Genomic DNA, 57,671 nt, shown 5'->3' with positions numbered 1-57,671 from the left:
GTTGACCAGCTCAGTCAGACACTTCTTTTCTTAACGTACCACCGTTACCGAGCATGGTGCGTATTTTGATAGATAACTGGCATGCGTGCCAATCAGATGTTTTGAGGGTTTCGTTTTTGAACCGACAATCACTAAATCAGGTTGGAAGCTAGGAATGATTTCTTCCACAATCACGTGTCCTGGATTGCCTTCACCGACGAATGGTGTGACTTCTTCGACACCAAATTCTTGAGCCTTTTGGACGTAAATTTCCAAATCGGCGGCAATTTCAGACCGACGATCAGCAACGATGTTCGGTGATAATGATTGATAGATGTTCAAATCGCCGGTTTCCAAAATACTAACAATTCCCATTGGAATCTGATAGGCCTTAGCCACTGTACAAGCATAGTTGAAAGCGCGTTTTGATGACGTCGTATCGTCATCGTCAATCGCGATTAATAATTTTTGATAATGCATTGATTCCACTTCGATATTTAACTGACGTTTTTCTGACATAACAAACGACTCCTTTATTTTTCGATTAATAGGGCTTCTTTAGTGTGAACTAATTCGGTAATCAATTGATTGACGGGTGTTGCAATCCCGCGCTCAGTTCCCTTCCGCGCGACATAGCCGTTTAAATAATCAATTTCAGTTGGCCGGTGATGTTGAATTAAATCTTGATGCATCGACGGATAATGATCACCCGCTTCTTCTGGATTAAACAACGGCATAATGTGCGCCAACATCTCAGCCGGTTGCAAATCGACACCTTCAGTCGCAGCGACGGCCGAAAATTCGTCAACAATTGCGGTCAATAGCGTCGTTGCTTGACTGGTCTGTCCCAGTTGCGCAATATTACAATCCAGTAAAGCGCACAGACTATTTAAAGTCCCGTTAACACACGCTTTACGCCAGATTGAAAATAAAACATCCGTACTATAATGCGCCTTTAATCCGGCCGCACTCAGTAACTCGACCAATGCTTTGGCCGCATTTTGACTATCAGGTGCCACGTTTTGTAGTTCAACGCTCCCCGAACCACTCAATGTAATTTCACCAGGGCCCGTTAATCCGGCTGTCCATAAAGTGATTCCAACAAAAATATTAGTCTTCGGCAGATACCGTTCAATCGTTTCTGGATGCCCCAATCCGTTTAATAGACAAACCACTTTGGTCTTAGGCCCAATTAACGGTTGAATCGTTTGTAACATGTTCGTTAACTGCATTGATTTCGTAAATAAAATAATCACATCTTGAATCTCTTTAATATCCGTCGGCAACGCTGCTGGAATCTGAACCTGCAGTGGTGCTTGCCCCGCAATATTAACGGTTAGTCCGTTGGTGTTAATGGCTTGAACGTGTGCTGCCCAATTATCAAGTAACACCACCGAATTCCCCGCCGCTTGTAACATGTAGCCAAATCGACTGCCCATCGCACCCGATCCAGCAATTGCAATTTTTGTCATTCGCTAATAACTCCCTTACTCACTTGTTCCCTATCATCATGCCACACTTTCACCAAATTTTCATCAGAAACCGCTTAAATCGCTTTTTTTAATCCGCCGGTCTATACTGGAGCTAATCTCAATTAGAAAGAGGGGGTTTCAATGACCAAAATAACTGATTTTACCGTCACCGATATTGCGGGTGAATCCTATCCGTTATCGCGTTATCAAGGACAAGCGCTACTGATTGTCAATACGGCTAGTAAATGTGGCTTTACACCCCAATTTGCCGGTTTAGAAGAACTTTATCAAACCTATCGCAATCAAGGGTTCACGATTTTAGGCTTCCCTTGCAATCAATTCTTGATGCAAGATCCCGGTTCAGATCAGAAAATTGTGACATTCTGCCAACAAAACTACGGGGTTAGTTTCCCGATGCACCATAAAATTAAAGTCAATGGTGCCCAACAAGATCCACTGTATCGCTATTTAATCGACGTTTCTGGTGGGGCTAACATTAAATGGAATTTCACTAAATTTCTGATAGATCAAAATGGGCAGTTCGTACAACGCTTCGAACCAAAAGAAACACCTGCTAGCATCAGTCCGGTTCTCGAGCAACTATTGAAGACTGACTAACACGAATGCTATCGGATACAATCAAAAAAACAGACGATTCTCAGCTGAGAATCGTCTGTTTTTTTAAAATAAAAATTGCCGGTGCGATAACACGACTTGGTGAATCATCAATAAGAAAATACTGTAGCCTAAACTCATTAGCCAGGCTAGACAGAGATCCAAAATGCCAATGTGCACGCTCGTATTAAATAGTTGGGCAATCGTCGAAATCGGTGGCAATAACCCTAGCATGTAGAGATACGGGTGCCAATAAGTGACAATCGCTTCGCCACAGGTCCCTAATACAACCATCAATACCGTTAAAACCCCCGCAAGTCGGCGATTACTCAAGACCCGTCGTTGCCAAATTAAACCGGTGGTAATCGCAACCGGTACGACACTCAGCAACATTAAGAAACCGCCGAACCAATCCCACCAATTTAGTGTTCGACTGAAATAGCGCGCGCCGTGTAGCCATAAACCGAGCGCCGAAGCCCCAATTCCTAGAATGACGAAGAAGACGCCGATTAAAGCTAAATAACACAATAGACTTTGATAAAAGCGGCGCCGTTTTCTTAATTTCAGACTGATTACTTTTTCCAAACCAATCGGCAATTGATTGATATAACTGTAGGTCAACCAAGTCATTAACACAAACAGGCCTAATAATAAGACGGCGAGACTGCCAACAAAATCTTGTGGATAAGCAACAAAGTTCACGGCTAACATAATCAACCAGAATAAAAGTGGCCCCCACAAGCTCCCGTTGTCCATTAAAACCCGTTGGTGCAATCTTAACTGTGCACTAAAGGACCTCATAGCGTAACCCCCTCAAACTAAACCCATTTTTAAGCATCGCTTCAATTAATGCATCACTTTGGTGAACGTTGGCGTAAACAATCACGCGCCGAGAACCATCCGTGATTTTAAGCGCTAATTGTTGCAACGCTGCTGGTAACGCTAACGAACGTGGCGTCGTTGCAAATTCAAGCCGCATCACTTTTTCTTCCGGTTGTGGTAATTCTTCGACTGGCAATAAGCGCATCGCATCCAATTCATAGATGGTCGTCGCTAATTGTTCAATCAAAAAAGCGTTGTTAGTCCCTAAGATTAGCGCGCCCCCTTTTTGGCGGTAATCCTTTAACCAATGAATCATGCGCATCTGCGTCGGACCATCTTGACCGGTTAGCGGTTCATCCATGATTAAAATATCAGGGGTCCTCAAAATCGCCTGCAAGAAATTAACTTTCTGCAAGTTTCCTCGTGAGAGTTGTTTTAAAGGGACCTCTAAAGAGGCAGTTAGCCCAAATTCATAGGCTAATTCGGTAATCTGTTGATCCAAATAACGATTATCAACCCGATTCATTTCACCCAATAAGTGCAAATAAGTGCGCGGGGTTAAGCCAGTTGGCGCTAATTGTTCCGCCATGTAGCCAACTCGCATCTTAGGTGCTAATTTCAATTGGCCCCGACTAATGTTGGTCAGTCCCGCCAAAACGGTTAGTAACGTGGTTTTACCCGCACCATTTTGTCCCGTAATCGCGATACATTCTTGACGCCCTATTTGTAAATTTAATCGTTTAAAAAGTTGGCGCCGTTGATATTTTTGCGAAAAATCGCGTAACTCCAAGACTGCCTGCATGTCTGTTTGCCAACCTTTACTATTATTTAGCTTGCCAATTCGCAATATTTTGTGCGGCTAATGCCAAACTCAACACGGCATCTTTAGACAAGTCAGCCTGAATTAAATTATGTTTAACCGTTGCAGCCACTGCGCCAATCACCGCCAAGCCGTACGTCAAAACTTCTAAATCACGTTTAACCAAATATTGATCTTCATAAACGGCTTCGTGGCTATATTCAAAATTAACTTTATTGTCGGCTAAAATACCATCGACATGGGTCACCATAATCCGATCAGTGACGTCGATTAATAATTTACGATCGTCTGACAAGGTTAATTTATGATCTGATTCTGATTGATAGTAAGTTTCTTCGGTAATGGCTAAATATTTAGCGACCGGATTATTTAAAACAGCAAAGCTATCCAATACGGCAAAAATTTCAGTTGGTTTAATCATTACTTTTCGTTCTAAAATTGCGGTCATGTTTGCTTCAAGCCAATCTGCTAATTGGCGAACATTATCTTGTACCATGGTTGCACCCCTTTTATTATCTTTAAATATTCTTAATATATACTTACCATAATACACCATCGACAAATGAAGCAAAAGCCGGAGTTACTGTTAATCCGCTTGCGGATGATCATCGATTAAACCGGCACCCTGTAAATAGGCGTAAATGATGACCGGTCCAACAAACTGACAACCCCGTTTCTTTAAATCGCGCGCGACTTGGATCGACAATGGAGATTGCGCTGGTACCGCCGCCCAAGTCGCCGGGTGATTAACAATTGGTTGGTCATCCACAAACTGCCATAGATACTTAGCAAACTGACCAAATTCACGTTGAATGGCTAAAACAACCTGCGCGTTATTAATCGTCGCCGTTAATTTCCGTCGATTGCGAATCAAATCCGGGTTCAACATGAGTTGGTCGATATCGGCGTTCGTCATTGCCGCGACTTTAGCAATTTCAAATTGATGAAATGCTTGACGAAAAGCAGGACGTTTGGCGAGGACTGTTCGCCAACTCAACCCCGCTTGATAAGTCTCTAAACACAACAATTCAAATAACCGTTGATCGTCGTGCTCTGGGCGCCCCCATTCAGTTTGATAATAGGCTAATAGTGCTGGTGTTTCGTTCATCCAATTGGCATTTGTCATTTTAATCACTCCTTCAGTTTCAATATACGATAACAAAAAAGAATGCCACTAAAATAACCACCAAAAATTAATTTTAGTGGTTATTTTAGCGACACTTATATTTAATGATTATTTTTTCTGACCTTTAATTTGAGTTTGATTATCAACATCCGTCTTTACGATTAAGACGTCACAAACCGCATTCCGGTTAACGTATTCCGTTACAGAACCCATCAACATCCGTTCAACGGCGTTCAAGCCAGTCGAACCCATCATAATTAAATCGGTTTGATGATCATTAGGAAAATCACGGGCAATCACGTTTTTGGGACTACCAAAACGAACGTGAATTTCAACATCCTCTAAATGTTCCTTATTCTGAATATCGTACTTCAAGCTATTTAAATAATTCTGAGCGTCTTCTGAAATTTGGAAAATGGCATCTCCAGAAAGCATCCCACTGTAACTACCAGCGAATTGTTTTGTATCTAAAACGTTCAAAACATCTAAATGAGCGTTATTCATTTTAGCGACACGAACCGCCTTATTCAAAGCTAATTCAGCTTCTTCTGAACCATCAACGGGGACTAATATCTTCTTATATTCTTGAACCATGATTCTCATCTCGCTTTCTCAATCTCAATTTGCACATTGTTACTAACTTAAGAATATACCGCTACCGCGGACAATTCAAGCAAAAAGGTAAGGGCTTTTACAAAATGGTTAATCACTAGAAATAGTATTGAGGAAACAAAGGCGATAGTTCGGACTTTATTCACGGAACTAGGCTAATACGCAGAAGTTGACCAGCTCAGTCAGCACTTCCTTAGAAATAGTCTTTCTTTTTTAGCCACCAACCCGCTAGTAGGCTGATGATTAGGGTTAGGCCTAATAATAGTAGGAAGCCTTTGCCGCTGTGGCTGAGTGGCACTGGGACGTTCATTCCCCAGAAGCCGCCAATCATCGTTGGAATCGTTAAAATAATTGACAACGAGGTCAAGGTTTTCATGATGTTATTCAAACGATTTGAAATAATATCCGATAATAAATCACTTAATTGAGCCAATAATTCCCGATAAGTCGTGACGGCCTTATCCGATTTGGCAAATTGAATATCAATTCGATACAGTTCGTCAGCTTGATTGGCGACTAATTCAAATAAGCGGGTTGCTTTAATTTGCGGCATAATTTGTTGATTACTTTTTAAGCCTAAATCGAGGAAGACCACACTTTTACGCAACGTTTTTAACGCGTACAATGTTTGATTGCGCGTCGAAACGTGAACGTTTTTTTCAAGTTGTTGAATTTGTTGCGCGACAATATCCAACGCTGATAAATAACGTTGATAAATTAACGAAATACTGCGTAAGACCATCGTTTCTAATGGTTGTTGTTCGATTAACAACTGGCGCATCTGATCAACTAACGCCGACTGTTGGTGGCCGACCGTCATCAAAATATGCTCACTAATAATAAACGAAAATGGTCGCGTAATGAACTCCGCGTGTTCTTCCGTATCCTGCATTTTAACCGGGACCAATAAACAAACATGGGTCAATTGTTCACCGGCTTCGGTCGTAAACGTTTCATAGCGCGCCACTTCATTGATATCTTGGGCAACTTCAAAAAGCGTGACTGGTAAATGATATTTTTTAGCAAAATGTAACATTTCGTGCTTGCTCGGATCTTCAAAATGAATCCAATTGGCCTGCTTTTCAGAAGCGCTGACTTGAATCGGTTGACCCGGTATAATCTCAAAATATGATAACATGTTATCCACTCCGTTCTCACTATTTATTATCATACTGTGCATCGACAACTAATAACAAGTCTCAACCGTTAAATTAATTAATATGCTACAATATCAGTAGTTTAAAACGGGAGGGTTATCTGATGCAAAATCGAATTTTACCACTACAACAAGGGCGTAATTTTAGGGAATTAGGCGGCTACCAAACGACAGACGGTCACACACTTAAATGGCACAAATTAATTCGTTCAGCAACTTTGGCGAACTTAAACCAATCTGATTTGGACTATCTAGCCGATTACGGGCTTCAATACGATGTCGATTTTCGATCCGTTGATGAAAAAACGGCTGCACCAGATCGCTTACCACAACAAACCACTTATGAATTGTTACCCGTCTTTGCGGTTGATGAAACGGCCAATTCCGCTAGTGAAGAAGAGATGTATCAGTTATTCAGCCAAGATGCGACTACTGGGTATCAACGGATGGTTAAAGTCTACGATAATCTCATCAATCAAGAACACTCTAAAGCGGCCTACCGCCGCTTCTTCGAATTATTATTAGCCAATGATCAAGACAATAGTAGTCTCCTTTTTCATTGTTCCGCCGGTAAAGATCGCACTGGTATGGGCGCAGCCTTCTTACTGAGCGCACTCGGCGTTCCCGAAACCACGATTCAAGCTGACTATCTCTTAACGAATCAAGCTTCTGCCAATTACATTCAAGAATATTTAAACGACTTGAAACAAAAGACAAGTGACCCCGCAATCATCCAAAGCGTCCATGCGCTACTGACGGTCGATTTAGATTATTTAAACACCGCTAAAAAAGCAATTCAAGCGCAAACCGGTAGCGTTCAGAATTATTTAAAGACCGATTTAAAATTAACCGATCACGATTTGGCGGACTTGCGTCAAATTTATTTAAACTAATCAGTTCCACGTGAAACGTGATTTTTTGAAAGGAATTAATGTCGTCCATGCCAACCCTTAAAGAACAAGTCATCGCAGCCAGCCAATCGATTGGAATTAACAAGATTGGGTTTACCACTGCGGCCCCCTTTGATTACTTAGAAGCCAGCTTAAAAGAACAACAGCAAAATGACCATTCGAGTGGCTTCGAACACAAAATTTTAGAAGAACGTCTTTATCCCGAATTGATTTTCGACCAACCAAAATCAATTATCGCCATTGCCCTCGCCTATCCGACGAAAATGGCAAATAAACCGGCCCGAACAGGTGCTAAACGCGGCAGCTTTGCACGCGCTTCTTGGGGCATTGATTATCACGATATCTTGCGTGATAAAATGGCGCAATTAATCGACGCGATCAAAGACCTAGCAGCTGACGATGCCGAGGTGACGTTTAAGCCAATGGTCGACACTGGCGAACTGAGCGATGTGGCCGTTGCACAACGCGCCGGTTTAGGGTTCATCGGTTTGAACGGTTTATTGATTACCCCTGAATTCGGTTCATACGTTTATCTAGGTGAAATTATCACCAACATTCCGTTCGAACCCGACGTTCCGATGAGTAATCAATGTGGCAGTTGTACGCGCTGTATCGATTACTGTCCACCATCCGCATTGATGGGCGATGGCCGTTTGAACGCCAAACGTTGCTTGTCTTATCAGACGCAGACTAAAGGTTTCATGCCGGAAGAATATCGGCCTAAAATTCGAAGCGTGATTTATGGCTGCGATATTTGCCAACAGGTTTGTCCGTTTAATAAAGGTAAAGACTTTCATTTCCATCCTGACATGGAACCCGATCCAGAATCGGTCATGCCAGAACTCCAACCGCTCCTAACGATTGGTAATAAAGAATTCAAAGTTAAATTTGGACACCTAGCCGGTTCATGGCGCGGTAAAAAACCGTTGCAACGAAACGCCATCATCGCGTTAGCCAACGTTAAAGACCGTTCGGCTGTGCCCCAACTTTTACAATTGATTGACACCGACCCACGGCCCGTCATTCGCGGGACCGCCGCTTGGGCGATTGCCCAACTGACTCGCGATGTGACGCCCGAGTTAATCACTTTTATGCAACAAGCCGAAGCGCAGGAAATAGATCCTGAAGCCCAAGGCGAATTTCAAAACGCTTTACTCAAATTAAATGAACAACTATCTGAAAATTAGACCAAAAAGCGGCGGAAATCCTGAGATTTCCGCCGCTTTTTTAGGTTGTTTAAGTGAAAGCTTTTTTGGGCACTGAAGAATAATCGCGAATCATACAAACTACCCAAAATGCAAGCCAATAGTAAACACTCGGCTGGCTCGTTAATAAAAGAACAGCTAAGAAAATCCCCAATTCCGCGAATTATAACTTGGATAGTGCCGATAAAAAACGAGCTGGATAACTATAAGATAAACAATTGTCACCAAAACTGAGAGTCCGAAAGCGACCGTATAGAACGGCTTATTCGGATTCGTCACTTGACCGATTAACGTCCCAATCATTAGAAAAATAAAGACAACATTGTTGATCAATGCATATTTTAAGTTAAGCATTTTTAGTTTGGTCATTATCAGTCCTCCACCATCTTTTGAACTGAGAAGTAGTCGCGTAATAAACCAATAATGAACGCCGTACCACAAATTAAGACAAAGTAACGTTCAAAATCAAATAGCAATCTAATCACAACCAGCGTGCCAATGATAATGACACCCCAACTGATTTTTGACCGTTGCCAGTTTCGCGGATTGTAAATGGGATATTTGCGATAAATGACTTTCGATAACAGCCATAGATAACCGATCATTAGTGCGATTAAAGTGCCTGCTTCAAACCAGTAAAATTGATTACTCAAGCTTGAAGACTGGCGCCCAAAGGCAATCAGTAGCAGTAACAAGCAATAATTAACATTATTGATTAACGCATATTTTAAATGAGTCATCGATTATCTCGCCGCCATTCCTTGAGCCAACTCAGCATTAATAAGAACACCATGAAACCGATTATTCCCAACCAATCAGTGTAGAGACCCCTGATTAGCGCGCCAATGATTAACACCGCGCTAAGTATTAAGAGCCCCTTAAAATGAATCATAATCCAATCCAGTAGCGCATCAATGATACTAGTCATCGGAATCACCGCCTTCACTAAACCATTTTCTTATCTTGATTATACTACCATTGACCATCGCCGTATATATTTGGTATACCAATTCCAATTATTCGGTTGGTTCGTTTAATAATCTCTCGATAATTAGTCCCGCTACCAACAATGTCATTAATAGTATTAATTTATCCGAATTATTCGATAAATTCAGTTGTTGCACTAATAAGATATTTAACCCGAACCCACCAATCAAGATAAATGCCCGTTTTATTAATCGTTTTGTCACCACCCAACTAGCCCCCATTAATACACTTTATGCCCTGTCTTTCATTATGCAGAAGTTCATTAAACTTAAATAGCAAGTAATGCTTACCTAGGGGGAAGTGATGCTTTCCCCCTAGGTCGATTAAGTCCATCTTTTTATTTCCCGGGAATTATTAGTTCCTAAAAAATAAACGGCTGCCACAATTAATTCGATCTTGTTTAGTCATTCAGAATTACTCAGTGTTTTTAATTTACTTTTTGACTAGCGTTAGTTGTAAGCCTTATCCATTGACACTTGCTCATTAGCTCCTTAATATGAATATTATCAATAGATTAATATTAAGACATCTTTTTAGGAGGTTACTGATGGCCCATTATCTAGAATTTGACCATGTTTCTAAAATTTATCGCGGTGGCAATAAAGCCGTTGATGATATTAGCTTTTCGGTTGATCAGGGTGAATTTATCTGCCTGATTGGGACCTCTGGTTCCGGTAAAACAACCACGATGCGTATGATTAACCGCATGATTAATCCAACGCACGGGACAATTACACTCGACGGTCATTCACTAGCCGATACTGATCCGGTTAAACTTCGGCGCCAGATTGGCTACGTGATTCAAAACATCGGATTAATGCCCCACATGACGATTCGCGATAACATCACAATCGTCCCTAAATTATTAAAATGGCCGGAAGACAAACGCGAACAAAAAGCCAAAGAACTATTGAAACTCGTCGAGCTGCCCGAAGATTTTTTAGACCGCTATCCGAGTCAATTATCGGGGGGCCAACAACAACGGATAGGTGTCATCCGCGCTTTAGCGGCCGGCCAAGATATTATTCTAATGGATGAACCGTTTGGGGCATTGGATCCGATTACCCGTGAAGCCCTACAAGACCTTGTGAAACAACTCCAAACTAAAATGGGCAAAACGATTATCTTCGTGACCCACGACATGGACGAAGCGTTGAATCTGTCTTCGCGGATTGCGATTATGGACCACGGCAAAATTATTCAATTCGATACCCCGGCTGAAATTTTACGGCATCCCGCCAATGATTTCGTTAAAAATCTAATTGGCCACGATCGTTTACTAGAAGCTAAACCGGACGTTGAAACCGTTGGTCAAATTATGTTGACCACGCCGGTCACGATTACGCCCGATAAATCACTGGAAACGGCGATTAAATTGATGCGTGAGCGCCGGGTTGATACCTTACTAGTCGTTGATGAAGACCAACATCTCAAGGGCTTGGTCGATTTAGAAAATATTGACCATCATTATCGTGATGCGACCGCCGTTAGCGATATTATGTTGACCAAAATTAATTACGTTAACCAAACCGATCTCGTCCGCGACACCATCGAGCGTATTTTAAAACGCGGCTGGAAATACGTGCCCGTCGTTGATGATCAACAACACTTAGTCGGCATTGTCACTCGGACAGCCTTGGTGGACGTTGTCTACGATGCTGTTTGGGGCGAAATAGCTGATTAAAGGAGGTCATTCTTATGCTTAATTTTCTCAATCAAAATGGGGCTGAATTGCTGATTAAAACTTGGGAACAACTCTATATTTCAGCCATTGCTTTATGTTTAGGTGCGCTGGTCGCCGTTCCACTAGGTATCGGCCTAACCCGTTTTCCAAAGACTGCTAAAGTCGTGATTGCCATCGCCAGTATGCTCCAAACAGTCCCATCATTAGCGTTATTAGCGCTGATGATTCCACTATTCGGGATTGGTAAAGTCCCCGCGATTATCGCGCTATTCATCTATTCACTATTGCCGATTTTGCGCAATACCTACATCGGCATGAACGATGTTGATCCCGTTTTAAAAGATAGTGCTAAAGGTATGGGTATGACCCCTTTGCAATCCATCCTACAAGTTGAAGTTCCAATGGCGACCCCAGTCATTATGGCCGGTATTCGTCTATCGGCCGTTTACGTGATTGCTTGGGCGACACTAGCATCTTACATTGGCGCTGGTGGTTTAGGTGATTTCATCTTCAACGGCTTGAATCTCTTCAAACCCGATTTAATTATCGGCGGGACGATTCCCGTTACCCTTTTAGCATTAATCGTTGATTTCTTACTCGGCCGGCTTGAAAAAAAGCTGACGCCAGTGGCTATCAGATAGGAGGTCGCTATGTCTCATATTCGTAAACTAATGACAACCATAACACTGCTCGCCAGCTGCCTCTTACTCTTGAGTAGCTGCAGTTTTCCAGGGCTAGGCGGTTCCGCTAAAGATACGATTCGGATTAGTTCGCAAAGCACGACTGAATCGCAAATCTTGGCCAATATCGTTAGCCAATTAATCGCCCACGAAACGGATAATCAGGTCGAACTCGTCAACAACTTGGGTTCTTCGACCGTCACGCATGAATCCTTGATTCGCGGTGACGCCGACATCTCCGCTAGTCGGTATGCCGGGACCGAAATGACCGGGACCTTAAAATTATCCCCAACTAAGGACTCCGCCAAAGCACAACAAATTGTTAAAACTGAATTTAAGAATCGTTACCAACAAACTTGGTTCCCGACTTACGGTTTCGCGGATACTTACGCGTTCATGGTGACTCAAGCCACCGCTAAGAAATACCATCTTGAAACCGTCAGTGATCTCGGCCGGGTTGCCAACCAGTTAACCGCTGGCGTTGATTCCGTTTGGGTCAACCACGAAGGTGATGGTTATCGCGAATTTAAACAAACTTACAACTACGATTTCAAGAAAGTCGCACCAATGCAAATCGGTTTAGTTTACAGCGCTCTAGCTGCCGGTAAAATGGACGTTGTTTTAGGGTATTCAACTGATGGCCGAATTAAAAGTTACGACCTAAAAGTGCTCAAAGACGATCGCCAATTTTTCCCACCCTACGATGCTAGTTTGGTCGCCACTGATCAAATTCTAAAGGCGCATCCCGAACTAAAACCGTTATTGAACCGGTTATCCGGTCAAATTGATTTAGCAACGATGCAATCGCTCAACTACCAAGTCGATAACGATTTATTGGAACCGTCCGTCGTCGCCAAACAATTCCTGCAAAAACACGATTACTTTCAGAAAGGAGCCGCCAAATGACCAATCTGAACACTTGGCAACAACTCATTTATTATTTTGAACATAACGGTCTTTACGTCCTCAGCCAGTTTAACCGTCATTTCTTGATTTCAATTTACGGCGTCTTACTCGCGGCGATTATCGGCATTCCCCTCGGGATTCTGATTGCGCACCGTAAACGGCTAAGTGATGTTATAATTGGGGTAGCGAATGTGATTCAAACCGTCCCATCGTTAGCCATGCTGTCAATCATCATGCTGGCCATGGGGCTGGGCACTAACACCGTCATTATGACCGTGTTATTATATTCTTTACTGCCCATCATCAAGAACACCTACACCGGCATGATTAACGTCTCAGAAACGATTTTAGACTCCGGTCGTGGCATGGGCATGACCAAATGGCAACTGCTAACCATGGTCGAACTGCCACTCTCCTTATCGGTCATTATGGCTGGTATTCGAAACGCATTAGTCGTGGCGATCGGGATTACGGCGATTGGCGCCTTCGTCGGTGCTGGCGGACTTGGTGATATCATTATTCGCGGTACCAACGCGACTGACGGTGGCGCCCTAATCTTAGCGGGTGCTTTACCAACGGCTTTGATGGCGATAATCGCCGATTTAGTCTTAAGTTTTATCCAACACCGTCTCGAAGCGCCACAAGCACGTCTTTAATTTAGGAAGGTGATTTTATGAAACTCTACCAAGCGCTCACGCAAGTCACGCTAAATAACCAAATGGTCGATGATTTACCAGACTTCGCAATTAAAGCCATTCTTGAAAAACCATTAACGTTCTCACCATCGACGTTATACCACTACATCGATACCGTCTTAAAAAGCGGTTCACACCATGATGAAAATAACTTGAAATTCGTCACAGACGCGATTTATATCACGGAAAATTTCAACTTTAAAGCGACTGATTTCGAACAATACGCCCAAAGCTTCGAGGAACGGGTGACCCTCGCCCGCCAAATCGTGGCCGATTTAAATCGGCACGTTTCCGTCAATCTCGATTTAAACAAACATGAATTCCAACTTGTTTTTGTCGATTAAACCAATCGCCACCAAGAAGTCAATCCTAGGTCATTGGATTGACTTTTTAATTGCTGTTAAAGGAGTCCTTACCCGTGCCAAACGCACAACGTCAAAATAGCGCCCTCTATAAACTGAATCTCACGACTTATCAATTAACCAATGAACAATCGCAATTAAAAACGCAGATTCGCCAATTTTGTGAAGCGCATATCACTGATCAACACGCCACATTTTTAATCCAAGGGGCGGCCGGTACTGGCAAAAGTGTGATTCTCAGTAGTGTCTTCGCTGAACTACAAACACTCGCCCGCCAGACACCGGATTCACCACTCTTTCACACCGATAACCGCCTATTGGTCAACCATCCAGAAATGTTGAAACTCTATCAACAAGGCACTGCCGATTCAGCGGTGCTCTTCAAAAAAGACTTTCAACGGCCGACAACCTTCATTAACCAAGCGCTTAAAACTGAGACAGTTGCTGATATTGTCTTAGTCGATGAAGCTCATTTATTATTGACCCGCAGTGATCCTTACAATCATTTCAATCAAACCAATCAACTGGATGAAATTATCAATCATAGCCGAATTACCATTCTGATTTTCGATGAACAACAAGTGCTAAAGGTCAAAAGTTTCTGGTCAGATCAGCAGCTACAACAACACTTACTAGCCGGCCCGACCCAAACCGCACAATTGACCCATCAATTTAGAATGCAGACCGATTTAGCCGTCACCGATTGGATTAGTGCGTTACACAATCGACACCTCCAACCACTCCCCAACCCCACCGACTTTGATTTTCGCATTTTTGCGGACGCCAACGAACTGTACCACCAGATTCGGTTTAGAAATCAGACCAGCGGACTCGCTCGGATGTTAGCGACCTATGATTTCCCGGCCACTTTGAATGACGGCCATGACCATTTCGTTTCAACACCGACTTTCAAACTGCGCTGGGATCGTTATCAACCAACCGCCAAAACTTATTGGGCAGAACGCGAAGATAGTCTGGATGAAGTCGGTTCGGTTTATACGATTCAAGGTTTTGATTTGAACTATGCCGGGGTCATCTTAGGCCCTTCGGTTGGTTACGACGCGCAAACCGATCGACTAATTATTCGGCCTGAGTATTACGAAGATCAAGCCGCCTTTGCGGGTGCGACGAAATTACCCCATCCCAACCAAGCAAAATGCCAGATTATCTTAAATAGTATTTACGTCCTATTAAGTCGGGCACGCAACGGTTTATACCTGTACGCTGTCGACCCCGCATTACAAAATCGACTTTTAACGTTACAATCTTCAGAATTTCCTGGGAAATAATCGTGAGTTCAATCACTTTCCAATAATAAGTGAAACAGTTAAACTATTAGAAGTAATCAATTCATTCAAAAGGAGTCTTTCTCATGACACACTTAACAGATACTTATACCTTGAACAACGGCCTGACAATCCCCAAGCTTGGTTTTGGCACTTGGCAAACCCCAGATGGCGCAACTGCCGTTCAGGCCGTTAAAGACGCGCTGACGACCGGCTATCGACATATCGATACGGCCCAAGCTTACGGCAATGAAGCCAGCGTCGGTCAAGCCATCCAAGAAAGTGGCGTTGCGCGTTCAGATCTATTTCTGACCACAAAAATTTGGAATGCTAATCACAGCTATGAACTAGTCATGAGCTCATTTGCAGAATCACTTCAAAAACTACAAACGGACTATGTCGACTTACTATTGATTCACTGGCCCAATCCAATTGACTTCCGTGACAACTGGCAAGCTGCGAATGCCGAAACTTGGCGGGCGATGGAAACACTTTATCGCGCCGGCAAAGCCAAAGCCATCGGGGTCAGCAACTTCCAACCGCAACACTTAGAAGAACTCGCCAAAACGGCTGAAATTCAACCGATGGTCAATCAAATTTTCTTAGCACCTGGTGAATTACAACCCGCCGTAGTCAGCTACTCACAAGACCACAACATGCTACTTGAAGCTTACAGCCCCCTTGGTACCGGTAAAATCTTCAAAGTTTCTGCCATGCAACAATTAGCTGACAAATATGGCCGTTCAATTCCACAAATTGCACTCCGTTGGTCCTTACAACACGGCTTCTTACCACTCCCCAAATCGGTGCATGCTGAATACATTCAACAAAACACCGAAGTCTTCGATTTCGAATTAACCAACGAAGACATGGCCTTAATTGACGCATTAGACGGCGTCGTCGGGAAGGCTCAAGATCCAGATGTAGCCACTTTCTAAGAGTGCTTTGAGTGATGAATAACAACTGAGCATTAACAAAAAATACCAATTATCTTGATTTGAAGATAATTGGTATTTTAGGTTAAGCGGAAGTTGTTCTCACCCAAATGCACGTTTCAAAATAAGTAAGGGCTGGATCAGCCGATTAACGTCTAAAAATCGCCAGCCAGAACCGATGACCTAAAACCCCGTTTTCTTGCCAAACTCGTCTAACGCATTAACCACCTAGGTTATTTAGTTTAGATATTTAACAATTTGGTTTACCTAACCTTTGAATTATGGTATTTTCATTATGACACGTTATAAAATCAGACTTATGGCCGACGTTATTTACCGTTGAGAGTCTGAAAATGGTAGAATAGAATTAGTTATTAAAGAAATGGGGAATTATATTGTCAAGTGGTCAGATATTTTCCAATCTGTTCATTATGCTCGTCACCTTCTTTTTTGCCGCCTTCTTCGTGGCCGCCGAATTTGCACTCGTTCAAACTCGGCCTAGTGCCCTAGAAGACGCCATTAATTCAGGTAACGGCAGTCCTAAAAAATTAGGTCTCGCCCTTAAAATGACTCAAAACTTGAATGAGTATTTATCAACCACTCAAGTTGGGGTCAGTGTTGCCGGGATTATTTTAGGTTGGATTGGTGAATCAACGGTTGAAACCATTCTGGTTGATTTATTAGGGTTAACGCATTTAGTCTCGAACGGTAGCCTGCACATCATTGGCGCAATCGCCGGGGTCTTAGTTTTAACTTATTTAGAAGTGGTTTTCACTGAAATTGTGCCTAAGAATATCAGTATCGATATTCCAATGGAAATGTTGATGGCCGTTGCACGACCGCTTCATTACTGTCACCTGCTGTTTTATCCCTTCGTCTGGTTACTCAACATCTCTGCAACCGGCGTTGTGAAGTTAATCGGTTTTGCACCCGCCGATGAAGGTGGCGATGTCCTTTCTCAAGCCGAAATTATTAGTCTCTCTAAAAATGCCGTGACCGGTGGCGAATTAGATCGCAACGATTTAGTTTATATGCAACGGGCCTTCGATTTTAACGATCGGATCGCCAAAGACGTGATGGTCGATCGGACCAGTCTGTATGTCGTTGATATCACCGACACGGTTAAAGATGTTTTAAAAGATTATTTACAACAAGGTTTCAGTCGCTTCCCAGTCGTTGCTGAAAATGATAAGGATAAGATTCTCGGTTACGTGTACGCTTACGATTTAGTGCGCCAATCACAGGTCGATGATTCAATCCGCGTTAGCAAATTGCTCCGTTCAATCATTTCAGTGCCCGAAGCCACACCAATTCACAGTTTATTAAATCAAATGATTAAGAAACAAACCCCAATCGTCGTCGTCGTTGATGAATACGGTGGGACGAGTGGGATTGTCACTGATAAAGATATTTACGAAGAATTATTCGGGACGGTTAAAGATGAAATTGATGATGTTTCCGATGAATACATCATCAAAGAAGGCGACAATCATTACCGCGTTAGTGGTAAAACAACCTTGTATGATTTTGACCGTTTCTTTAAGACTAAAATCGACACGTTTGAAGCTTCAGATAGCGTCACCGTTGCCGGTTACGTTTTAGAAAATTTTGATCATCTGCAACAGGATAAGGTGATTCAAGTTGACCAATTTGATTTAAAAGTCGCTGAATTCAACCGCGGCTACATCGATTGGTTTGAAGTCACACCACGACCAGTTGAACTTGACGACTCATCAGAAACAACTGACTAATCACACAACAAAAAACGGCATCACCACTATTAATGGTGACGCCATTTTTTGTTTGTACTAAATGGTTAAATAATCTCGACTCCAGATAACGCCCATAACTTTTTCACCGGTATGCACGCCGACCACCGGACCGATATGACTGGCTTCAACCGGAATTTCGGGGAACTCGGCCTGCAAAGTCGCCACCCATTCGGCACTTTCTTCCGGATTATTGCCATCGACAACGCACGCCCGAATTGGATAATCCACGTCAGCAATCGCTGCTTTGAAATCCGCCAATACTTTTTGGAAAGCCCGTTTTTTAGTCCGTTCCTTGGTCAACGCCACGATCTGGCCCTGGTCATTAAAACTGAGAATCGGTTTAATCCGCAACAGATTACCGACAAACGCGGCACTGTTTGAAATCCGTCCCGTCCGCAATAAATGACTTAAATCGTCGACAACAAAATAAACGCCAACCGTCTGGCGCATCGCTTCTAATTTAGGGATAATTGTTGCGGCGTGTTCGCCTTGCGCTACTAATCGAGCTGCGGTTAAGACTAAGTAAGCTTCGCCCGCGCTCGTGACTTTAGAATCGAACGGGTAGATTTTAAGCCCCTCAATCGTTTGCGAATAGGCCTGTAAATTATTGATAAAACTCGTAATCCCACTGGAAAGGTGGATACAAATCACTTCATCAAAACCCTGGTCAATCAATTGGTCAAACACCTGTTGCATTTGGCCCATCGTAATCTGTGAAGTCGTTGGTAATTTATCCGTTTCACGCATCTTGGTATAAAATTCTTCTGCAGTAATTTCAATATTTTCTAAATAAACTTGTTGGTCAAAAATAACGGTAATCGGCACCACAATCACGTGATTCGCCTTGGCAACCGCTGGCTCTAAATAAGCAGCACTATCTGTAACAATCGCTGTCTTCATGTCATACTCCTTCATGGCACACCACTTTTGGTTATTATCCCACCTTACAACCAAAATAACAAACTTGACTTATCTCGTCATTTTCGCCCACCTAAAAAGCCACACTCATCTTGAATCTACGACGAGTGTGGCTTATGTTCAATTAAAGCAAATTTATTTAGCGAGTGCTGCAGGATCTAAAACGACGATTTGAACGCGATCATCTACTGCCCCACCGTTATTCTTTAAAGCGAGAATTTGATTTCTAGGGTTTAATGATAAGACTTCATGGCCGTCAAAATAAGTGTCTGAATAGCCTTTATAATAGACAGGGCCTAATTCTGAATCGAAATGGGCTTGATAATCCTTCAATTCAATATTCTCAGGCACGATTAACAAGCGGAAGTTCGTGTCTAAAGTACAATAACCAACCTTTGAAAGTTCACCGACCCCATCATCTAAATCCAACAATAATTTTTGGTCTGCTGTCAATTGCTTTTGAATCTTTTGCAAAGCTTCTGGTTCAATCTTTAATAACACTGCAATCATCCCTTTCAACTATTCAGTTTACACCAATTTAGATTTTACACAATCTATTTGCTCATCCGTTTGCGTTTTGTTGAACAATCGGTTGTTATCTATCTCACAAAAAACGATAAGTAATTGATACCGTGCTTTTGAGTTGCAACAACCTCCGCTTAACCAAAAATCCGCCAATTATCTTAAACTCAAGATAACTGGCGGATTTTCTGTTAATGCTCAGTTGCTACCCGCAACTCAACACACTTACTTCATTAACCTCTTTGTGGCATTAATTTGGCGAGCAGCCAAACAATGGCACCCGCCACTAAACCAATCAGACTGAATTGACTGGCCACGGCTAAAACGCCTAATCCATAATTCGTCACAATTTGGCTGAAGTTGCCAGCCCGTTGCGCGACCGCTGCAATCAAACCACTATATTTAACGATTGCGGTCAGTAACCATAGTAATAAACCGGCCCAAGCAAAAGCGGCCCCTAGGCTCCCAAAGACAATCTTAAAATGCTGACTAATCGCAAATTGGACTATAATTAAGACAATTCCCATGATAATCGCAACCCACATCATGATTGAAACCACCATTTTGACCGTCTTCATTTCAGAGGCTAGTGGCGTTAAATAAGGCGTTTGAATTTCAGTCTCTAAATACGTTTTGACAGGGGCTTGAACTGCAGCGACAGCCGTCGTCACCAACGATTTCAGTAAACCACTACCTGGAATCGCTGTCGTTAAATGACCCGCCATTTGGCTAATCACTTGATCGGTATCTAGCGGATTAGCCTTGCCGGCGTAGATATTCGTAACGGTCGTTTTTAAATCCGTTTGAACGTTACTTTCAGTTAACATTTTAACTTGAACACTCTGCGGTAACCCGTTTTTTTGCGCGGCATCCAACAACATCACGTTGATTTCATTGGTGACGGTCGTCAATGTCTCTGGCTTTTGAAGTTGTTCTTGCGTGAACGATTCTTTCAAGACGGTTTGATTCAAAATCAGGCCACCAACCCCAAAGAAAACACATAGGAAGATTAAAAAGGTTAAGCCGCGACTCAGACCGCGATTGGGGCGTTTAACCGTTTGTGCTGCTTGTACTCGACTAATTGGTTCCATTATAAACATCCTTTCTATCGTGGTGCATTCAAAACAATAACACTATGATTTAGCTAAATTAAATGCTAAAGTGAAGTTATTCAGACTAACTGGAGGACTTTCAAATTATGACGAATCTATCGATTTTATATATTTCAATCGCTGGTAATACCGGCTCATTTGTCAACGACTTACAAGAATACGCTACTGAGCAACACCAGATTAATCCGGCGCGTCCAACGATTACATTAACCGAAATCTCAGATGCCACACCCCTCAAAGCCGAAACGGACCCTTTTTACGCCTTTGTCCCAACTTATTTGGACGGCGGCAACGGTATCGATAACGGTGTTAAAGAATTAATGACCAACAGTCTCGGCGAATACATCGACTACGCTGATAATGCCAGCTTATGTCGTGGCGTTGTCGGGAGTGGCAATCGTAATTTCAACGAACAATATTGTCTGACCGCTAAACGGTATGGCCAACAGTTTGAAGCCCCATTCTTAGCTGACTATGAGCTTCGTGGCACGTCTAAAGACGTCGCGCGAGTCTATACATTACTGGTCGCTAATTTACATCAGAGCCATTAAAACTGCAAGGCTTTCGGTAAAACGGTCACTAAATCAGTCGGTTGCGCGACAATTGCTAGCGCACCGGCTTTTTTGAGTTCCGCGGTGCTGCCGTAACCGTAACTGACTCCGACGGCTGGTATTTGGTTAGCTTTTGCGCCTAAAATATCATTTTGGCGATCGCCGACCATCACTAAGGATTCCGATTGGGCCGATAAGCCCATTGTATTGAGCGCATAAGTAATCACGTCCGCTTTTTTAACCCGGGTCGTTTCATCGACACTTGCTCCATAAACACCACTAAAATACGGTGTCAGTTCAAGATGGGCAATGATTTTTTTCGCAAACGGTTCCGGTTTCGACGTTGCGATTGCGAGTTGATAATCCTGCGCTTGCAAATCAGCCAAAGTTTGAATCATCCCCGGATAAAGTTCGTTTTGGTATAAGCCGGTTGGTTCATAATAAGCTTGGAAAGTTTTGATTGCGTGTTGCGTCGCCACTTCATCCAACCCAAAAGTCGCCATAATCGTTTCGTTTAACGGTGGACCGATGAACTTCAATAACGCAGCCGTCGTTTGTGTTGGCAACGCTAATTCTTCAATCATGTATTCCAAAGAATTCAAAATACCGGTTTGCGAATCCGCAATGGTACCGTCTAAATCAAATAAAATGGTGCCTTTTGTCATCATACCAACCTCATTTTCTTTATGCAGTAACCCTATTCTAGCACATTCTAGAATCCTTAAACTTTCCTTATCCTTTTTTTCATAAATCTATAAAGTTCTGTTCACACAATCTTCACAAATTCCCATTATAGTAATGAGTATAGAAAAGCGATACTTTTCTATTTCATACTACTTAACTTTTTCATTTTACTCCTCCAAAGTAAAATAACGGTGAGGTCAAACTTACCGCACAGGCTGTTCCCCCAAAACAGACCTGTGAAACCCTTACTCCTTTTTAGATCTTCGGATCTACAAAAAAGTCGGTCCCCCCAAGACCGGCTTTTTTGTTGCATATTTTTGTGTCAACCGCTTTCATTTATGCTAAAATAAGTTATTCATTACTTAAGGGAGTTGACATTATGTGTACGAGCTTAACCTATTCCACCGTTGATGGGCACCATTTTTTGGCCAGAACCATGGATTTTTCATTAGAATTAGACGCCAATCCACTATTTTTACCCCGCCATTTTAAATGGTATCCGATTTTATCTCAACCGGCCCAAATTACCAAGTACGCCATTATGGGGGCCGGTGGTCAATTTAGTCCGACTCAATACTTAGTCGCTGACGGTTTTAATGAGCACGGTTTAGCCTGCGCCGAACTCTTTTTCGCCGGGGCTGCCGTCTACGAACCGAATCAAATAGCTGGTAAATTAAATTTAGTTGCTGAAGAATTTACCACTTGGGCCCTAGGTTATCACCAAAATCTAGCGGATCTCGCGCAAGATTTAGCCAATGTTGTCATCATTGATAGCGATCAAGGCGAATTAAAAGCCAATCAACCGCTACACTGGATTTTTACCGACAAAACGGGCGAGACCATGATTATTGAACCTGAAGGTCACGGTCTGCACTTAATCAACGATCCCGTTGGTGTCATGACCAATACGCCCAATCTAGATTGGCACTTAAAAAATTTGAATAATTATTTAAATCTACAACCGATGCCGTTTCCCGAACGACAATATTCACACTATACCGCACACGCTTTTAGCCAAGGGACTGGTACTCAAGCACTCCCCGGCGGTTACACACCACCACAACGCTTTGTTCGGGCGGCTTATAGCCGACAAACGATGCCACAGGCGCAAACTGCCGCAGATGGCGTCAATGCCCTATTGCATATGCTAGACAACGTGACGATTCCCAAAGGCGCTAATTTAGAGTCGGACGGTCAGACCGATTACACGCAATACCAAGGCATCCTGAGCCTTGATGAACGGGCCTACTATTTCGTCAATTACACGAATCGGACGGTTTATCGGACAACGATGACAGACGAACTCATTCAACAACAAACTACACCAGTCATCTACCCCGCTCAAAGTCAGCAACAATCAGTCCCACTAAATTAAAAACAAACGGCACAATCCCAATTGAGATTGTGCCGTTTGTTTTTATTTATAGATATTTTTGCATCATTTTAACGGTATCCAGTTGGGCTTGATCTGAGACTTTATGTTGTCCCTGATCTTCCGTCGTTAAGCTGACGTTAGCCGTCGCTGGATCAGTTGCGACCAATGATTCAACAAACTGGGCCGTGAACTGATAAGGCACCATTGGATCAGCCGTTCCGTGATAAAAATGCAACGGTCGACCGGCTAATTGGGCTGAATTCAACGATAAATCGTACGCCGCTAACTGCGTTAATGTCGTTTGAATCGCCTCTTGATACTTATCTTGCAAGATTTCTGGTAATTGTGCGACTTGCCATTTCGCAAAGGCAACTGGCATTGGGGCACCAATTTTGTCGACGCCGACTTTGACGTTAGGATACTGGGTCATAATCGCATCCGTCGTGATTCCGCCCATTGATGTCCCAGTAACCCCAATTTTTTGCGGATCGACTAACCCTTCAGCGGTTAATTGCTCGACCAGCTGACCAAATTCAGTGACCGATTGCATCACGATTTGCCAAAATTCGAGCATCAACTCTGAAAATAACTGGTGACCGTGGCGTTGACCATGATATTTCGCATCTGGTAAGACCACCCGAAAACCAGCTTTGGCTAAGAAGTTCGCCAACATTAATTCAGATTCTTTACGATGCGTCCAACCATGGTAAACAAAGACGGTCGGTAATCGCGTTTGTTCTTGACCACTGGGGGCCACGATTAAAGTACTAACCGCGCCAAATTGGCGTTCTTGAATGGTAATCATTTTAAGACCCCTTTCTCATTCATTATTGCCTGGGAAATACTAACCGAAGAATGTCCCAGAAATCTTAAAGCGCCGTTTGAGATAAATCCGAACACCGATTAAGAGTGCTGCAATGACGATTTGAACGATTGCTGGTACGACCGGATTCAAGACTGCTGGAATTAAGATTGTCACGCCGTAAGCTGCAACGAATAACAACGTTAATCCAACGACAATTAATGCCATCTTCCAGAATGGTGGTCGTTGATCTTTAGGCATTTGCGTGTAACGCATTGGATAAGTCATAATCACGCCGGCTAATACCGCTGTAATCACGATTGACGTAATCCCAATACCAGTTACTTTGCCCTTCGCAAAGTACGCACTAATTCCGTTAATCGCCAAATACATAATTAGGAAAATCAACCCATTATCTAGCATTTGTAATTGAATTGATGTTTTAACGGGTGCTTTAGGCGCGTGCAATAAACTATTAATTTTAACCGTCACTGAACCGTATAATTGGTTAGCGGGTTGGCCTTTATGTTGCGCCGTCAACATTTCAGGTAACATTTCGGTTAACATCGCCGTTTGTTGTTCCTCTGAAATGCCTTCCGCCTGCAATGCCCGTTTAAATTTAAATAAATAATCCGCATTTTTATTACTTAACTTCGCTGATAATGCCTCGATATCGACCGTTGGCACTTCAGGTGCTTGTTGTGCTGCTTCTTTTGTCAACTGACTTTCCTCCTCGATTAAACGTTAAATCTAAATTCAATAATGTCGCCGTCTTGAACGTCGTATTCTTTACCTTCTGAGCGCAAGCGACCCGCTTCTTTAACGGCTTGCATTGAACCATATTGATCTAAATCAGCAAAGGCGACCGTTTCAGCCCGGATAAAGCCGCGTTCAAAATCAGAATGAATCACACCGGCTGTTTGTGGCGCCTTCATGCCTTGTTTAAAGGTCCAAGCACGCGTTTCTTTGCCACCAGCCGTGAAGAACGTTGCTAACCCTAATAGATGATAAGCCGCGCGAATCAACTTGTCTAAGCCGGGTTCAGTGACGCCTTCAGCTTCTAAAAATTCAGCCTTATCAGCATCATCTAATGACGCAATTTCTTCTTCGGTGCGAGCAGAAATCGCAATCACTTCAGCGCCTTCCTTAGCTGCGAATTCCCGGATTTGTTGCACATAATCGACACTATCAGGGTCGGCCATGTCTTCTTCGGCAATATTAGCAACGTATAAAACGGGTTTAGAGGTCAATAAGAAGAATCCTTTGACCATTTTAGCTTCATCTTCGTTGAAGTCGATTGAACGGACTGAACCGCCTTCTTCTAAAACGGGTTTAATTTTCTTCAAAACGTCAAATTCAGCTAACGCTTCTTTATCTTTAGTCCGCGCAACCTTTTCAACTCGTGCGTAACGCTTTGTCACGCTCTCTAAGTCCGCCAAACTCAATTCGAGGTTAATCGTATCAATATCATCTAACGGATCAACAGTACCCGTTACAGACGTAATATTGTCATCATCAAACGCGCGCACCACGTGGACAATCGCATCGACTTGACGAATATTTTCTAAGAACTTATTGCCTAAACCTTCACCCTTACTAGCGCCTTTAACAATCCCGGCAATATCCGTAAATTCAAAAGTTGTGGGGATAATTTTCTTAGCTGGCACAATTTCTTGAATCCGCGCCAACCGTTTGTCTGGGACTTCCACCATGCCGACGTTTGGATCAATCGTGGCAAATGGGTAGTTGGCCATTTCGGCACCCGCTTTAGTAATCGCGTTAAATAACGTTGATTTTCCGACGTTGGGTAACCCAACAATTCCTGCAGTTAATGACATATTTTCTGACACTTTCCTTTACTCTAAAAATTTGTTTGGTTCGGACCTTGTTGCATGACTTGATAATGGGGTTCGGTGCTTTGTTCGACCGTTTCAGCCGTCGTTAACACCTTTTTAAGCTTCTTATCAAATTCACGTCGCGGTAGTAGGACGGCATGGCCGCACCCCATACATTTAATCCGGATATCCATGCCGAGACGCACGACTTCAAACCGGTTCGTGCCGCAAGCGTGTTGTTTCTTCATTTGGACTAAATCACCTAATTGATACATGTGCATACTCCAATCTAATCAATATTGACATCTAGCAACGATAAAATCCGGTTCAAATCGTCGACCGTTTGATAATCAATTTCAATTTTGCCCCGGCCTTTGCTATTAATCGCAATGTTGACCTTCGCATCAAATTTATCGACTAGTTGATTTTCACTCGCTTGAATATACGGTGATTTAATCTTGGTTTTGGTAACTTTCGTCGCTTTAGTTTGGTTCATTTGGTTGACTAACTGTTCGAGTTGCCGAACCGTTAAGCCTTCCGTAATCGTCCGTTTGGCTAAAGCGCTAATTTGCGTTTTCTTCTTTAACGCCAATAACGTCCGCGCTTGACCCATCGACAAATCACCATTTTGTAAAAGCTGTTTGACGTCGGCGGGTAAGCCCAACAATCGTAAGTAATTAGCGATGTAAGGCCGGCTCTTGCCCAGTCGTTCTGACACTTCAGCTTGCGTTAAATTGAGTTTTTTAAGTAACGTTTCGTACGCTTGGGCTTCTTCCAACGGTGATAGATCTTCCCGTTGTAAATTTTCAAGGACGGCGATTTCCATCATTGCGGCTTCGTCAAATTGACGCGTGATTGCCGGAATCGTTTCTTTCCCAGCTAATTTAGAGGCTCTAAAACGGCGTTCACCGGCAATAATTTCGTAGCCGTTAATACTTTTACGCACGATAATCGGTTGAAAAACACCTGATTTTTTAATCGAAGCGGCTAATTCATTTAACGCCACTTCATCGAACGTTTTCCGGGGTTGGTAAGGGTTGGGACGAATATCGGTTAGCGTTAATTCTTCCACTAATTCATCGTCTCGGTTTTTATTAGGCCCTTCGAACGCGGAGAAAACGGCGTCTAATCCGCGACCTAAGCCTTTTGAATTTCTATTGACCATTAGCGGCTAGCACCTCCTTCGTCAAACTCTGATAAACTTCGGCCCCTCGTGACTTAGCATCGTAATCCACAATCGACATCCCGTGACTAGGTGCTTCAGCTAAGCGGGTATTCCGCGGAATAATCGTATCATAGACGCGATCACCGAAATACTTGCGAACTTCTTCAATCACTTGCGCGCCGAGGTTCGTCCGGGCATCATACATCGTCAATAAGACCCCTTCAATCGCCAAATTGGGATTAAAGTGTTTTTGAACCAAGCGAACGGTATTCAATAATTGGCTTAACCCTTCTAAGGCATAGTATTCACTTTGAACGGGGATTAAGATTGAATTGCTGGCCGTAAAAGCGTTGATCGACAATTGACCTAATGACGGTGGGCAGTCAATCAACACGTAATCGTAATCTTTCAAAACGGGTTCTAACCCTAATTTTAAACGCATTTCGCGCGCCATTTGAGCCGTCAATTCGATTTCAGCACCGGCAAGTTGAATCGTCGCGGGGACAATATCCAATCGTTCGTGCGCGGTGTGGATAATCGTTTCAGCTAACGGATATTCATCAACGAGGACATCGTAGATATCTTTGCCGACTTGCGCCTTTTGAACGCCAATCCCACTCGTGGCATTACCTTGTGCATCGGAATCAATAATTAACACCCGGTGACCTTCATCGGCTAAACAAGCGCCTAAATTAATGGTCGTCGTCGTTTTACCAACGCCGCCTTTTTGATTTGCTATTGAAATAACGTGTGCCATCATGCAACCCTCCTATTTCTTAGGAATTTCGATAATCATGCGGTAAACATCATCTTGGTCTTCTTCAGTGGTCTTAACGGTAATCCCACTTTTTTCAACCAATTGAACTGATTTTTTAATCGTATTAACCGCAATTCGTGTATCGTGTCCGACATTCTTTTCTTTTTTAGTGGCCGTTTTTTTAGTCGTCTTTTTAGTTTCAGCGACCGGTTCGTCAGCGCCCACTTCTTCGGCTGGTGTTTCCACGACTGGATTGACGATCCCGTCAACTACCGCTTCAGTGTCTTTAACGGTTAATTTATCCGCCAAGATTTGATGGAGGACCATTTGTTGTTTGAATTCATCTAATTTTAAAAGGCTCCGGCCATGACGTTCAGAAATTTCATGATTCATAATTGCGTCTTGAACGGGTTGGGATAATTTCAAAAGTCGTAACTTGTTAGCGATGAATGATTGGCTTTTACCCATTTTTTCAGCTAAGCTTGCTTGCGTGAAATCGTTGAGCGCCATTAAGCTCTTGTAAGCATCCGCTTCTTCGACCGCGGTTAATTCTTCACGTTGTAAGTTTTCAATCAACGCCATCGAAGCCGTTTCGTGATCGTCCATCGTTTCCACGATGGCGGGTAGTTCAGCCCATTTTAACGATTGAATCGCTCTAAATCGGCGTTCACCAGCAATAATTTCGAATTGATGATTCTCATATTCGCGCAAGATAATTGGTTGTAACAAACCGTGTTGTTCAATCGTACTGGCTAATTCTGCAATATTTTCAGTATTAAATACCTTCCGGGGTTGGAAACGGTTGGGCACGATTGACGCGACCGGGACCATCACCACCTGCTTAATATGTTTGTCGTCTTTTTTCTTACCAAAAAATGAAATTGCCATTATTTTTCCTCCTTAGCCATTAACGGTTTTTTAACCGGTACACCAGCGCGCCGCGGATATTTATCCGGCGTTGGTTGGATTTTATCAATGATGATAATGTGTCGTGAATCGTTGGTTTCTGGTAACGTCAACGCAATATCGTCAACTAACCGGCCACCGAGCACGGTTAATGCATAATCCGCATCCGAAAGTTCAGTCGCACTTTGACTCGCCTTTAACGCGATAAATTGACCGCCGACTTTGACGGCCGGCAAACAGAATTCCGCTAAAACGTTTAATGAAGCGACTGCGCGGGCCGTCACGATGTCGAACTGTTCCCGGTACGGACTCTTAAGTTGGCTAAACAGTTCCGCCCGATCATGAACTAAGCGGACGTCAGTTAAACCAAGTTCTTGAACTAATTCTTCCAAAAAATGAATCCGTTTATTTAATGAATCAACGATCGTAATTTTAAGTTGGGGAAATAGAATTTTAATCGGTAACGACGGAAAGCCCGCACCAGCACCAATGTCACAAATACTTAACGGTTCGTTGCGCAGTTGGTCGAGATAGAGCGCCGGCGTAATTGAATCGTAAAAATGTTTTAAATAGACGGCTTCTCGTTCCGTAATCGCCGTCAAATTGACGTTTTGATTAACGGCGACTAACCGTTCAAAATAACGCGCAAACTGGTCGGTTTGTTTTTGTGAAACTGGAATATCATGGGCTTTTAGCGCTGCTACAAAGGCGGTAGGTGTCATTATTTCTCCTTATATATCGAGTTAATTAATCATCAGAAATCGTGGAACAATAATTGTTTCACACATACATTTTAGTTTAACCTACTTATTATTAAAAAACAAGGTTCAGGCGGGCCGATTTACTGTTTCATGTGAAACGTCATTTATCCGTAAATTAAGAACAATCAGTCCCTTTATCACAATCAACATTCATTAAGAAAACCCTTTTACATCAATCAAATCGATGAATGCCCATAGAAAGCGAACAATCCCGATTGTCTAAGATTGTATATTCGCTTTTTACTCAAATTTTAATTTGAAGTCACTAATAGCGTGTGCTAAACTGAATATTAAACAAAATTTAAACAACGATACGGAGGGACACTTTGTGGCAGATATTCAGTCCGACTCAGTGCAAACAAATCACCCAGCACCAAAACTTTCCCATATAAAGGCGGCCATCCTTGGTTTACAACATCTATTAGCCATGTATTCCGGCGATGTGCTCATTCCGCTTTTAGTCGGGGCAGCACTGCATTTCAATGCCGCTCAAATGACCTACTTAGTTTCTGTTGATATTTTCATGTGTGGGGTCGCGACCTTACTCCAATTAAAACGCACGCCACTCACGGGGATTGCTTTACCGGTCGTCCTCGGCTGTGCCGTCGAATACGTCGCACCTTTAACGGCGATTGGTACGAATAGCCAACTCGGTATCGACGTCATGTACGGTAGTATTATCGGCGCCGGCGTCTTCATCCTTTTGGTTTCAGGCCTGTTCGCCCGACTTCGGTGGCTTTTCCCACCAGTTGTCACGGGTTCACTAATTACATTGATTGGGTTTACTTTGATTCCAGTCGCCTTCCAAAATTTAGGTGGTGGTGATTTAACCGCTAAAACTTTCGGGAGCATGCCGAACTTAATCGCTGGTTTTGCCACGATCGCTTTAATTCTCATTTTTAGTATCTGGGGCCGCGGTTTCGTCCAACAGATCGCGATTCTGATCGGCATCATCGGTGGCACGCTAGTCGGCGCGGCCATCGGATTGGTCTCACTTGATCCAGTTGGTCAAGCCAGCTGGTTTAAATTACCGCAATTATTCTATTTCGGCACCCCCCGCTTTGAATGGTCCTCAATCGCCTCGATGTCACTCGCTGCTTTAACCACGATGATCGAATCCATCGGCGTCTTCTTCGCACTCGGCGAAATCGTCGGTCGCGATATTACGAGTGATGATTTAAAACGTGGTTTCCGTGCTGAAGGGATTGCCGCCATTCTTGGTGGTCTGTTCAATACCTTCCCTTATTCAACTTTCTCGCAAAACGTTGGGATCGTCCAATTGTCCGGGATTAAAACGAAAAAGCCCGTTTATTATTCAGCCTTCTTCTTAATCTTCTTAGGCCTCCTACCTAAAATCGGGGCGGTTGCCACAATTATCCCCTCATCTGTTTTAGGCGGCGCAATGGTCGTGATGTTCGGGACTGTCGGAATTCAAGGGATTAAGATGTTACACAAAGTCGACCTTGATGATAACCGCAACCTGCTCGTTTCAGCCGTCTCTATTGGCTTGGGACTCGGGATTGCGATTCATCCAACCTTACTCCAAGGCTTACCAATCAGTGTTCGAACAATCTTAGGTAACGGCCTAGTCGTCGGTAGCCTAAGTGCCGTCATCTTAAACTTATTATTCAACTACAAATCATTACTTGCCAGTCGGCATGCTGCATAAATAAAGCATAAAAGGCGCGATTCCAAATGGAATCGCGCCTTTTCTATCTTTATTCTGGTGCATACGAAATCGATGAGAATTTATTAAAGGTTTTGACGAACAATAATTTGACCGTCCCCCGAGCGCCAGCCCGGTTTTTTTCGATAATGACTTCCACTTCACCGACATCGGAATCTTCTGGTTCTTGCGGTGCTGGTGCGTTACCACCATTATAATCGTCACCATCTTCGCCGGGTTCATCACGATAATAATCATCCCGGTACAAGAAGGCCACGATATCGGCATCTTGTTCGATTGATCCCGATTCACGAATATCGGACAGCACTGGTCGTTTATCCTGACGTTGTTCGACGCCCCGTGAAAGTTGGGATAGTGCAATGACGGGCACCCGTAATTCCTTGGCTAACTTCTTGAGTTGCCGTGAAATCGCCGAGACTTCTTGTTGACGGTTTTCTTGGCCGGAACCTTCAATCAATTGCAAATAATCGATGACGATTAACCCGACACCATCTTTTTCTTTGGCTAAACGGCGACATTTAGCCCGAATTTCAGCCATTTTGACGCCGGGTGTATCGTCGATATAAATATTAGCTTTAGACAAACTACCCATTGCGACGATTAAATTCTGCCATTCTTGTTCATCCAATTGACCCGTCCGTAAATGGTTAGCGTCAATACTGCCTTCCGCACACAACATCCGGTTAACCAGTTGTTCGGCACCCATTTCCAAACTAAAAATCGCAATATTTTCATTCGTTTTAGTCCCAATATTTTGGGCGATATTCAAAACAAACGCCGTCTTCCCAACCCCGGGACGGGCCGCTAAGATAATCAATTCATCGGCATGTAAGCCGGCGGTAATCTTATCTAAATCCCGGTAACCGGTTGAAAGACCCGTGATATCTTCTTCGTTTTGATACAATTTATCAATTTGTTCGATGGATGAATTCAAGACGTCCGAAATGGATTTAAACCCGGCCTTATTTTGACGTTCGGAAACGTCCATAATTTCTTTTTCAGCCGAATCGAGAATATCGGTGACGTCTTCATCTTGCGCGTAACCTTTGGCGACAATATTTTGGGCCGTTTGAATCAAGCGGCGTAACATCGCTTTTTCGGAGACGATTTTAGCGTAATAAACAACATTGGCGGCAGTCGGCACAGAATCGGCCAATTCGGCTAGATAGCTGATACCACCGATATCTTCTAGTTGATTGCGGGCGTCGAGTTCACTCTTTAAAGTGACCGCATCGATGCCTTCGCCCCGTTCGTTAAGTTCAACCATCGTTTGAAAGATAAGTTGGTGGGCCCGGCGATAAAAATCATCGGTTGAAACGTATTCCATCGCTTCAACTAATGCGTCACCACTAATAAACACAGCACCTAATACGGCTTGTTCGGCTTCATTATTTTGTGGTGGTGTCTGTTCGATTAGTTCATTATTCACCCTGATTACCCCTTTATTTCTGTTCTGTTCCATGCTCATATCATAATACCACAAAAAAAAAATCGTGACTCAAATGATTGATCACGATTTTAAGGCAACTTTATTCAGCGACAATGTGGACCCGAATGGTCGCATCAACTTCCGGATGAATCCGAACCGTCACATTCCGATAACCCAAAGCCTTGATTGGTTCTGGCAAATCAATTTTGCGTTTATCGACTTTGATTTTGTATTGTTGTTCCAAAGCTTGTGCAATTTGTTTGCTAGGAATTGAACCGAATAGTCGGCTATCTTCGCCCGCTTTAGATTTGATTTCAACGATTGTTGCGTCGTCTTCAATCTTGCTTTTTAACACTTTCGCTTCGGCTAGTTCAGCCGCGGCATTCTTCGCTTCAGCATGTTGTTGCCCTTTTAAAGTACTGATGGCTGAAGTCGTGGCTTGTTTCGCCTTACCATTTTTAATTAAAAAGTTTTGGGCGTAACCATCTGGCACGTCTTTGACTTGGCCTTTTTTACCTTTACCACGAACATCTTCTAAAAATATGACTTTCATCTTTTGGACCACCTTTATTAAATTTAATCATGTTTGGTTGTTTCATCGTCTTCGGCTGGATCAAATAATTCAGCTAAGACAATCAATAACTTGGCTTTGGCTTCACTAACCGTCGCATCTTTCAATTGCGTGGCTGCGTTGGATAGGTGCCCACCGCCGCCTAGTCGTTCCATAATGACCTGGACGTTAATGTCCCCTAAACTACGAGCGGAGATGGCAATCAACCCATCCGGACGTTGGACGACGACAAAAGCCGCTTCAATCCCCGATAACGAGAGCAACGTATCCGCTGCTTGGGCCGCAATCACCGGATCATAGGTCCGATTGTCTTCCCCAAGACATAAAGCCATATTCGGTTCGACCATATCAATCGTTTCGATTAAATGGTTCTTTTGAATATAATTATCGACGTTTTCTTTCAATAAATGTTGGACCATCGACGCGTCCGCGCCGACCGACCGTAAGTAACTAGCCGCATCGAACGTTCGCGTCCCAGTCCGCATTGAAAATGATTGGGTATCGACCGTAATCCCGGCCAACATCGTTGTCGCTTCAAACTTATTAATATTCGCCACGTTTTGGGGTTGGTATTCAAACATTTCGGTGACTAGTTCACACGTTGAAGACGCGTAGGGTTCGATATAAACCAACATGGGGTTTTCTGGGAACTCTTCCCCCCGCCGGTGATGATCGATGACAATCGTCTTTTGATTGAGCTTCTCGTACAAATCTGGCGCCATCGTGATGGATGGTTTAGAATGATCGACCATCACTAACAAACTATTGTCGGTCGCTTTTTCAACCGATTCTTCGGGTGACAAAACTTCGACCGCGATTTCTGGATAAGCCTTAACCTCTTCCAACAAGCGTTGAATGTCAGTATGGATGTTATTTTGATCAATAACCACGTAACATTTCTTACCATTCATCTCGGCAATTCGGCGAATCCCAAACGAAGCGCCGAGCGCATCCATATCAGGGCGAATATGGCCCATAACGAAGACGGCATCGACTTGTTTGAAGACTTCTTGGAGTGCTTGTGAAATCATCCGGGCCCGCACGCGAGTCCGTTTTTCCATCGGATTGGTTTTCCCACCATAGAAGCGGGCTTGACCGTCGCTCGATTTAACGACCACTTGATCGCCACCCCGACCTAACGCTAAATCTAAATTACTTTGGGAAGTCGTTGCTAAAACGGCTAAATCGGATTCCCCGTAGGCAAACCCAACACTCAAGGTTAATGGGAAGTTTTGTTTCGACGTTTCTTCACGAATCTCATCTAAAATTTTGAATTTTTCTTTTTCAGCGGCGTGCAAGGATTTTGCATACGCCAACACGAAGAAATGGTCATCATCAACGCGTTTCAAGAACATCTGGAACTGGTTCGCCCATTTCGATAATTCGTTGGTGACGTAGTTATTCAAGTTAGAAACGGCTTGATCATCCATCGTCTGGGTGATTTCATCGTAATTATCTAAGAAAACTTGGCCGATCGCAACTTGTTCGTCTTCATAACGGTCTTCAATCGCCGCATAACGCGTGATATCGAGTAGATAAACAACCCCGATACTTTCTTGAATAATAATTTGGAACTGATTATCGCCCCAATGAACAATTTTCGTATCACTAGCGGCTTCATTTTGGGTGACCAATTCGGCTAGTTCCGGATCAACCTCTTTAATCGGCTTGCCCAAAACTTCCTTATCACCTAAATACTGTTGTAAATACGGATTGGTCCACTGAATCTCGCCTTTTTCGTTATACAATAAGATTCCGATTGGCATCTTAATCAAGGCCTCTTGTTCGCCCCGTTTAATCCGGTAAGACAAATCAGAGACGTACTTCGCCGTATTCTCAGTCACCGTTTCAATCGCGTACAACACCGTAATCACGGTCCCGATTAATAGGACAAACAAAATCAAGGCGATTAGCCAGTTGAGCATCGCGGCAAAAACCAAACTAACAACGGTTAAGCCCATCAAAACGAGCGCAACGGTCCGTAAGCGACTATCGTCTAGAAACTGCGGCATTTTAAACTGCTTAAATTTATTTTTCATGTAAACTCCTTAACTCTTAAAAAAAAGTATGCTGGTCATTACATTCACAAACAATAATATGATCCCTTTACTAAATCTTAAAGAATCATTACCCTATTTTAGCACATTTTAAATCAGAGTGCTGTGACACACGGTAGGTTCTGAGCATTAGCCTAGTACCGTAAATAAAGCTCGCTCTATAGCTTTATTTGCGGCACGTCGCTAAGCACAGGAACCTGTGTGTCGAAGCACGTTTTAATCAGAGCGCTGACTAAGCCCGGTTACTTCTGAGTATCGCCTAGACTAGCGAATTATGACGAGTTTAGTCATTTGTCATTGGACAAAAAAACCACCGACCAAGTTAACCTCGGTCGGTGGTTTGAATTTAAAGTTTAGTCTTCAGTAACGAATGGTAGTAAGCCCATGATCCGAGCGCGTTTGATTGCAATTGTCAAACGACGTTGGTTCTTAGCACTTGTACCAGATACGCGACGAGGTAAAATCTTACCACGTTCTGAGATAAAACGTTTCAATAAATCAGTGTCTTTGTAGTCGATATATTCGATGTGATTAGCAGCGATAAAATCAACCTTACGACGGCGACGGTTGCCGCCTCTTCTTTGTTGAGCCATTGAAAAGTCCTCCTTCCACAACAATCTATTTGATTTCAGTTAGAAAGGTAAATCATCATCTGAGATATCAATTGCTTGACCATTATTTGCAAATGGATCGGCAGGTTTGTTATCTGCAACTGGTGCATTACCCGTTTGTTGAGGGTTGGTAAAACCGGTTTGTTGGCTACCAGTATTTTGTTGACCGCCAAAGTTTTGGTTTGTGCTTGCGCTTGAACCTTCACCTTGTCGGTGTTCAGTTGTCGTCCGTGATTCTAACAACGAGAAATTATCAACAACCACTTCAGTCACGTAAACCCGTTGACCTTGTTGGTTTTCATAATTTCTAGTTTGTAAACGGCCTTCAACACCAACTAATGAGCCTTTCTTAGTAAAGTTCGCGAAATTTTCCGCTGATTTACGCCAAATAACACAGTTGATAAAGTCAGCTTCACGATCACCATTGGCGTTTGTGAATTGACGATTGACCGCCATTGAGAAAGTCCCAACGGCTGCTCCACTAGAAGTGTAACGTAGGTCAACATCGCGTGTTAGCCGACCAACGAGTACAACTCGATTAATCATGCTATTAGCTCCCCTCTATTTCTTAATTACAATTCAAAATTAGTCTTCGCGTTTAACGATCATATGGCGTAGTACTGAGCCATCAATCTTAGCTAGACGATCAAATTCGTTTAAAGCTTCATCATTATCAGCTAAAACATTTACAATATGGTAAATGCCTTCGTGTTGATTGTTGATTTCATAAGCTAAACGACGTTTTGACCAGTCTTTTGAATCAACCACTTCAGCGCCGTTGTCTTTTAAGATGCCGTCGTAACGGTTGACAAGGGCTGTTTTACTTTCTTCATCAAGTGTTGTAGTGATGATATAAGTAACTTCGTATTTTGATTGAGCCATGACTGTTCACCTCCTTATGGACTTTAGGTTCTTACTCAATAAGAACAAGGAGTAACTGACTAATAAATTAGCCTCACGATTTAGGCCCGATGCCTAAATCACAGATACTCACAATATAAAATTGTATCATACCGTTTCTGAAAATACAATCCCAAACAAAAAATCGCTTTTGCAAATGAATGCAAAAACGATTAATGATTTAATTATTTTTCTGAATCTGGTTGTTCGTCTTGATCCGCTTCAGCGCGTTTTAAGAGTTCATCAACCTGTGCTAATCCCGTATCAGTTGAATCTGATGCAACTGGTGTTTCAGTGGTTTCAGGCGTTGTTGCTTGCCCTTCAACGGCTTCGGCTTCATCCGGTTCAGCTTCCACTTTGGCCATCGTTGCGACCTTGGCTTGATCATCCACCCGGATTAAACGGACCCCTAAGGTTGCCCGACCGGTTTGTGAGACGTTCGCGACTTGGAATCGAATTAAGACCCCAGTATCGGTGATTAAGAGGATATCTTCTTCCCCGGTGACAGCAGTAATCCCGGCTAATGGACCGTTCTTTTCAGTGATATTGGCAGTCTTAATCCCTTTACCACCACGACCCTTAATTGGATAATCACTAACAGTCGTTCGCTTACCATAACCCTTTTCAGAAATAACTAAGATTTCTTGACCAGGAATCAGTAAGTCAGAACCGACGACGTAATCGCCTTCGCGTAAACGAATCCCACGAACACCGGCTGCTGTCCGACCCATCGAACGAACCGCTGATTCGCTGAATGAGACGGCGTAACCATTGTGCGTTCCGATAAAGATGTTTTGTTGACCGTCCGTCAATAAGACGTTAATCAATTCATCGTCTTCTTTTAACGTCAAAGCCTTCAACCCATTGCTGCGGATATTGGCAAATTCGCTAACGGACGTCCGTTTAACCGTGCCTAAACGCGTGATAAAGAACAAAGCTTGTTCGTCTTTGATTTCTTTACCCAAGTTAACAACGGTTTGAACCCGTTCATCCGAATTAATCCCTAAGAGATTAATGATTGGAATCCCTTTGGCCGTCCGACCGTATTCAGGAATTTCATAGCCTTTAGCGCGATAAACTTTACCCGTATTGGTAAAGAATAGGAGCACTTCATGGGTTGACGTCGAGATTAAGTGTTCGATGAAATCATCATCATGAACGCCCATCCCTTGAATCCCACGGCCACCACGATTTTGGACTTTGAATTCACTGGCTGGCAAGCGTTTAATGTAACCATTGTGCGTTAACGCAATGACAACGTCTTCTTCTTCAATCAAGTCTTCATCTTCTAAGCTGAGGACTTCACCGACCAATAATTCAGTCCGACGTTTGTCGCCGAATTTATTTTGAATTTCTAACAATTCGTCATAAATAATTTTTTGGATCCGTTCAGGTTTCGCCAAAATATCTTTCAAATCGGCAATTAAAGTCATCAAATTATTGTATTCATTTTCGACTTTATCCCGTTCCAAACCAGTTAATCGGACTAATCGCATATCTAAAATGGCTTGGGCTTGTTTGTCTGAAAGTTGATATTGATCCATCAACAAGACCTTCGCCGTATCACCGGTTTTAGCGCTGCGAATAATCTGGATAATCGCATCAATATGGTCTAAAGCAATCCGTAAACCGGCCAAAATATGGGCACGGGCTTCGGCCTTCTTCAAATCAAATTCAGTCCGGCGACGCAAGACTTCTTCTTGATGGATTAAATAATATTCCAAAATTGATTTCAAACTCAAGACTTTAGGGGCACCGTTGACGATAGCCACCATATTAAATGAGAATGATGTTTGTAATGGTGTCAGCTTGTATAAGTTATTTAAAACCACTGAAGCACTCATATCACGACGGACATCAATCACAATCCGCATCCCGTCACGATCAGATTCATCGTTTAAATCGGTAATGCCTTCAAGTCGTTTATCGCGGGCTAATTCAGCAATTCGTTCCACTAACTTAGCCTTGTTGACCATGTAAGGAATTTCCGTGACGATAATCCGTTCACGACCACTCTTTTGGACCTCAACATCGACCTTGGCCCGTAAGGTAATCGTACCCTTACCGGATTCGTAAGCGTGGCGAATACCAGACTTACCCATGACTAAGCCACCCGTTGGAAAATCAGGTCCCGGCATGGCTTCCATTAAATCAGCAGTCGTTGCTTCTGGATTATCCATCAAAATATGCAACGCACTAATGACTTCCGCCAAATTATGGGGCGGAATATTAGTCGTCATCCCAACGGCAATCCCGGTAGCCCCATTGACGAGCAAGTTCGGAAAACGCGCTGGTAAAACAGCAGGTTCCCGTTCTGATTCATCATAATTGGGTACGAAATCAATCGTATTTTTATTGATATCACGTAACATTTCAACAGCCATCTTGCTCATCCGGGCTTCGGTGTACCGCATTGCGGCAGCGCCATCGCCATCGACTGAACCAAAGTTACCATGACCGTCGACTAACATATACCGGTAACTAAAATCTTGGGCCATCCGTACCATGGCTTCATAAATTGCAGAATCCCCATGTGGATGGTACTTCCCCATAACATCCCCAACGATCCGGGCCGATTTCTTATACGGTTTTTCAGGGGTAACCCCTAATTCATTCATCCCGTATAGGATTCGGCGTTGAACGGGTTTTAAACCGTCACGTACGTCAGGTAATGCCCGGGCAACAATGACACTCATTGCGTATTCAAGGAATGACTTGCGCATTGTTTTAGATAAATTGACGTTTTCAATCCGCCCGCTTTGGACATCTTCGTTTGCCATTAATCGATAAACCCCTCTCAATCAATTTCAGTTCAAGCTTTTATTAAGCATCAATACTCTTTGGATCCATATAAACGGCATTTTCTTCAATGAAAATCCGACGCGGTTCAACCCGATCGCCCATCAACATTTCAAAAATTTGATCCGCTTCTTCAGCGTCTTCCACATTGACCCGTAACATCCGACGATTGTCTGGATCCATGGTGGTATCCCATAATTGGCTGGCATCCATTTCACCTAACCCCTTATACCGTTGAACTTCTGGTTTCGGACTTGGTTGCAACGTCCCTAAAACTTCTTGGAGTTCTTCATCTGAATCGATGTAACGCATCATCTTACCCTGCTTAACCCGATACAAAGGGGGTTGGGCAATGTACACGTAACCCGCTTCAACGACGGGCCGCATGTAACGGTAGAATAACGTCAATAACAACGTCCGAATATGGGCGCCATCGACATCGGCATCGGTCATGATGATTAATTTATGATATCGCGCTTTGCTGACATCAAATTCTTGACCAAAACCCGTGCCCATTGCGGTAAATAAGGTCCGGATTTCTTCATTGGCGAGAATTTTTTCCATGCTGGCTTTTTCAACGTTCAAAATCTTCCCACGAATTGGCAAGATGGCTTGCGTTAAACGTGAACGACCTGATTTAGCTGAACCACCGGCGGAATCCCCTTCGACGATGAATAATTCAGAAATTGCGGGATCTTTACTACTATTATCGGCTAATTTCCCGGGCAAGTTTGAAATTTCCAAACCATTTTTCTTCCGAGTCACTTCGCGCGCACGTTTAGCCGCTAAACGTGCTTTAGCAGCGAGTGAGCCTTTGTCGACGATTTGACGAGCAATTGCTGGGTTTTCCATCAAGAACTTCGTAAAGTGATCTGAGAACATCCGGTCAGTCACCGTCCGCGCATCAGAATTACCTAATTTCGTCTTCGTTTGACCTTCAAATTGAGGATCTGGATGTTTAACCGAGACAACGGCCGTTAAGCCTTCACGGACATCTTCCCCCGATAAATTCGTATCGTTGGCCTTTAAAATATTTTGTTTAGTCGCATAATCGTTGATGACCCGCGTTAAAGCCGTCTTAAAGCCGGATTCATGCGTCCCACCTTCGTAGGTGTGAATATTGTTGGCAAACGTCATCAAATTTGTCCGATAATCATTGGTGTATTGTAGCGCGACTTCAACGGTAATTCCGTTTTGTTCGCCTTCAACATAAATCGGTTCGTCTAATAGCGTTTCTTTGCCGTGATCTAAGAATTCAACGTAACTCTTAATCCCACCTTCATAGTGGAATTCTAGTTTTTCATGCGTCGCTGCGCGTTTATCGGTGAACGTTAGTTTTAAACCTTTATTCAAGAATGCTAATTCCCGAATCCGGGTCGTCAAAATTTTATCGTCATAGACGGTTGTTTCAGTAAAAATATCAGGATCTGGTACGAAATGGACTTTCGTGCCGTGTTCATGTTCAGGGGCATCGCCGATTTCTTTGATGGGTGTGTTGACCTTACCACGATTGAAATCGATATAGTAGCGTTTGCCTTCATGCGTGACAACGGCGTCTAACGTCGTTGACAAGGCATTGACGACTGATGCGCCGACCCCATGCAAACCACCAGAAACTTTGTAACCGCCGCCGCCGAATTTACCACCGGCATGCAAGATTGTGAAGACCGTTTCTAAGGCTGATTTACCCGTTTTGGCTTGGATCCCGATTGGAATCCCCCGGCCATCATCGGTGACGGTAATACTATTATCCGCTTCAACGACGACGTTAATTTCCGTCGCAAAACCCGCTAAGGCTTCATCAATCCCGTTATCGATAATTTCCCAAACTAAATGATGGAGACCTTGTGCACTCGTAGAGCCAATGTACATCCCGGGACGTTTACGAACCGCTTCAAGTCCTTCTAAGACTTGAATTTGACTGGCATCATACTCTTTAGCGCGTTCTTCTTTTGCTTCAATCTGTTCTTCTGTTGGTTGATTTAATTGTTCGTCTTCTGCCAAGTGAAATTCCTCCGCTCTCTAGTCTGTTTGTGCTGCTGTTGTTTCAGTGACAACCAACCCGTCGGTCACGTTAAAGACCTTGGGCGTTGCAATAATGTCTTTTTTAACGTTTTCAAGACTAGTCGTCGTTAAAAAAGTTTGCACTTTATTTTGAAACGTCTTTAACAGATGTGTCTGCCGTAAATCATCGAGTTCTGACAAAACATCATCCAATAAAAGAACCGGATATTCACCGGTTTGTTCTTTCATTAAATCAATCTCGGCCAACTTAACACTTAAAGCCGTCGTCCGTTGTTGACCTTGTGACCCAAAAGACTGCACATCCTTATCATTGACGATAAATTGAACGTCATCGCGATGCGGACCGACTAAGCTAGTCCCCTGTTCGATCTCACGACCCTGTTGTTGTTCATACAGTTTCTGAAATGATTGATACAACGTTTCTGAATCTTGACTCAATTGCTCGCTATCGAGCTGTGTTTGATAACGAAACGTTAATTTTTCGCGACCTTTAGTAATTTCTTGATGCAGTTTTTGCGCCCATTTCTCCATTTGTTGCAAGAATTGATAACGCGCAACCGTCACCTCAGCCCCATACGCCGCTAATTGATCAGATAAAACGCCTAAATAGACCAAATCTTTGGCTTGATGCCGTTGGAGTTGTTTCAAATATTGATTACGTTGTTTTAAAATCGCTTTATATTGTGAAATATTGTAGAGATATTTGGCACTCATTTGGCCAAATTCCATATCAATAAACCGCCGCCGGACTGCTGGTGATCCTTTAACGATGTTTAAATCTTCCGGGGCAAATAAGACGACGTTGAGTTGGCCAATGTATTGGGACAACTTAGCTTGCTCTAAATGATTGACCTTGGCTTTTTTGCCTTTATGGCTCAACACCAATTCCAAAGGCACTTGACCAACCGTCCGTTGCACTTGTCCGGTAATTTTAGCAAATTCACTATCCCACTGGATTAATTCGCGATCATTATTGGTCCGATGCGACCGCGCCAAAGCTAAGACGTAGATGGCTTCTAATAAATTGGTCTTACCTTGCGCATTTTCACCAATCAACACATTGGTATCCGGCGAGAATTCTAAGGCCACCTGATCATAATTCCGGTAATGGTCCAATTGGAGCGCACTTAAATACATGGTGTGCTACAAGCTTTCTTGTTTAATGATCTTAAACTGACCGTGATCAGGCACTTCAACCACGTCATCAGCGTATAACTTCCGGCCCCGACGATCATCCGCTTCACCGTTGACTAAGACGGTTGTTTCGCGTAAATACCATTTTGCTTTGCCACCTGTTGAGACAACGCCTTCTTCTTTGAGTAACTGTCCTAATGTCACGAATTCAGCCTCTAGTTGCACTTCTTGTATCATAACAACCCACCATTCTTAATGATCTTAATTAATTTGTGACTAATCTCGAATCTTACTCACAATTATAGACTTTTTTACCCTTAAAAACAAATAAACATCGTTAAAATCGCTTCTCAGCGTTTTTAGCGATTTTAAACATCTCCTACTTGCAAATGCTGAAATCGCTCTAACATAATTTATTTTAGATTTGACCACGATCCCTAATTACACTATTTCTCAAAAAAAGAGCTGTGATATAAGCCTCAGTATTCTGATATTCTTCGACGCGCACCATAACTCAGATTGATAACGTGTAGTCATTCACAGTTTCCTGTGCTTATCGACATTTCGCAACCAAAGTCCAAAGTACGGACTTTATTCACGAAACTAGGCTAATGCTCCGAAACTACCGTGAGTGACAGCACTTAAATCATAGCGTGCTTCTCAGCCAACTTCTTCCGTCTAGCTACGAATCGCAAATTTTGACTAACCCCAGTCATAACTCACAATTCTAGGCTATACTCAGAAGTTAATCGGCTGAGTCAGCACTTAAATCATAACGTGCTTCTCAAGTAGCCTTTTCCGGTTAACTACAAAATCAGCGTTATGATTCAGAGTACAAATCATAACGCTGATTTCTAGGTTAATCCTCAAAGCCTGACCAACTTGAGTCAGCACTCAGTTGCTACCCGCAACCCAACACACTTAATTTAGAACGTCCGTACAGGGGTGATCAATTGAATATAGTGTTCTTGATCCTCACTAGGTACTAAGGTAAATGGGCGTAGTGCTGAAGTGAAGTTGATATTAATCGTGGTTTGGCCAAATGAGCGAAGTGCGTCTTTCATATAATCAGGATTAAATGAAATTTCCAAATCTTCACCCGTTAAGTTTTCGAATTGGAGTGCTTCTTCCACATTCCCGACATCTGGCGAATTACCGTAAATAACGGCCGTTTGATCGGCATTATTTAACGTTAAGCGCACGACGTTGTTCCGACTTTCATGTGATAACAATGAAGCCCGTTCAATGGCGGCTAATAAAACAGGGGCGTTAAATTCGATTTGGGTACTTGAACTGGTTGGAATTAAACGGGCTGTATCAGGATAATTACCTTCCAATAAACGTGAATAGAATGCCAAATTACCCGCTTTAAAGAGCACTTGGTTTTCTGCAATCCGTAATTCAACGTTATCGACATCGTCTGCGAGTGTTCTGGAAAGTTCAATTAAACTCTTCCCTGGAATAATCACGTCGTAATCCGTGTCTTCTGGTAGATCAACCGTCAATTTACGTTGGGCTAATCGATGACTATCGGTTGCAACGGCCAACATTTCGCCGTTGTCTAACACTAAATGCACGCCGGTTAGGATTGGTCGACTTTCTTGATTTGAAACGGCAATTACGGTTTGATGAATTAATTGTTTTAAGACATCCGTACTGATGCTAAATGGATTTTGTCCCGCAATTTCAGGTAAATGAGGATAATTATTAGCATCTAAACCGTTAATTGTAAATTCTGACTTACCTGAACGAATCGTGGTTTGGAAATTATCACCAACAGCAACCATCATTTGGTCTTCTGGTAATTTTTTAACGATTTCACTAAAGAAACGTGCTGGTAACACAATTGAGCCCGTTTCTTCAATCACTAATTGATTCTTTTCATCATTAGTCGCTAAAGTCGCTTCAATAGAAATATCAGCATCACTACCGGTTAATGTTAAGCCTTCTTGAGAAAGCATTAATTTAAGCCCGGTTAAAATTGGAATAGTGGTTTTAGCTGAAATGGCACGTTGAACATCATTAAGCGTTTTGATGAATAAAGCACGATTAATTGAAAATTTCATAAGTCTAATCCTCCGGAGATTTAAGTATATATATATATTAAAGATTTTTAAGTAATAGTAGTAGGGCCTGTGGAAGCTGTGGATAAAGTAGAAAACCTAAAGTGCCAATAGTTTTCCACTTGTGGACAAGTTGTGTAATAACCTCAGGATAACTTTACCAGTTGTCCACAGGCCGTTTTAACCGGTTAACGTATTTTTTAAATCTAAGATGGCCTCTTTTAAATTTTGATCAATGGCCATGCCTTGGCTGATTCGTTCGTGGGCGTGCATGACAGTTGTATGATCTTTACCGCCAAATTCTTGGCCAATTTTGGGTAGAGAGCTATCAGTCATTTCGCGGGCTAAATACATGGCAATTTGCCGTGGTAGGACGATTTCTTTGACCCGTTTGCGGCCTTTTAAATCAGCAATTGTTAAACTGTAATATTTGGCGACCACGGATTGAATCTTCGCGATTGATAATTGGCTGGATTTACCATTCAGTTTCAATCCTTTGAGGGCGTCAGCTGCTAAACCAGTTGTGATTTCAGCATTTTGCATCGTCGCGTAGGCTTGGACCCGCACGAGTGCCCCTTCGAGTTCTCGGACATTGGAATCAATTTGACCCGCAATATAGCTGAGCGTATCTTCCGGAATTTCAAGATGTTCAGCGTCCGCTTTATTTCGTAAAATGGCGATTCGAGTTTCCAAATCAGGTGGTGTGATGTCGACCGATAGGCCCCATTTAAAACGGGAAACTAACCGTTCTTGTAACTTGGGAATTTCATTAGGTAACCGATCAGAGGTCAGGACGATTTGTTTTTTATCATTATATAAATCGTTAAACGTATGGAAGAATTCTTCCTGCGTCCCCTCTTTATCGGCGAAAAATTGGATATCATCAACTAATAAAAGATCGACATTCCGATATTCCTGACGAAATTTTTCCTGATTTTTAGTTTGAATTGAATTAATAAAATCGTTGGCGAATGCTTCACTCGTCACGTATTTTACGTTGGTATCGGGTTTAGATTCCAATAATTGATGCCCAATCGCTTGCATCAAATGGGTTTTTCCTAAACCGACGCCACCATATAAAAAGAGTGGATTATACAAGACACCAGGTTCTTCTGAAACCACGAGTGCTGCGGCGTGCGCCATTTGATTCCCCTTGCCGGTGACGAAGGTGTCAAATGTGTATTTACTATTTAAATGGGTTTCACGCAAAAAAGTCGGTGTTTCAGCTTTCGTTAAAGGCCGCGAAGTGAGTGATTGATCGGCAGCTAAGTTGTCAGATTCCCCAGGCAACACAAAAATAGGGGTCAATTCGATTTCAGCGAATTCATACGCCCCTTCAACGACTTTAGTCGCTAAATTATTTTCCCAATATTCTTTGTGTAGAACTGACGGTACCTCAATCACTAATTCATTCGCTCTAAAAGCAAGTGGTTTGGCGGTTTTAATCCAAGCGTTAAAACCAACCGGGGTTAAATCTGTTTGGAATTTATCCCGCAAATAGTTCCAAAGTTCCTGAAGATCAGGCATGTAGCGTGTCCCCCTTAAATAAAATAACCACTTTATTGAAAAAAACAGCAATCAATAAAGACTAATCCTATTTTAGCATTATGAAAAAAAGTTTTCCACAAGAAGCGCTAAATCCACAAGCTTTATTTTAAAAGTTTTCCACTAATCCACAAGCTTGGGGATTAAGACAAATAACGCTTGTGGAAAAGTAACGAAAAAAATAGTTTTTTAGAGTTATCCACAAAAGTAGTGTGTAAAAGAAGCTATGGTGTTATAATGTTTTTATGAGTTATCAACAGCTCGGAAATGGCCTGTGGATTACTTAAGAACAGCCTGTGATTTTCCGGATAACGCCGATTGTTACTTGGGGATAACAAATTTGGATGATCGACCGGATTGTGCTTATCCACAAAACAAGTCACTAAAAAAATAATAATCGACCGGGATTTATTCAGAACTTTTTTAGAGAAAGTGTTTCAACTTTTGCAGAAATATGCTATTATATTTTAGTGAATGTCGTAGGTGGTATTGATCACCGTTGTTTCTGAATAGGTAACAATAGACACAGTCAATTAGGAGGTGCCAGATTAATGACTACAAAGAGAACTTTCCAACCAAAGAAACGCCATAAAGAACGTGTTCATGGTTTCATGAAACGTATGAATACTAAGAACGGTCGCAAGGTACTTGCAAGACGCCGTGCTAAGGGCAGAAAAGTATTATCTGCATAGGCCACTGATGCTTCAGTGGTTTTTTTATTATCCTCGATTTTAATTTTAAACAAAGAAATGCCGGAGTGAATTATGAGAAAGTCGTACCGTGTTAAGAAGGAACAGGATTTCCAAACCGTTTTTGAAGCTAGCCAATCGGTGGCCAATCGCAATTTTGTGGTTTACCGCTTAGACAAACCTGGCCAAAAACATTTTCGTGTGGGCCTTTCCGTGGGTAAAAAAGTCGGAAATGCAGTCATGCGTAATCAGGTAAAACGGTATATTCGGCAAAGTTTGACCGAATTAAAACCGGATTTGCCGCAAGCTGTTGATTTTTTAGTCATTGCAAGACGGGGTGCCAATCAGTTAACGATGGCGGAAACCAAACAGAACATTAGCCACGTCTTAAAGCTGGCTAAGTTATTAAAGGAAGAAGCAGATTCTGCTTCTGAATAAGTGAGGGATATTGGCGTGAAGTCTAAAAATCGTAAACGACTATTATTAGTCGCTAGTTTGTTCTTATTTATGTTAATCGCAGCAGGGTGTAGTACATCAGCCGTTAATAGCAGTAGTACTGGTATCTGGGATCATTATATTATTTATAATTTCTCACGCTTCCTATTGTGGTTAGCAGATTTGTTCGGTGGTAGTTACGGTTGGGCGATTGTCGCGTTTACTTTAATTATCCGGATTATTATTTTGCCGTTAACTTGGTGGCAAAGTAAGAGTATGTTGAAACAGCAAGAAGTTGCGCCTGAAATTCAAGCGTTACAGAAGAAATACGCTGCTAAAGATACTGAAACGCAACAAAAATTACGTGAAGAAACACAGAAATTATATGCTGAAGCCGGGGTTAATCCGGTTGTCGGTTGTTTACCATTAGTGGTTCAAATGCCCGTTTTGATTGCGTTATACCAAGCAATTTATCGGACAGCTGCTTTAAAATCAGGGACATTCTTATGGATGGAACTGGGTAAAGCCGATCCGTATTTCATTATGGCGATTTTGGCGGCCATCTTTACGTTTGGGACTTCTTATTTAACGATGTTGTCACAACCAACGAAGAATGCGGCGTCATCAGCGATGCTTTGGGTCATGCCGGTCATGATTTTTGTCATGGCGATGAACATTGCCTCAGCCGTTTCTATTTACTGGGTGGTAACCAACGCCTTTTCAGTGGCGCAAACAATGGTGATTCAAAATCCATTTAAGATTCGCCGGGACCGTGCCGCTAAGGAACAAGACAAGCGCGATCGTGAAAAAGCGATTGCGAAAGCGCGCAAAAAAGCAACACGAAAACGTTAATAAATCTAAAAAAAGCTGATTCCTTTGGAATTAGCTTTTTTTGATTTATTGAAGTTAATTGATAATCAGTGAATAGGCGTAGGGGCTTTCGAAAATGCCGGCCGTTTGATACGTAATCGGTTGTTTAAACAAGGGACCATCAACGACTAAGGTATGATATTCACCATTTTCACCACAAACATCTAAATTATGGGCCTGTAAATAATCAATGAAGGTTTGATCGAGTGGCTGGCCGAGGAAAGCTGTTGGGATTTTTGACGCTTTGCTAACGGTTTTAATAATCGCGGTATAACCCCGGTTTAAAAAATGGTGGACATTGGCGGTTCGATCCGCTTGCCACAAAGGTAACAGCGGGATTAATTGCGCGGCATGGGCGACAGTTTCATCCCACTGCCGATTTTGGAGAATGTCGATATCGCCAAAGCCACAATGGGTGACGCCTTGTTTCTGATACTGGGTTAAAGCCGCCACCATGGCCGTTTGATAATCATCAACTTGAGTATTGACGAGTGTGAGGGGTAAGTCTAAGCTGGTACCAATTTGGGTCAGGATTGCGGGCGGCACGCCATGGAACCAAGACCGTTGGATATCGGCGTTCAAACTGGTGATTAAACCGGCTGGTTGGTAGCCCGTCTGAATTAAAGTATCTAGGGCAATCAAACTATCTTTACCTGTGCTGAAACTAAAGCAAAATGAAGTCATTTGAGTAACCTCCTTGTGATTAGTTTAAGATTAACAAGAATTTCCTGGGAAATAAAGAGCAATCATCGCACTTTATAGACAGATTGGTTATAATAAACACCATCAGACTAACTGGAGGACTTAAAATGACATACGCAGAACAGTGGGATTTAGAATCAATCTTCACCGGTGGGTTAAAATCAACCGAATTGACGACGCGTTTACAAACGTTGAAGGCCCAAATTGCGACGACCTTCAAACAAATTAATGATTGGCAATATGCAAAAGAGGCAGCTGACTTTAGCCAACTGCAACAAATTACCAATCAATTACAAGCGATTGAAGATGGGCTAAAACAGACCGGGAGCTTTGTCAACATGCACCAATCCGTTGATGAACGTAACCAACAAGTCGCACCGCTAATGGGCCAAATCAATCAACTCCAAAATGCCGCGACGCAAATTGACGTCCAACTGACCAAAAAATTGGTGACGTTAACGGCGGCTGAGTTTGAAACGTTGGTCGGACAACCACTTTTTGCACCGATTGCGTTTAATTTGCGTGAAAAGCGGACGCAAGGCGCGCAATTATTAGATGAAAAGACTGAACATCTGATTAATCAATTGGCGTTAGATGGGTTACAGGGTTGGAGTGACCATTATGATACGTTGGTGGCTGAAATTCAGATTCCGGATGAGGGTCAATTATTGTCAGCGGGCCAAGCCCAAAATAAATTTGAAGCCGATCCGGATCCAAAAGTACGTCAACGCGTGTTTACCAATTGGTCACAAACTTGGGATCGTTATTCACCGTTATTGACAGACACGCTTAATCATTTAGCCGGTTTTCGGTTGAGCGATTATCAAGCGCACGGGTTAACTGATTTCATGCAGAAACCGTTGGAATACAATCGACTCCAATCAGCAACTTTAAAGACGATGTGGCAAGTTGTCAGTCAAAATAAAGCCCCATTGGTCAGTTTTTTAAACCGAAAAGCGGCCCTGATGGGTAAAACGCAATTGGCGTGGCAGGATACTTGGTCACCCGTAATTGTCGGTGATTTTAAACCTGCGACGTATTCGTATGATCAGGCGGCTGAATTCATTATCCAAAACTTCAAGGCGTTTAGTCCTAAGATGGCGGCCGTTGCGCAACAGGCGTTTGAAAAGCGTTGGATTGAAGCGGAAGATCGACCAGGCAAACAACCCGGTGGCTATATGACTGAATTACCAGAAACGCAAGATTTCCGCATCTTTATGACCTTTGACGGCACGCCGAGTGGGGTATCAACGTTAGCCCACGAATTAGGTCATGGTTTCCACACGATGATGCTGAATGGTTTACCAAGTTGGCGTCAGGATTACGCGATGAACGTCGCTGAAACGGCTTCAACGTTAGCCGAATTAATTGTGGTGGACGCAACAGTTCAGGCCGCGGATTCAATCGAAGCTAAAATCAACTTATTGGATCAAAAAATCACGAATGCGATCGATATGTTCATGAATATTCATGCACGCTATTTATTTGAACATCATTTTTATGCAGAACGGCAAAATGGTTTTGTGCCAACTGCGCGGTTGAAAACGTTGATGTTAGACGCTCAAAAAGAAGCGTATGCGGATGCTTTAACGGATTACGATCCGTTGTTCTGGGCGGATAAACAACATTTCTTCTTTGACGATGTACCGTTCTATAACTTTCCCTATACGTTTGGGTACTTATTCTCATTGGGAATTTATGCGAAGTCGCAAGAAGTTGATCAGTTTGAAGATCAATACATTGCCTTGTTGCAAGATACGGCCAATATGACGACGGAAGCATTAGCCCAGAAGCATTTAGGCGTTGATTTAACCCAACCGGCCTTTTGGCAAGCGGCAGCGACTTCAATTCAAAGTGATATTGATCAATTTATGGCGCTAACCGAGGCCTATTTATCAACTGACGCGCGTTAAAAGACTAGCATGTTATAATAAAGAGAAATACGGAATAATGGGAGGATTGAAAGTGCAAACTTTTCAAGGAGCCAATATTCAAGCAGCGATTGATCAAGGATTGGCCGTTTTAAAGGTCACGCGTGATGAAGTGGCTGTCGAAGTGATTGAAGAAGGCAAAAAGGGGTTTCTGGGATTTGGTAAGAAGCCAGCGGTGGTCGAATTAAAGTTGGTCGCACCGGTTATTAGTGAGGCACCAACCACGACGACGCAAACGGTGGCACCAATTAAACCGACAGCCCACTCGAAACCAGCGAAACGGGTCAAACAAGATGAAGCCGAAGCCGTTCAGGCGGTATCGACTTATTTAAGTCAAATGACCACGCAAATTGGGACCCCGGTCACAATTAAAGTCCAACGACAACATAAAGTGTTAACGTATCATTTGCAGACCGATAAAGAAGGTCTGTTGATTGGCAAACACGGTAAGACAATTAATGCGCTCCAATATTTAGCGCAGACTTACTATAATCATCATGCTAAAGGAAAACAGACGATTATTTTAGAAGTCGGTGATTATCGTAAACGGCGCGCAGCGATTCTAGTGCATTTGGCGGATAAGGCGGCGCGTGAAGTCGTTGCGACCGGTCAATCGGTGAAATTAGACCCCATGCCGGCGTTTGAACGGAAGATTATCCATGGTCATTTAACTGAAAATAGCCATGTGCAAACCCATTCTGAAGGCCATGGCGATCGCCGTTATTTGGTGATTGACAGTAACCGTTCTTTTTAGTGGTTGATAATTGACGTGCGATTGTAATCGTGTATAATGTAATTAATTAAATATCGATAAAGTAGTGAAAGTGCTTTGTCCATTCCGACCTACCAAGGCGCGGAGTGGACGCTAAGCGCTTTTTTTATGCAGCTATTTCAGAAAGGAAGCTTTTGCATGCCAACCAAAGTAACAGAATTTGATACGATTACGGCGATTTCAACACCACCTGGTGAAGGGGCGATTTCAATTGTGCGCCTATCCGGTGATGAGAGTTTGGCGATTATCCAACGGGTTTTTAAAGGAAAAGATTTAACGCAAGTGGCTAGCCATACGATCAATTATGGCCATATTATTAATCCAGAAGATCAAGCCATCGTTGATGAGGTGATGGTTTCTGTCATGCGGGCGCCCAAGACGTTTACGCGTGAAGATGTGATTGAAATTAATTGTCACGGTGGGATTGTCGCCACTAACCGGATTTTACAACTATTGATGAGTTACGGTGCGCGGATGGCCGAACCTGGTGAATTCACGAAACGGGCCTTCTTAAATGGTCGGATTGATTTAACGCAAGCTGAATCCGTGATGGATTTGATTCGCGCTAAAACGGATCGGGCGATGCAAGTCGCCGTCGATCAATTAGATGGTAGTTTAACGCATTTGATCAAAAATCTACGTCAAGAAATTTTAGAAGTTTTAGCCCAAGTCGAAGTTAATATCGATTATCCAGAATACGATACCGACGAAATGACGACGAAGCTATTGCTTGAGAAAGCCCAATTGGTTCAAGGCCGGATTGCGGAACTCTTGCAAACCGCCCAACAGGGTAAAGTGTTGCGTGAAGGGTTAGCGACCGCGATTGTCGGTCGGCCCAACGTTGGTAAATCAAGTTTGTTGAATCATTTATTGCATGAAGATAAAGCGATTGTGACCGACGTCGCCGGAACGACTCGCGACGTGTTAGAAGAATACGTCAATGTCCGCGGCGTGCCATTGAAGTTAGTCGATACGGCGGGGATTCACGAGACAGACGATAAAGTTGAAAAAATCGGCGTTGCGCGCAGTCGCGCGGCCATCATTAAAGCTGATTTAATTTTATTAGTGTTGGATCAAAGTGAACCCTTAACGGTTGAAGATCGTGAATTGCTAGAAGCAACGGCTGATAAGAAACGCATTATTATTTTAAATAAAACTGATTTAACGAACCAAATTGACCGTGCCGAATTATTAACGCTCGTTTCAGAATCGGAATTGATTCAGACCTCGATTTTAACCAGTGATGGTGTCACTGATTTGGAAAACAAAATCGCTAAACTATTCTTTGGTGGGATTGAAAATAGTCAAAGTACGGTCATGATTACCAATGCACGACAAATTGGTTTGTTAAACCAAGCGCAACAATCATTGACGGAAGTCATCAGTGGGATTGCGGCTGGTATGCCAGTTGATCTAGTCCAAATCGATATGACCAACTGTTGGGATCAACTCGGTGAAATTACCGGCGACTCAGCACCTGATGAATTAATTACGGAACTGTTCAGCCAATTCTGTTTAGGAAAATAGTAAAGAGCGAGACAAAGGAGTATTTTGAATGCGCGAATATGATGCAAAACATTATGATGTTGTCGTGGTCGGTGCCGGCCATGCTGGTTCGGAAGCGGCTTTAGCAGCTGCCCGGATGGGTCGCGAAACATTATTATTAACGATTAATTTAGACATGGTCGCCTTTATGCCTTGTAACCCATCATTGGGCGGTCCGGCTAAAGGGATTGTTGTCCGTGAAATCGATGCACTCGGTGGCCAAATGGGTCGCAATATCGATAAAACATACATTCAAATGCGGATGTTAAATACGGGTAAAGGACCGGCTGTCCGCGCATTACGCGCGCAAGCTGATAAGCACGCTTATCACCGAACGATGAAACGCACGATTGAAACGACGCCACATTTAACGCTTCGCCAAGGCATTGCTGAAGGCTTAATCGTGGAAGATGGCGTCTGCAAAGGTGTGATTACGAATACCGGGGCACGTTACACGGCTGATAGTGTGATTTTAACGGCCGGAACAGCCTCACGGGGTAAGATTATTATCGGTGAATTAACGTATTCGTCGGGTCCTAATAATTCGATTCCTTCTATTAAACTCTCAGAAAGTTTAGAAGATAACGGTTTTGTCTTAACGCGTTTTAAAACCGGGACGCCACCGCGAGTTGATGGCACCACGATTGATTTTTCAAAAACGGAAGAACAACCAGGGGATACCGCGCCTAACCACTTTAGTTTTGAAACACCGGATAGCGCCTACCTCAAAGATCAATTATCTTGCTGGATGACGTACACGAATGCGAACACCCATCAAATCATCCGCGATAATCTAGACCGGGCACCGATGTTTACCGGTGTGATTGAAGGGGTCGGTCCACGTTACTGCCCATCGATTGAAGATAAGATTGTCCGTTTTGCGGATAAACCCCGTCATCAGATTTTCTTGGAACCAGAAGGTCGCGAAACCGAAGAATACTATGTCGGTGATTTTTCAACGTCGATGCCTGAAGAAGTCCAACATAAAATGATTCATTCGATTGAAGGATTAGAAAACGCCCAGATGATGCGCCCAGGCTACGCGATTGAATACGATGTCGTTGAACCTTGGCAATTAAAACCCACTTTGGAAACCAAAGTGGTTGAAAATCTCTATACCGCTGGTCAAATGAACGGGACTTCTGGTTATGAAGAAGCTGCCGGACAAGGTTTGATGGCTGGGATTAACGCCGCGTTGAAACAACTCGGACAAGCACCGTTTGTTTTGGACCGTAGTGAAGCTTATATCGGGGTTTTAATTGATGACTTAGTGACAAAGGGCACTAAAGAACCTTACCGGTTATTAACATCACGTGCTGAATACCGGTTGATGTTACGCCACGATAATGCCGATTTACGGTTAACGGCTAAGGGCCACGACTTAGGTTTGATTGATGATGCGCGTTTTGCCGCCTTTGAAATCAAGAAAGCCGCGGTTGAAGCTGAATTAGCGCGACTAGCAACTATTCGGTTGAAACCAACTTCTGAAATCCAAGCCTTTTTAGCCGCTAAGGGTGAAGCGCCATTGAAAGATGGGGTCTTATCCAGTGACTTCTTGAAACGGCCGGAAGTGAAATACGCTGATTTACTAGCGTTCATGCCCGAGATTGACGGTATCGATAATCGGGTCGTTGAACAAGTCGAAATTCAAATCAAATATGCAGGGTACATCGATAAGGAACAAGCCAAAATCGCGAAACTAAAACGCATGGAAGCTAAAAAGATTCCCGAGAATATCGATTACGATGCGATCGAAGGCCTCGCAACAGAAGGTCGTCAAAAGCTACAAAAAATCCAACCTGAAACATTAGCGCAAGCGAGCCGAATTGGCGGGGTCAACCCAGCCGACATCGGTATCTTGAGCGTCTACATCCAACAAGGAAAGATTGCGAAAATCAAATAGAGCGCTGGCTCGAACTGTTTAGGCTTTGAGGATTAACCTAGGAGGAACCATTGTGATTGGGTTTTAATCATGATGGTTCTTCCGTAGTTAACCGGAAAAGACTATTCGAGAAGCGCGTTTAGAGTAAGAGCGCGACTCACACGGTAGGTTCTGAGCATTAGCCTAGTTTTGTGAATAAAGTCCGGGGTAAGGACTTTGTTTGCGAAACGTAGCTAAGCGCAGGAATCTGTGTGAAGAAGCGCGTTTAAGTAGAAGTTGGCTTGGAAGCGCGTTTTGGAGCAGAGTGCCGAGCGAGCGGTTAACCGGAAAAGACTCATTCGATGCTCGTTAATCATGAAAGCGTCGATGCACGAACTCAGGTTAAAATTAGGAATCAAGTTGATAACTAGTCCTGAACTATGGTACAGTTAGAAATATTGTCAATCGTCGAAGCCGGTCGTTTCACATGAAACGGTTGGCTTTTTAGAATTAGAAAGAAAAGTGAGGGAATCAAGTGATAACTGTTAGTGAAATGAGCTTAATGCTTTCTGGGCGTAAGTTATATGAAGATGTTAATTTGAAATTTACCCAAGGTAATTGTTACGGCATCATTGGGGCCAATGGAGCAGGGAAGTCAACTTTCTTAAAACTGTTAGAAGGTAAACTACAACCGTCCGAGGGTCATATTTCAATCGGCGCTAATGAACGGATGTCGAGTTTGAATCAAGATCATTATGCTTTTGAAGAATCTGAAGTATTGGACACGGTCATTCAAGGCCATCAAAAGTTATATGAAGTGATGCAAGCGAAAGACACTTTGTACGCTAAAGCTGACTTTACTGAAGAAGATGGTTTAAAGGCCGCCGATTTAGAAGCTGAATTTGCCGAAATGAATGGTTGGGATGCTGAATCAGAAGCAGCTCAATTGTTACAAGCCTTAGGTATCGATGAATCTTTACACCACGTTAAGATGAGCGAATTGATGGAAGGCCAAAAAATTAAGGTCTTACTTGGTCAAGCTTTGTTTGGTAAACCAGATATTCTTCTATTAGATGAACCAACCAATGGTTTGGATAGTGCATCAGTTGATTGGTTAGAAGATTTCTTAGCTGATTTCCCGAACATCGTCATTGTTGTTTCCCATGACCGTTATTTCTTGAACCAAGTTTGTACACAAATGTGTGACGTTGACTTTGGTAAGATTAAAATGTTCGTCGGTAACTACGATTTTTGGTTAGAATCAAGTAAATTAGCTTCTAAATTACAATCAAACGTTAATACTAAAAAAGAAGAACAAATTAAAGAATTACAAGATTTTATTGCGCGTTTTAGCGCCAATGCCTCTAAATCAAAACAAGCGACATCACGTAAGAAGCAATTAGAAAAGATTACGTTAGATGATATCCAACCTTCTTCACGTAAATATCCCTTCATTAAGTTCGAATATCTTCGTGAATTAGGGAACGATTTGTTGCGTGTTGAAAATATATCGAAGTCCATTGATGGGGTTAAAGTGTTAGACAACATCAGTTTTTCAGTTAAGCCAGATGAAAAAGCCGTTTTTGTTTCTAAAAACGATATTGCCACAGCCACTTTAATGCAAATTTTAGCGGGCGATTTAGAACCAGATGCTGGGACTGTCACTTGGGGTGTCACGAGTCAACAATCATACCTACCGAGAGATACGAATTCTGCCTTTAACAACGATCAATTATCAATTTTGGATTGGTTGCGTCAATTTGCTGCTAAAGAAGAAGACGATAATACGTTCTTGCGCGGTTTCTTAGGGAAGATGCTTTTCTCAGGGGATGAAGTGACAAAAGAAATCAACGTGCTATCCGGTGGCGAAAAGGTTCGCTGTATTTTATCGAAGATTATGTTACAAAAATCAAATACACTTCTATTAGATGATCCTACGAATCATTTGGATCTAGAATCAATTACTTCATTGAATGATGCTTTAATTGATTTCAAGGGCGCATTGATTTTCACATCACATGATCATCAGTTCATTCAAACGATTGCCAACCATATTATCGAAGTTTCGGCTAATGGGGTGGTTGACCGTGCTGAAACAAACTACGATGAATTCTTAGCACATCCAGAATTGAAGAAACAAGTCGCTAAATTATACGAATAGTATTGAAAGGATTAATGCCGCTTTGAGGTATTAATCCTTTTTTATTGGTCTTGATGAAGTCATTAACCGACAAGTAACCGATTTCTAGTCTGTTTTACTAGGGTTTTAGAATTAATTCAAGTTATTTGCAGAAAATCCTTGCATCGATTAAGTCGAGTTGGTATACTAGTAAAGTTGTCGCGAGAGAGCTGTTAAAGTTTAACGGCTTGAAAGATTAATCGAATGTTTCTGAAAAAAACACTTGTTATTAAATCTAAATCGTGATAAGATATTATATGTTGCTTAAGACGTTATAAGTTTTAACTTCTAAACAACGAAAACAATTTTAAAAAGTGTTTGACAGCCGATTGATTATGTGATATAATTAAAAAGTGGTAAACGCAAACGTAGATCTTTGAAAACTGAACAAAGTTTCGACAAATCAAATGTGTAGGGTCGCCCTTCGGGGCACAACATATTTGCGAAGTCAAT

General features: G+C 42.8%; 58 protein-coding genes. 22 read left to right on the top strand and 36 right to left on the bottom strand.

Going from position 1 to position 57,671, the window contains the following annotated elements:
* Nucleotides 1–30 precede the first annotated feature (30 nt).
* Together LFUMFP_RS00290 and LFUMFP_RS00285 are read right to left on the bottom strand one after the other, a co-directional pair.
* Nucleotides 31–498: a universal stress protein gene (locus LFUMFP_RS00290; protein WP_025082755.1), complete on the bottom strand. Its 468-nt coding sequence runs from the start codon at nt 496–498 to the stop codon at nt 31–33.
* Nucleotides 499–512: 14 nt separating this feature from the next.
* Nucleotides 513–1,451, bottom strand: coding sequence for a 2-dehydropantoate 2-reductase (locus LFUMFP_RS00285; RefSeq protein WP_106482804.1), 939 nt, complete (start codon nt 1,449–1,451; stop codon nt 513–515).
* Between the two features lie 141 nt (nt 1,452–1,592).
* On the opposite strand from LFUMFP_RS00285, the gene LFUMFP_RS00280 reads away from it, so the two are divergent.
* Entirely contained in the window at nt 1,593–2,069 is a 477-nt protein-coding gene (locus tag LFUMFP_RS00280; protein WP_106482803.1) for a glutathione peroxidase, read from the top strand.
* Nucleotides 2,070–2,132: 63 nt separating this feature from the next.
* On the opposite strand, the gene LFUMFP_RS00275 is transcribed toward LFUMFP_RS00280, so the two are convergent.
* The 6 genes from LFUMFP_RS00275 to LFUMFP_RS00250 all read right to left on the bottom strand — a co-directional run bounded on the left by LFUMFP_RS00275 (nt 2,133) and on the right by LFUMFP_RS00250 (nt 6,584).
* On the bottom strand, nt 2,133–2,867 hold the full coding sequence (locus LFUMFP_RS00275; RefSeq protein WP_025082758.1) for a hypothetical protein: 735 nt from the start codon (nt 2,865–2,867) through the stop codon (nt 2,133–2,135).
* Nucleotides 2,854–3,690: an ATP-binding cassette domain-containing protein gene (locus LFUMFP_RS00270; RefSeq protein ID WP_025082759.1), complete on the bottom strand. Its 837-nt coding sequence runs from the start codon at nt 3,688–3,690 to the stop codon at nt 2,854–2,856. The genes LFUMFP_RS00275 and LFUMFP_RS00270 overlap by 14 nt, the downstream gene beginning before the upstream one ends.
* Nucleotides 3,691–3,712: 22 nt before the next feature.
* Nucleotides 3,713–4,204, bottom strand: a complete 492-nt coding sequence (locus LFUMFP_RS00265) for a hypothetical protein (protein ID WP_025082760.1) — start codon at nt 4,202–4,204, stop codon at nt 3,713–3,715.
* 90 nt (nt 4,205–4,294) lie between these two features.
* Complete coding sequence (locus LFUMFP_RS00260; RefSeq protein WP_025082761.1) at nt 4,295–4,834, bottom strand: DNA-3-methyladenine glycosylase I; 540 nt, start codon at nt 4,832–4,834, stop codon at nt 4,295–4,297.
* A 108-nt stretch (nt 4,835–4,942) separates the two neighbouring features.
* On the bottom strand, nt 4,943–5,428 hold the full coding sequence (locus tag LFUMFP_RS00255; RefSeq protein ID WP_025082762.1) for a universal stress protein: 486 nt from the start codon (nt 5,426–5,428) through the stop codon (nt 4,943–4,945).
* Between the two features lie 211 nt (nt 5,429–5,639).
* On the bottom strand, nt 5,640–6,584 hold the full coding sequence (locus LFUMFP_RS00250) for a magnesium transporter CorA family protein (protein ID WP_106482802.1): 945 nt from the start codon (nt 6,582–6,584) through the stop codon (nt 5,640–5,642).
* 122 nt (nt 6,585–6,706) lie between these two features.
* Here LFUMFP_RS00250 and LFUMFP_RS00245 point away from each other — a divergent pair, with 122 nt between their 5' ends.
* Nucleotides 6,707–7,495, top strand: coding sequence for a tyrosine-protein phosphatase (locus LFUMFP_RS00245; RefSeq protein ID WP_199190543.1), 789 nt, complete (start codon nt 6,707–6,709; stop codon nt 7,493–7,495).
* 47 nt (nt 7,496–7,542) lie between these two features.
* Nucleotides 7,543–8,700: a tRNA epoxyqueuosine(34) reductase QueG gene (gene queG, locus LFUMFP_RS00240; RefSeq protein WP_056950007.1), complete on the top strand. Its 1,158-nt coding sequence runs from the start codon at nt 7,543–7,545 to the stop codon at nt 8,698–8,700.
* 156 nt (nt 8,701–8,856) lie between these two features.
* Here queG and LFUMFP_RS00235 read toward each other — a convergent pair whose 3' ends face one another.
* The 3 genes from LFUMFP_RS00235 to LFUMFP_RS09780 all read right to left on the bottom strand — a co-directional run bounded on the left by LFUMFP_RS00235 (nt 8,857) and on the right by LFUMFP_RS09780 (nt 9,908).
* A complete protein-coding gene (locus LFUMFP_RS00235) occupies nt 8,857–9,087 on the bottom strand; it encodes a hypothetical protein (protein WP_106482801.1) in 231 nt (76 codons plus the stop codon).
* Between the two features lie 2 nt (nt 9,088–9,089).
* Complete coding sequence (locus LFUMFP_RS00230; RefSeq protein WP_025082766.1) at nt 9,090–9,458, bottom strand: hypothetical protein; 369 nt, start codon at nt 9,456–9,458, stop codon at nt 9,090–9,092.
* Nucleotides 9,459–9,734: 276 nt separating this feature from the next.
* Nucleotides 9,735–9,908, bottom strand: a complete 174-nt coding sequence (locus LFUMFP_RS09780; RefSeq protein ID WP_156403266.1) for a hypothetical protein — start codon at nt 9,906–9,908, stop codon at nt 9,735–9,737.
* A gap of 344 nt (nt 9,909–10,252) precedes the next feature.
* Between LFUMFP_RS09780 and LFUMFP_RS00220 the strand changes: the two genes are divergently transcribed.
* The 8 genes from LFUMFP_RS00220 (at nt 10,253) to LFUMFP_RS00185 (ending at nt 18,004) form a co-directional block, all read left to right on the top strand.
* Complete coding sequence (locus tag LFUMFP_RS00220) at nt 10,253–11,389, top strand: betaine/proline/choline family ABC transporter ATP-binding protein (protein WP_035438905.1); 1,137 nt, start codon at nt 10,253–10,255, stop codon at nt 11,387–11,389.
* Between the two features lie 14 nt (nt 11,390–11,403).
* On the top strand, nt 11,404–12,030 hold the full coding sequence (locus LFUMFP_RS00215; RefSeq protein WP_025082768.1) for an ABC transporter permease: 627 nt from the start codon (nt 11,404–11,406) through the stop codon (nt 12,028–12,030).
* Between the two features lie 9 nt (nt 12,031–12,039).
* Nucleotides 12,040–12,975 carry an osmoprotectant ABC transporter substrate-binding protein gene (locus LFUMFP_RS00210; protein ID WP_025082769.1) on the top strand — a complete coding sequence of 312 codons (936 nt, stop codon included), beginning with the start codon at nt 12,040–12,042 and terminating at the stop codon, nt 12,973–12,975.
* The gene (locus tag LFUMFP_RS00205; protein ID WP_106482800.1) at nt 12,972–13,631 is read left to right on the top strand and encodes an ABC transporter permease; all 660 of its coding nucleotides are present in this window, start codon (nt 12,972–12,974) and stop codon (nt 13,629–13,631) included. Before LFUMFP_RS00210 ends, LFUMFP_RS00205 begins: the two co-directional genes overlap by 4 nt.
* 17 nt (nt 13,632–13,648) lie before the next feature.
* Nucleotides 13,649–14,014 (top strand): hypothetical protein, encoded by a 366-nt coding sequence (locus LFUMFP_RS00200; protein ID WP_025082771.1) that lies wholly within the window; start codon nt 13,649–13,651, stop codon nt 14,012–14,014.
* 74 nt (nt 14,015–14,088) lie between these two features.
* On the top strand, nt 14,089–15,321 hold the full coding sequence (locus LFUMFP_RS00195; RefSeq protein ID WP_025082772.1) for a DUF2075 domain-containing protein: 1,233 nt from the start codon (nt 14,089–14,091) through the stop codon (nt 15,319–15,321).
* Nucleotides 15,322–15,404: 83 nt separating this feature from the next.
* Nucleotides 15,405–16,256 (top strand): aldo/keto reductase, encoded by an 852-nt coding sequence (locus LFUMFP_RS00190; RefSeq protein WP_025082773.1) that lies wholly within the window; start codon nt 15,405–15,407, stop codon nt 16,254–16,256.
* 392 nt (nt 16,257–16,648) lie between these two features.
* On the top strand, nt 16,649–18,004 hold the full coding sequence (locus LFUMFP_RS00185; protein WP_025082774.1) for a hemolysin family protein: 1,356 nt from the start codon (nt 16,649–16,651) through the stop codon (nt 18,002–18,004).
* A gap of 57 nt (nt 18,005–18,061) precedes the next feature.
* Here LFUMFP_RS00185 and LFUMFP_RS00180 read toward each other — a convergent pair whose 3' ends face one another.
* The 3 genes from LFUMFP_RS00180 to LFUMFP_RS00170 form a co-directional block, all read right to left on the bottom strand.
* Entirely contained in the window at nt 18,062–18,925 is an 864-nt protein-coding gene (locus tag LFUMFP_RS00180) for a DegV family protein (protein ID WP_025082775.1), read from the bottom strand.
* 153 nt (nt 18,926–19,078) lie between these two features.
* On the bottom strand, nt 19,079–19,453 hold the full coding sequence (locus LFUMFP_RS00175) for an iron-sulfur cluster biosynthesis family protein (protein ID WP_233210600.1): 375 nt from the start codon (nt 19,451–19,453) through the stop codon (nt 19,079–19,081).
* A gap of 245 nt (nt 19,454–19,698) precedes the next feature.
* Nucleotides 19,699–20,556: a hypothetical protein gene (locus tag LFUMFP_RS00170; protein ID WP_106482799.1), complete on the bottom strand. Its 858-nt coding sequence runs from the start codon at nt 20,554–20,556 to the stop codon at nt 19,699–19,701.
* A 107-nt stretch (nt 20,557–20,663) separates the two neighbouring features.
* Between LFUMFP_RS00170 and nrdI the strand changes: the two genes are divergently transcribed.
* Nucleotides 20,664–21,128 carry a class Ib ribonucleoside-diphosphate reductase assembly flavoprotein NrdI gene (nrdI, locus tag LFUMFP_RS00165; protein WP_106482798.1) on the top strand — a complete coding sequence of 155 codons (465 nt, stop codon included), beginning with the start codon at nt 20,664–20,666 and terminating at the stop codon, nt 21,126–21,128.
* Here nrdI and LFUMFP_RS00160 read toward each other — a convergent pair.
* Nucleotides 21,125–21,793 carry an HAD hydrolase-like protein gene (locus tag LFUMFP_RS00160; protein ID WP_035438908.1) on the bottom strand — a complete coding sequence of 223 codons (669 nt, stop codon included), beginning with the start codon at nt 21,791–21,793 and terminating at the stop codon, nt 21,125–21,127. The genes nrdI and LFUMFP_RS00160 overlap by 4 nt on opposite strands.
* Before the next feature lie 398 nt (nt 21,794–22,191).
* On the opposite strand from LFUMFP_RS00160, the gene LFUMFP_RS00155 reads away from it, so the two are divergent.
* Entirely contained in the window at nt 22,192–23,187 is a 996-nt protein-coding gene (locus LFUMFP_RS00155; protein ID WP_056950005.1) for a choloylglycine hydrolase family protein, read from the top strand.
* Nucleotides 23,188–23,233: 46 nt separating this feature from the next.
* Here the strand turns inward: LFUMFP_RS00155 and LFUMFP_RS00150 are convergent, their stop codons facing one another.
* Genes LFUMFP_RS00150 through rsmG form a run of 8 tightly spaced genes read right to left on the bottom strand, consistent with a single transcriptional unit; the run spans nt 23,234 to nt 29,374 of the window.
* Nucleotides 23,234–23,992, bottom strand: a complete 759-nt coding sequence (locus tag LFUMFP_RS00150; protein WP_025082780.1) for a prolyl oligopeptidase family serine peptidase — start codon at nt 23,990–23,992, stop codon at nt 23,234–23,236.
* Between the two features lie 39 nt (nt 23,993–24,031).
* The gene (locus tag LFUMFP_RS00145) at nt 24,032–24,709 is read right to left on the bottom strand and encodes a DUF1129 domain-containing protein (protein ID WP_233210598.1); all 678 of its coding nucleotides are present in this window, start codon (nt 24,707–24,709) and stop codon (nt 24,032–24,034) included.
* A 17-nt stretch (nt 24,710–24,726) separates the two neighbouring features.
* The gene (gene ychF, locus LFUMFP_RS00140) at nt 24,727–25,827 is read right to left on the bottom strand and encodes a redox-regulated ATPase YchF (RefSeq protein WP_025082782.1); all 1,101 of its coding nucleotides are present in this window, start codon (nt 25,825–25,827) and stop codon (nt 24,727–24,729) included.
* A gap of 23 nt (nt 25,828–25,850) precedes the next feature.
* The gene (locus LFUMFP_RS00135) at nt 25,851–26,099 is read right to left on the bottom strand and encodes a DUF951 domain-containing protein (RefSeq protein ID WP_106482797.1); all 249 of its coding nucleotides are present in this window, start codon (nt 26,097–26,099) and stop codon (nt 25,851–25,853) included.
* A gap of 14 nt (nt 26,100–26,113) precedes the next feature.
* The gene (locus LFUMFP_RS00130) at nt 26,114–26,989 is read right to left on the bottom strand and encodes a ParB/RepB/Spo0J family partition protein (RefSeq protein ID WP_106482796.1); all 876 of its coding nucleotides are present in this window, start codon (nt 26,987–26,989) and stop codon (nt 26,114–26,116) included.
* Entirely contained in the window at nt 26,979–27,746 is a 768-nt protein-coding gene (locus LFUMFP_RS00125) for a ParA family protein (RefSeq protein WP_025082785.1), read from the bottom strand. The genes LFUMFP_RS00130 and LFUMFP_RS00125 overlap by 11 nt, the downstream gene beginning before the upstream one ends.
* Nucleotides 27,747–27,758: 12 nt before the next feature.
* Complete coding sequence (gene noc / locus LFUMFP_RS00120) at nt 27,759–28,634, bottom strand: nucleoid occlusion protein (RefSeq protein WP_025082786.1); 876 nt, start codon at nt 28,632–28,634, stop codon at nt 27,759–27,761.
* Nucleotides 28,634–29,374, bottom strand: a complete 741-nt coding sequence (gene rsmG, locus LFUMFP_RS00115; protein ID WP_106482795.1) for a 16S rRNA (guanine(527)-N(7))-methyltransferase RsmG — start codon at nt 29,372–29,374, stop codon at nt 28,634–28,636. The genes noc and rsmG overlap by 1 nt, the downstream gene beginning before the upstream one ends.
* A gap of 367 nt (nt 29,375–29,741) precedes the next feature.
* On the opposite strand from rsmG, the gene LFUMFP_RS00110 reads away from it, so the two are divergent.
* Nucleotides 29,742–31,082, top strand: coding sequence for a nucleobase:cation symporter-2 family protein (locus LFUMFP_RS00110; protein WP_025082788.1), 1,341 nt, complete (start codon nt 29,742–29,744; stop codon nt 31,080–31,082).
* A gap of 49 nt (nt 31,083–31,131) precedes the next feature.
* Here the strand turns inward: LFUMFP_RS00110 and dnaB are convergent, their stop codons facing one another.
* From dnaB to dnaA, 12 genes are all read right to left on the bottom strand, one after another.
* Complete coding sequence (gene dnaB / locus LFUMFP_RS00105) at nt 31,132–32,562, bottom strand: replicative DNA helicase (protein WP_106483573.1); 1,431 nt, start codon at nt 32,560–32,562, stop codon at nt 31,132–31,134.
* A 67-nt stretch (nt 32,563–32,629) separates the two neighbouring features.
* Complete coding sequence (gene rplI / locus LFUMFP_RS00100) at nt 32,630–33,082, bottom strand: 50S ribosomal protein L9 (protein ID WP_106482794.1); 453 nt, start codon at nt 33,080–33,082, stop codon at nt 32,630–32,632.
* Nucleotides 33,083–33,105: 23 nt separating this feature from the next.
* Nucleotides 33,106–35,139 carry a DHH family phosphoesterase gene (locus LFUMFP_RS00095; RefSeq protein WP_106482793.1) on the bottom strand — a complete coding sequence of 678 codons (2,034 nt, stop codon included), beginning with the start codon at nt 35,137–35,139 and terminating at the stop codon, nt 33,106–33,108.
* A 371-nt stretch (nt 35,140–35,510) separates the two neighbouring features.
* A complete protein-coding gene (gene rpsR / locus LFUMFP_RS00090) occupies nt 35,511–35,750 on the bottom strand; it encodes a 30S ribosomal protein S18 (protein WP_004265822.1) in 240 nt (79 codons plus the stop codon).
* Between the two features lie 39 nt (nt 35,751–35,789).
* Entirely contained in the window at nt 35,790–36,314 is a 525-nt protein-coding gene (gene ssb / locus LFUMFP_RS00085) for a single-stranded DNA-binding protein (RefSeq protein ID WP_056950003.1), read from the bottom strand.
* Nucleotides 36,315–36,353: 39 nt separating this feature from the next.
* Nucleotides 36,354–36,650, bottom strand: coding sequence for a 30S ribosomal protein S6 (gene rpsF / locus LFUMFP_RS00080; RefSeq protein ID WP_025082793.1), 297 nt, complete (start codon nt 36,648–36,650; stop codon nt 36,354–36,356).
* Nucleotides 36,651–36,853: 203 nt separating this feature from the next.
* Nucleotides 36,854–39,448 carry a DNA gyrase subunit A gene (gyrA, locus tag LFUMFP_RS00075; RefSeq protein ID WP_106482792.1) on the bottom strand — a complete coding sequence of 865 codons (2,595 nt, stop codon included), beginning with the start codon at nt 39,446–39,448 and terminating at the stop codon, nt 36,854–36,856.
* A 43-nt stretch (nt 39,449–39,491) separates the two neighbouring features.
* Complete coding sequence (gyrB, locus tag LFUMFP_RS00070; protein WP_056950013.1) at nt 39,492–41,429, bottom strand: DNA topoisomerase (ATP-hydrolyzing) subunit B; 1,938 nt, start codon at nt 41,427–41,429, stop codon at nt 39,492–39,494.
* 60 nt (nt 41,430–41,489) lie between these two features.
* Nucleotides 41,490–42,629 (bottom strand): DNA replication/repair protein RecF, encoded by a 1,140-nt coding sequence (recF, locus tag LFUMFP_RS00065; RefSeq protein WP_056950001.1) that lies wholly within the window; start codon nt 42,627–42,629, stop codon nt 41,490–41,492.
* A 6-nt stretch (nt 42,630–42,635) separates the two neighbouring features.
* A complete protein-coding gene (gene yaaA / locus LFUMFP_RS00060) occupies nt 42,636–42,863 on the bottom strand; it encodes a S4 domain-containing protein YaaA (protein WP_025082795.1) in 228 nt (75 codons plus the stop codon).
* 689 nt (nt 42,864–43,552) lie between these two features.
* Nucleotides 43,553–44,692 (bottom strand): DNA polymerase III subunit beta, encoded by a 1,140-nt coding sequence (dnaN, locus tag LFUMFP_RS00055; RefSeq protein WP_025082796.1) that lies wholly within the window; start codon nt 44,690–44,692, stop codon nt 43,553–43,555.
* A 177-nt stretch (nt 44,693–44,869) separates the two neighbouring features.
* A complete protein-coding gene (gene dnaA, locus LFUMFP_RS00050) occupies nt 44,870–46,216 on the bottom strand; it encodes a chromosomal replication initiator protein DnaA (protein WP_025082797.1) in 1,347 nt (448 codons plus the stop codon).
* Between the two features lie 569 nt (nt 46,217–46,785).
* Here dnaA and rpmH point away from each other — a divergent pair.
* The 3 genes from rpmH to yidC all read left to right on the top strand — a co-directional run bounded on the left by rpmH (nt 46,786) and on the right by yidC (nt 48,210).
* Nucleotides 46,786–46,926: a 50S ribosomal protein L34 gene (gene rpmH, locus LFUMFP_RS00045; protein WP_004265830.1), complete on the top strand. Its 141-nt coding sequence runs from the start codon at nt 46,786–46,788 to the stop codon at nt 46,924–46,926.
* Nucleotides 46,927–46,998: 72 nt separating this feature from the next.
* Nucleotides 46,999–47,361: a ribonuclease P protein component gene (gene rnpA, locus LFUMFP_RS00040; RefSeq protein ID WP_025082798.1), complete on the top strand. Its 363-nt coding sequence runs from the start codon at nt 46,999–47,001 to the stop codon at nt 47,359–47,361.
* A gap of 15 nt (nt 47,362–47,376) precedes the next feature.
* Nucleotides 47,377–48,210 carry a membrane protein insertase YidC gene (gene yidC, locus LFUMFP_RS00035; protein ID WP_025082799.1) on the top strand — a complete coding sequence of 278 codons (834 nt, stop codon included), beginning with the start codon at nt 47,377–47,379 and terminating at the stop codon, nt 48,208–48,210.
* Between the two features lie 54 nt (nt 48,211–48,264).
* On the opposite strand, the gene LFUMFP_RS00030 is transcribed toward yidC, so the two are convergent.
* Nucleotides 48,265–48,912: a Dph6-related ATP pyrophosphatase gene (locus tag LFUMFP_RS00030; protein WP_106482791.1), complete on the bottom strand. Its 648-nt coding sequence runs from the start codon at nt 48,910–48,912 to the stop codon at nt 48,265–48,267.
* Nucleotides 48,913–49,037: 125 nt separating this feature from the next.
* Here LFUMFP_RS00030 and LFUMFP_RS00025 point away from each other — a divergent pair, with 125 nt between their 5' ends.
* The 5 genes from LFUMFP_RS00025 (at nt 49,038) to LFUMFP_RS00005 (ending at nt 57,200) form a co-directional block, all read left to right on the top strand.
* The gene (locus LFUMFP_RS00025; protein ID WP_106482790.1) at nt 49,038–50,843 is read left to right on the top strand and encodes a M3 family oligoendopeptidase; all 1,806 of its coding nucleotides are present in this window, start codon (nt 49,038–49,040) and stop codon (nt 50,841–50,843) included.
* A 52-nt stretch (nt 50,844–50,895) separates the two neighbouring features.
* Nucleotides 50,896–51,615: an RNA-binding cell elongation regulator Jag/EloR gene (gene jag, locus LFUMFP_RS00020; RefSeq protein ID WP_025082802.1), complete on the top strand. Its 720-nt coding sequence runs from the start codon at nt 50,896–50,898 to the stop codon at nt 51,613–51,615.
* Nucleotides 51,616–51,771: 156 nt separating this feature from the next.
* Nucleotides 51,772–53,160 carry a tRNA uridine-5-carboxymethylaminomethyl(34) synthesis GTPase MnmE gene (mnmE, locus tag LFUMFP_RS00015; protein WP_025082803.1) on the top strand — a complete coding sequence of 463 codons (1,389 nt, stop codon included), beginning with the start codon at nt 51,772–51,774 and terminating at the stop codon, nt 53,158–53,160.
* 28 nt (nt 53,161–53,188) lie between these two features.
* Nucleotides 53,189–55,081, top strand: coding sequence for a tRNA uridine-5-carboxymethylaminomethyl(34) synthesis enzyme MnmG (gene mnmG / locus LFUMFP_RS00010; RefSeq protein WP_056949999.1), 1,893 nt, complete (start codon nt 53,189–53,191; stop codon nt 55,079–55,081).
* 493 nt (nt 55,082–55,574) lie between these two features.
* Complete coding sequence (locus LFUMFP_RS00005) at nt 55,575–57,200, top strand: ABC-F family ATP-binding cassette domain-containing protein (RefSeq protein ID WP_106482789.1); 1,626 nt, start codon at nt 55,575–55,577, stop codon at nt 57,198–57,200.
* The last annotated feature ends 471 nt before the right edge of the window (nt 57,201–57,671 follow it).

This window comes from Latilactobacillus fuchuensis, assembly GCF_900258455.1.
Taxonomy (GTDB): Bacteria; Bacillota; Bacilli; order Lactobacillales; family Lactobacillaceae; genus Latilactobacillus; species Latilactobacillus fuchuensis.
Note: the sequence above shows the minus strand (reverse complement) of the source record. Positions and strands in the feature narration are given on the sequence as shown.

What these genes read in the sequence shown, in the direction of transcription:
- LFUMFP_RS00180 (WP_025082775.1), bottom strand. Translation starts at nt 18,925, where the DNA reads ATGAAGACAGCGATTGTTACAGATAGTGCTGCTTATTTAGAGCCAGCG.
- mnmE (WP_025082803.1), top strand. Translation starts at nt 51,772, where the DNA reads ATGCCAACCAAAGTAACAGAATTTGATACGATTACGGCGATTTCAACA.
- rplI (WP_106482794.1), bottom strand. Translation starts at nt 33,082, where the DNA reads ATGAAAGTCATATTTTTAGAAGATGTTCGTGGTAAAGGTAAAAAAGGC.
- LFUMFP_RS00160 (WP_035438908.1), bottom strand. Translation starts at nt 21,793, where the DNA reads ATGACAAAAGGCACCATTTTATTTGATTTAGACGGTACCATTGCGGAT.
- noc (WP_025082786.1), bottom strand. Translation starts at nt 28,634, where the DNA reads ATGGCAATTTCATTTTTTGGTAAGAAAAAAGACGACAAACATATTAAG.
- recF (WP_056950001.1), bottom strand. Translation starts at nt 42,629, where the DNA reads ATGTATTTAAGTGCGCTCCAATTGGACCATTACCGGAATTATGATCAG.
- queG (WP_056950007.1), top strand. Translation starts at nt 7,543, where the DNA reads ATGCCAACCCTTAAAGAACAAGTCATCGCAGCCAGCCAATCGATTGGA.
- rnpA (WP_025082798.1), top strand. Translation starts at nt 46,999, where the DNA reads ATGAGAAAGTCGTACCGTGTTAAGAAGGAACAGGATTTCCAAACCGTT.
- LFUMFP_RS00190 (WP_025082773.1), top strand. Translation starts at nt 15,405, where the DNA reads ATGACACACTTAACAGATACTTATACCTTGAACAACGGCCTGACAATC.
- LFUMFP_RS00030 (WP_106482791.1), bottom strand. Translation starts at nt 48,912, where the DNA reads ATGACTTCATTTTGCTTTAGTTTCAGCACAGGTAAAGATAGTTTGATT.
- LFUMFP_RS00135 (WP_106482797.1), bottom strand. Translation starts at nt 26,099, where the DNA reads ATGTATCAATTAGGTGATTTAGTCCAAATGAAGAAACAACACGCTTGC.
- mnmG (WP_056949999.1), top strand. Translation starts at nt 53,189, where the DNA reads ATGCGCGAATATGATGCAAAACATTATGATGTTGTCGTGGTCGGTGCC.
- LFUMFP_RS00220 (WP_035438905.1), top strand. Translation starts at nt 10,253, where the DNA reads ATGGCCCATTATCTAGAATTTGACCATGTTTCTAAAATTTATCGCGGT.
- dnaB (WP_106483573.1), bottom strand. Translation starts at nt 32,562, where the DNA reads ATGGAACAGAACAGAAATAAAGGGGTAATCAGGGTGAATAATGAACTA.
- LFUMFP_RS00280 (WP_106482803.1), top strand. Translation starts at nt 1,593, where the DNA reads ATGACCAAAATAACTGATTTTACCGTCACCGATATTGCGGGTGAATCC.
- LFUMFP_RS00150 (WP_025082780.1), bottom strand. Translation starts at nt 23,992, where the DNA reads ATGATTACCATTCAAGAACGCCAATTTGGCGCGGTTAGTACTTTAATC.
- LFUMFP_RS00025 (WP_106482790.1), top strand. Translation starts at nt 49,038, where the DNA reads ATGACATACGCAGAACAGTGGGATTTAGAATCAATCTTCACCGGTGGG.
- LFUMFP_RS00155 (WP_056950005.1), top strand. Translation starts at nt 22,192, where the DNA reads ATGTGTACGAGCTTAACCTATTCCACCGTTGATGGGCACCATTTTTTG.
- LFUMFP_RS00285 (WP_106482804.1), bottom strand. Translation starts at nt 1,451, where the DNA reads ATGACAAAAATTGCAATTGCTGGATCGGGTGCGATGGGCAGTCGATTT.
- LFUMFP_RS00215 (WP_025082768.1), top strand. Translation starts at nt 11,404, where the DNA reads ATGCTTAATTTTCTCAATCAAAATGGGGCTGAATTGCTGATTAAAACT.
- LFUMFP_RS00290 (WP_025082755.1), bottom strand. Translation starts at nt 498, where the DNA reads ATGTCAGAAAAACGTCAGTTAAATATCGAAGTGGAATCAATGCATTAT.
- LFUMFP_RS00275 (WP_025082758.1), bottom strand. Translation starts at nt 2,867, where the DNA reads ATGAGGTCCTTTAGTGCACAGTTAAGATTGCACCAACGGGTTTTAATG.
- ychF (WP_025082782.1), bottom strand. Translation starts at nt 25,827, where the DNA reads ATGTCATTAACTGCAGGAATTGTTGGGTTACCCAACGTCGGAAAATCA.
- LFUMFP_RS00125 (WP_025082785.1), bottom strand. Translation starts at nt 27,746, where the DNA reads ATGGCACACGTTATTTCAATAGCAAATCAAAAAGGCGGCGTTGGTAAA.
- LFUMFP_RS00130 (WP_106482796.1), bottom strand. Translation starts at nt 26,989, where the DNA reads ATGGTCAATAGAAATTCAAAAGGCTTAGGTCGCGGATTAGACGCCGTT.
- LFUMFP_RS00175 (WP_233210600.1), bottom strand. Translation starts at nt 19,453, where the DNA reads ATGATTGCAGTGTTATTAAAGATTGAACCAGAAGCTTTGCAAAAGATT.
- gyrA (WP_106482792.1), bottom strand. Translation starts at nt 39,448, where the DNA reads ATGGCAAACGAAGATGTCCAAAGCGGGCGGATTGAAAACGTCAATTTA.
- dnaN (WP_025082796.1), bottom strand. Translation starts at nt 44,692, where the DNA reads ATGAAATTTTCAATTAATCGTGCTTTATTCATCAAAACGCTTAATGAT.
- LFUMFP_RS00245 (WP_199190543.1), top strand. Translation starts at nt 6,707, where the DNA reads ATGCAAAATCGAATTTTACCACTACAACAAGGGCGTAATTTTAGGGAA.
- rpsF (WP_025082793.1), bottom strand. Translation starts at nt 36,650, where the DNA reads ATGGCTCAATCAAAATACGAAGTTACTTATATCATCACTACAACACTT.
- LFUMFP_RS00200 (WP_025082771.1), top strand. Translation starts at nt 13,649, where the DNA reads ATGAAACTCTACCAAGCGCTCACGCAAGTCACGCTAAATAACCAAATG.
- rpmH (WP_004265830.1), top strand. Translation starts at nt 46,786, where the DNA reads ATGACTACAAAGAGAACTTTCCAACCAAAGAAACGCCATAAAGAACGT.
- LFUMFP_RS00265 (WP_025082760.1), bottom strand. Translation starts at nt 4,204, where the DNA reads ATGGTACAAGATAATGTTCGCCAATTAGCAGATTGGCTTGAAGCAAAC.
- dnaA (WP_025082797.1), bottom strand. Translation starts at nt 46,216, where the DNA reads ATGCCTGATCTTCAGGAACTTTGGAACTATTTGCGGGATAAATTCCAA.
- LFUMFP_RS00230 (WP_025082766.1), bottom strand. Translation starts at nt 9,458, where the DNA reads ATGACTCATTTAAAATATGCGTTAATCAATAATGTTAATTATTGCTTG.
- rpsR (WP_004265822.1), bottom strand. Translation starts at nt 35,750, where the DNA reads ATGGCTCAACAAAGAAGAGGCGGCAACCGTCGCCGTCGTAAGGTTGAT.
- yaaA (WP_025082795.1), bottom strand. Translation starts at nt 42,863, where the DNA reads ATGATACAAGAAGTGCAACTAGAGGCTGAATTCGTGACATTAGGACAG.
- LFUMFP_RS00095 (WP_106482793.1), bottom strand. Translation starts at nt 35,139, where the DNA reads ATGAAAAATAAATTTAAGCAGTTTAAAATGCCGCAGTTTCTAGACGAT.
- nrdI (WP_106482798.1), top strand. Translation starts at nt 20,664, where the DNA reads ATGACGAATCTATCGATTTTATATATTTCAATCGCTGGTAATACCGGC.
- LFUMFP_RS00270 (WP_025082759.1), bottom strand. Translation starts at nt 3,690, where the DNA reads ATGCAGGCAGTCTTGGAGTTACGCGATTTTTCGCAAAAATATCAACGG.
- rsmG (WP_106482795.1), bottom strand. Translation starts at nt 29,374, where the DNA reads ATGACACCTACCGCCTTTGTAGCAGCGCTAAAAGCCCATGATATTCCA.
- LFUMFP_RS00205 (WP_106482800.1), top strand. Translation starts at nt 12,972, where the DNA reads ATGACCAATCTGAACACTTGGCAACAACTCATTTATTATTTTGAACAT.
- LFUMFP_RS00260 (WP_025082761.1), bottom strand. Translation starts at nt 4,834, where the DNA reads ATGACAAATGCCAATTGGATGAACGAAACACCAGCACTATTAGCCTAT.
- LFUMFP_RS00235 (WP_106482801.1), bottom strand. Translation starts at nt 9,087, where the DNA reads ATGACCAAACTAAAAATGCTTAACTTAAAATATGCATTGATCAACAAT.
- LFUMFP_RS00255 (WP_025082762.1), bottom strand. Translation starts at nt 5,428, where the DNA reads ATGGTTCAAGAATATAAGAAGATATTAGTCCCCGTTGATGGTTCAGAA.
- ssb (WP_056950003.1), bottom strand. Translation starts at nt 36,314, where the DNA reads ATGATTAATCGAGTTGTACTCGTTGGTCGGCTAACACGCGATGTTGAC.
- LFUMFP_RS00250 (WP_106482802.1), bottom strand. Translation starts at nt 6,584, where the DNA reads ATGTTATCATATTTTGAGATTATACCGGGTCAACCGATTCAAGTCAGC.
- LFUMFP_RS00170 (WP_106482799.1), bottom strand. Translation starts at nt 20,556, where the DNA reads ATGGAACCAATTAGTCGAGTACAAGCAGCACAAACGGTTAAACGCCCC.
- LFUMFP_RS00210 (WP_025082769.1), top strand. Translation starts at nt 12,040, where the DNA reads ATGTCTCATATTCGTAAACTAATGACAACCATAACACTGCTCGCCAGC.